The sequence below is a fragment of the Streptomyces sp. WM6378 genome, from assembly GCF_001279695.1.
Classification (GTDB): domain Bacteria; phylum Actinomycetota; class Actinomycetes; order Streptomycetales; family Streptomycetaceae; genus Streptomyces.
Genome location: NZ_LGDD01000325.1, coordinates 1 through 51,826, shown reverse-complemented (window position 1 = coordinate 51,826; position 51,826 = coordinate 1). Strand labels below are relative to the sequence as shown.

Here is a 51,826-nt window from a genome sequence, read left to right as displayed (position 1 = left end):
CGGGAGATGAACGAGGCGGCGCAGTACGTCTTCGGCAAGGGCATGCCGTTCTTCGTCGCGGCGCACTACCGGTGGTTGAGGCGGTACGACAGGGCCTGGCGCGGTACGGCGGCCGAGGTGCCGGGGGAGACGCTGGCGATGCTGCGCCGCTCGATGCCGGCGGGTGGCACCGGCCGTGTCGAGCGGTGGCTGTCCCGTCTGCTGGAGAGCGCGTACGTTCGCGACTCCACCCGTGCCTACAAGGCCCTGACGGTCCTGCCGCTGGCCGCGGCGTTCGTGTCGCGCTTCACGGTCTCGATCGCCAAGAGCCTGTGGAACGTCGTCGGGGGAGGCGTCCGGAGCGCTCCGCCTCTGGTGGCCGCCGTGGTCGTGGTCTTCGTCACCGGCGACGGGTGGCGGCTTCTGGCGCGAGGCTTCGGTCTGCGATTCGCCCTCTTCGAGGCGCTCTTCCTCGGTATCGGACTGGCCTTCCTGGCCCGTCTCGACTACTGGCGCGACATCGAGGCATCCACCCAGGCGGACCAGGAGGCACTTCTGCGGGGCATCGACAGCGACGCGGTGCACGACCTCGTGCGGCGCGGGGCCGCGCCGTTCCCCATCGCCCAGCCGGACACCGCCGGCGGGCGGCGCGCGGTGCGGGCCGGATACCTCATCCTCCTCGTCAGCTCCCTGCTGGGCAGCGCCGTCGTCGTGTCGCTGAGCCTGATCATCGTGGGTGTGATCCTGATCGGTGCGTCCGAAACGGTGGAACTGACCGGGAGTACCGCACACCTCTACTGGCGGGTCCCCGGCACCGATCTCGTTCTCACCCGTGAACTCGTCTCGCTGTCCCTGAGCCTCGGTGCCTTCGCCGCCCTCTTCCTGGTGGCGAGCCAGCGCTCCGAGGACCGGGTCGCCTACCTGCACAGGGCGCTGTTCCGGCTGCGCCGGGCCCTCGTGGTGTATTCGGTGTACCGCAGGGCACAGGAACACGCATCGTCCTGGACCGGGGTCCCGGACCGAGCCTGTTGAGCCGGTTCACCGTGCCGGCCTCCGGCTCCGCCACGGGTACCGCGGTGGAGCCGGACAACGGGGATCCCCTGGAAATACCTCCGCACGGCTTCCCAACCACGGCACCGTCCACGCGTACCACGCGGCCTGGCGCGATGAGGGAATCTTCGCCCGACTCAACTACGACCTCTGAACCGTTCCGGGGCGCCGCCCATTTGGAGTACAGGAGTCCGTCTGCCGTGTCCAGGCGCGGCTGAGGCAGTTGATCCGCATGTCTGATCAGCCGCCCGGTCGGGTGGCAGTGCCTTGGCCGCGCTGTTGCCGGCCGGGAGAACTCTTTAAAGAAGGGCATCTGGATGAAGCTCGCCACCCCGCGCCGGTCCATCACCGGCCTCGCGATGGCCCTGGCGCTGTGTGCAGGCGTCGTCGGCAGCGCAGCAGCCGCGGACCACGGGGCGCAACGGCTCAACGCCACGGCCTACTACGGCAGCCTCAACGTCCTGGCCCGCCAGACGCACGACCTGAAGGCGAAGTTCACCCGCGTCGACGGCAGCCCCGTAGCCGGGCTGCCGGTGAAGTTCACCGTCACGGGCGAGAAGGCGTTCCTCTGCGAGGCCACGACCGACACCGACGGCTACGCCGAGTGCAAGAACTCCCCGCTCCCGGCCCCTCTCACCCTCGAACAGCTCCTGCTCAAGGGCTACGACGCCACCTTCGACGGCGATGACCGGTACGCGCCCGTCAGCGCGCACAACTCCGTCGGCCTGGGCTAGCACGGCGGGCTGACCTCGATCGTTCGTGAGTCCCCGTTGGTTCGCTGACGGGGGCTCTGTTTTTGTGGGGTGGGGTCTTTTCGGGGCCGCGGCAGGCTGATGACCCGGCTCTCGCACCGGGTGGGCGCCGGGTACTGCCCGGTGTGGTCGTGCGGGGTGGTTCACCGGTCCCGACGACGTGCTCCCGCTGGCCGCGCGGCGGCTCGGAGCCTGTGTCTAGGGCGTGTCCGACGGGTCGCGTGACCCTCCTGGATGCTGGTCGTTCCTGTCGGAGTGGGGCGGGGTGACTTATCGAATGAGGAATGGGCCCGGCTGAGGCCGCATTTACCGAGGAACGTTGGACGGGGCGGGCGGTGGAAGGATCACCGTCAGGTGATCACGGGATCTTGTTCCGCCAGCGGACAGGTATCCTGTGGCGGGACCTCCCGACGAGATTCGGGAAGTGGAAGACGGCACATGACAGGCATCGAAGCTGGTCAGCGGACGGCACCTGGGAGAGGACCCTCCGGGCCGTCCAGGCCGAAGCTGACGCGGAAGGCCGTCTCGACTGGTCCATGGTGGGTGTGACTCCACTGTGTGCCGTGCTCACCAGCACGCCGCTGGTGCCCGCAGGCAGGCGCCACGCAGGCCCGGCAAGCGCGCCCACCCTGTTCAGCACCGTGCCGATGAAGCACTTGGCCGTTCGCGCGGCGGGCTGAGCACAAAGATCCATCTGGCCGGTGAAGGCGGCCTGCGGCCCCTGTCTCTGCTGATCACTCCCGGCCAGTGGGGCGATGCCCCACAGTTCATCCCGGTCTTGGAACGGGTGCACGTTGCCCGCCCGGCCCGGCCACCTGAGCGGCGACAAAGCGTATTCCTCACGCCGCAACCGCCGCTATCTGCGCCGACGCCAGATCAGTCACACCATTCCCGAACCGGATAACCAACGTGCCAACCGGTGGCGTCGTGGACGTGCGGGCGGCCGGCCCACAGGCTTCGACGCGGTGCGGTACGCCCGCAGGAACGAAGTCGAACGCCTGATCAACAAGTTGAAGATCAACCGGGCCGTGGCGATGCGCTTCGGCAAGAGGGCCTATGTCTTTCACGGGACGGTCACCCTCGCCGCAATCCAGCTGTGGCTCCGGCGATGCCCCGCCGGGCAGCTCTTCGCGGTCTGGAAGCTCCCGGGAACCATGGAGAGGTCGGCGATCGGGGGAGGTCAGGGTTTCCAAGGGAGGCGGAGAGCTTCGAGGCCGGGGTCATGGAGGAGGGCTTCGATCAACGAGGCCGGGCCTGCGACCTTGGTGCCGTGGAGGTCGAAGTGAGTGAAGGTGACCCAAGTCTGGTCAGCGGGCCAGATATTGGAGGGGCTGTATGCCATCAGGTCGGGGTGGTGGTAGAGGCTGTGGGCGTCGCCCAGGCGGCCGGTGAGCACCGTGGGGACGTGGTAGTAGAACATGTTTCGGCCCGGTTCTCGTATAGCTGCCGCCAAGTGGCGAGTAACACTGAGTAACTACACAGGGCTTCGGTCGCGCTGCTGAAGAGCGGCGAAGTCGTCGCGGGCCGCCTCGATGGCTTCGGGGTAAGCCTCGCGCTTCTCGTGTTCGACGAGGGCCCGGTAGATGCTGGCGACGCTGGGAGCCAGGCTCTTGCGCTTGCCGGTGGGGATGATCAGGTCGGGCTGGATCTGCACGACGGACTCGCCGAGCGCCTTCCGGCGGAGCACGGTGTGCAGTATGTCGTCGGTGATGACCGGGGGCCGGCCGCCGTGCTTGCCCTTGCGGGCCGCGGTGTCGAGCCCCTCCAGCGTCGACTCGCGGATGTTCTCCGGCTCGGTCTCCGCCATCGCAGCGAAGAAGCCGAACAGCAGCTTGCCAGGCCCGGTGGGGTCGTAGATGCCGGGCAGCGGTCCGGCGAGCATCTCCAGCACCAGGCCGTGCTCGGTCAGGTGGTCGGCGAGGGCGGTGAGCTCGGCGGCATCGCGCCCCAGCCGTTTCATCTCGTACACCGTGAACAGGACCCGGCAGTGCGGCGCGTGGGCCTTGATCTCCCGGGCGGTCTTGAGTGCCTGCTCGAACTGGGGGCGGACCTTGATCCGGGTGCTGATCTTCTCGCTGAAGATCTTCTCCCGGGGGATGCCGTGCTTGGCGAGCGCGTCCAGCTGCGAGTCGAGCTCCTGACCGAGTGTCGAGCAGCGGGCGTAGCCGACGCGGATGTCCGCGCTCGGCAGGCTGGGGTCGATCGCCGCGGGGACCGGCTTGCCGGGCCGCCACGGCTGCCCGGGACCGCGGTCGGCCGGCGTCTGCACCCGCAGCTCCTTCGCGAGCCTCGGCACCTTGGTGAAGCGGCCGGTGTGGTAGGCGGAAGCGACCGCGCCGGAGCGTGAGCGGCACGGCGAGCCGGGGCCGCCTTGCACTTCGGGCACGGATGGCGTTCGACGAGATCGGCTTCCGACGCGGCGGTCGGGGAGGGCTCTTGAGGGTCCGTCATGAGCCCGGATTTTCGCACAACTCAAGTCGCAGAACTGCCCTCCGGTCACTCTTGAGTGAGAACAGCTTCTGCGAACCAATCCGGCTCTCAGCGATCTCCGGGCGGCTCTATTTGATCTTGCTCGGGCAGAGGAACCGTTTGTGAGAACCGGGTTTCGGAAACCCAAAGCTTCAGTCACCTCCGGCCGGCGAGTCGTCAGTCGTGGGGCGGCAGGTGGCCGATCTGATGGTCGGCCACGTTCAGCGCCTCGTCGACCAGGCGCCGCAGGTGCCCGTGGCGCAGGCCGTAGACCACCCGGCGCCCCTCCTTGCGGGTGGTCACCAGTCCGGCCAGCCGCAGCCGGGCCAGGTGCTGGCTGACCGAGGTCCGCGTCGCACCGCAGGACTCGGTGAGTGTCGTCACGTCCGCCTCACCTTCGCCCAGGCGCCGCAGCAGGGCCAGGCGGGTACGGTCGGCCAGCAGCCCCAGGACCTCCACGGCCACCGCGAGGCGCTCGCCCTCGTCTGGCTCTTGCGAACCGTGCGCACCTGATAGGTGCATGCGTGCGTTCATGCGCACATAATGGTGGGGCAGAGACGTGAAGTCCAGTCCGGCCCAGCCGGCCGAGTCCGAGAGGTGCGACGCACCGTGAGCGAGCAGACCCACACCCACGAGCCACACGGCCACGACGGGCCTGGCCACCGTCACGACCCCGGCGAGGGCCACCACCACCCGCACGCGGACAGCGGGCACCACGGATACGGCCCGGACGGGCACCGGCACGGCCATGACGATCACAACCACGGAGACCACGGTCATGACCACGGGAGCGGCCGGTGGGCCCGGATACGCCACCAGCTCGCGCACCTGGTCACCCCGCACAGCCATGAGGCCATGGACAAGGTCGACTCGGCACTGGAGACCTCCCGCGAGGGCATGCGGACCCTGTGGCTGTCGCTGGGCATCCTCGGCCTGACCACCGTCATCCAGGCCGGGGTCGTCGCGTTGTCCGGGTCGGTGGCCCTGCTCGGCGACACCATTCACAACGCCGCCGACGCGCTGACCGCGGTGCCGCTGGGCATCGCGTTCGTCCTCGGCCGCCGCGCGGCGAACCGCCGCTACACCTACGGCTACGGCCGCGCCGAGGACCTGGCAGGCATCGCCATCGTGCTCACCATCGCCGCCTCCTCCGCGCTGGCCGCCTACGAAGCCATCGACCGGCTGCTCAATCCGCGCGACATCACCCACCTGTGGGCAGTGGCCATCGCCGCGGTGGTCGGGTTCATCGGCAACGAGTGGGTGGCCTGCTACCGCATCCGCACCGGACGCAAGATCGGCTCGGCAGCCCTGGTCGCCGACGGCCTGCACGCCCGCACCGACGGCTTCACCTCCCTGGCAGTGCTCCTGGGCGCAGGCGGCGTCGCCATCGGCTGGCGCTGGGCAGACCCGGTCGTCGGCCTGCTGATCACCGCCGCCATCCTGATGGTCCTGGGGGACGCCGCACGCGAGGTCTACCGCCGGCTGATGGACTCCGTCGACCCCGACCTGGTCGATGCGGCCGAGACCGCCCTGCGCGACGTCGAGGGCGTGCTGGACGTCGGGCAGGTCCGCATGCGGTGGATCGGCCACGCCCTGCGCGCCGAGGCCGACATCGTCGTCGACCCCCACCTGACCGTCGTCCAGGCCCACAGCCTGGCCGTCGCCGCCGAACACGCCCTCATCCACGCTGTGCCACGGCTGACCGCCGCCACCGTCCACACCGACCACCTGCCGCACGGCACCGACCCGCACCGGGCCCTGGCCCACCACGGCGCCTGACCCGCGTGGGTCAGGACCGGTGACCATCGCGGCTGGCGCGATGATCCCCGGCTACCACCGGACGAAGGGTGGCGCTGCTTGGCGCGTCCGGCCTGCCGATGGGCGATGCTGGAGACATGGAGATCGAGGTCCTGGTGGTGCCGGACTGCCCGAACGAGCAGCCCGCGGTCGAGCAGCTGCGGCAGGCGCTCGACGACACCGGGCTGCGTGAGACGGTGTTCACCACGCGCGTCATTACCGACCAGGCCGAGGCCGAGCGGTCCGGCTTCACCGGCTCGCCGACCATCCTCATCGACGGGCGCGACCCGTTTGCCGAGCCCGGCCATGCTCCCGGTCTGGCCTGCCGGGTGTACCAGACGCCGGACGGCCTGGCGGGCCTGCCCGCCCTCGAAGAGCTGCGGCAGGCGCTCCGCACCGGCTCCAGGAGTTGAACCGGGGCAGGCCGTCACGGCGTTTGCCTCCCGCCCCGGAGATCAGTTCGGCGGCTGACTGAACGATGGCCGCCGCGCCGGTCAATGATCGCCGGAGAAGATCTCGCGGCACTCGCGCACGGCGTAGTAGACCAGGACGTATCCGGCCAGCGGGTCGGCCCACCACCAGCCCAGTGCGGCGTTGAGGGTGAGGCCGAGCAGGACGGCCGCGGCGAGGATGCCGTCGATCAGGGTGACACGTCCCTCGGTCTTGAGGACCGGATTGTTCAAGGCGGCGCCGGTGCGGGCCTTGCCGTAGGCGAGGGCGAACATCACCGCGGCGGTGATCGCCGTCCAGGCGATGCCGAGGGCGGAATGGTGCGGGTGGTAGCCCGCGACCAGCACGAAGGTGGACTGCACCAGCAGGTACACGGCCAGGACGGCGAACGCGAAGCCGATCAGCCGCATGGCCTTGCGCTGCCGGTCCTCGCCGGTCCCGGACAGCTCCCAGATGACCACGGTGGAGGCACCGATCTCGATGAGGGAGTCCAGGCCGAACCCGGCGAGCGCCACGGAGCGTGCGGAGACGGCGGCGATGGCCAGCACCACGATGCCGATCACGTTCCAGCCGAGCGTGACGTACTCCAGGGCCAAGCCCCGGCGGAGCAGGGACGTGCGGGCGGTGTCATCCAGGGTGGTCACCGCAGGAGTCTCCCACCGCCTCCGATGGAGGGTGTCAGCGGTGGTGAGCGAGGAAGACGCGGCCCGCTCGTCGAGCTCGGCCGCCACCCGCACGCCCCGTCGGGCGTCAGCTCAGCTCGGAGCGCCGGCTGACTCGCCTTGTGGACTGCGCGGGCCGGGCACTGTGGTCCCGGTGGCCGCAAGGTCCAGGTCGAGATGGCTGTTCATATCCAGTTCGAACCGGCCGTACGGGTTCACGTGGGTCCAGAACAGCGGCGACAGCCCCCGCCGGTCCGCCTCGGTGAGCGTGTCCGCCCACTTCGGGTCGGCCAGAACCTGCTGGACCAGCAAGGTATTGACATGCACGAGACTGCTTTGCAAAAGGTGCAAGGCGAGCATGGAGACCTCCTGGCTCTCCTTGTCCGCGCCCGTCAGGTCGCCGTCCTTGCCGTAGAACAGGTCGGAGTTCGCCGAGTTCCAGTTCTCCACCACCTGCAAGCCCTCGCCGATCTCCCTGCGCATCTCCGCATCCGACAGGTAGTCGCAGATGAACGCCGTACGCACCACGCGCCCCGGCTCCTCGATCGCCTGGTAGGTCGGGTGCTTGGGGCCGCCCTTGGTGAAACGGCGCAGGACCTGCTCGGCCTCGGCGGTGCCCAGCCTGAGCGCGGTGGTGTACTTCACGATCTGGTCGTACTGCTGGGCGATGAGGTCCCAGTCGATGGTGCGGGTGGAGAGTACCGGGGCCAGGTGCGGCCAGTTCTTGTCCTCGCCCGCGGCCGGCCGGTACAGCCTCGCCCGCCCGATGTTCTTCAGTCTCGGCATCAGCTTGAAGTCGAGCATGTGCGCGAACGCGAATCCGACGATGGAGGCACCGTGGGTGTCGGTGTACTGCCGGTCGACCTCCATGTCGGTTCAGTGCCGCAGCACGCCCTCGATCATCGAGGCGACCTCGGAGGCCGAACAGGACTTCAGCTGGCTGTAGATGCACACCGACTTTCGTTCCACGTGCCAAGAGATCATGACCCCGGGGCCCCGATAGCGCTGGTGCCACTCCGTCATGAAGTTGGACGACCACGCGCCGAACTTGCGGCTGTCGGAGGCGCACGCCGTCCCGGTGCCCCACCACATCTCGTCGCGGGCCGCGAAGGTGGCGTTGACCAGCTTCACCAGGGCCGCGCGCATGTTGGCCCGGTTCACGAACAGGTGCCGCACCCGGCGAAGCGTCGCCTCCGACTCACCATGCTTGCCCGTCACCGCGACACGCTTGATCCCCATGTTCGTGCCCAGTCCGAACAGGACCAAGAGCAGCCTTCTCCGGAGCACTTTCCGGGACAGGTTCTCGTGGGTGGCCACCGTGGTGAACTCGGCGATGAAGTCGGTGTCGAACTCCGCGTACTTCAAGATGTCCAGCAGATCGATGGTGCCCCAGCGCCGTTCGATCTCCCCCTTCACCGCGACCAGGTTCTCCGGTTCCTCCTGCTTGGGCCGCGGCGAGACCTTGATCCATCCCTCGCCGTTCTTCTTGACGATCGCCACCCCGCCCGTGGTGTCGTTGGCCAGCGCGGCCTCGAACCGGTCCAGGGCCTCGCAGTGCGTCCTCTGCAACTCCGCGACGAACTTCGCCGGGTCCTGGGGCTTTTGGATCGCGTCGTAGTGCACGTCCCGGTTGTCCTCGAAATCCTGCGGCAGGTCGCCCTCTGGGTTACGCTACCGGTTCGCCCCCACCACCCATATCTCCCGGCGCCGCAACGCCTCGCGCAGGCTGACCAGCACGCACAGCTCGTAGGGGATGCGCTCGACACGGCCCTTGTCGTCTACCACCGCGGCCCGCCACTGATCGGGCACCACACCCTCCAACGGCACGGACTCCGCCGCGTCGAAGAACGCGCCCTCCTTCAGCGGTTGCTCCAGGTAGCGCTGGAGCAGGTCGATGGCGTCCATCACTGGCCGGTAGGCGGTGTTGTTGCACTTGAGCGTCAACGCCTTCAACAGCGGGGTGAGCATCCGCCGCTAGTGCGCCGAGTACGCCGATCGCAGCACGGTGCGGATACGCGCCTGTACTTGGCCTCGTTCGCCGCGGCCTCCGCGGCAAGTGCCTTCAACGTCTTCTCCCCGCCGACGACGGGGTAGATCACCTTGCGGACCGAGCCGGAGGGCTCGGACAAGGCGGCCTCGGCGACCCGCAGCATCATCGCCTCCTTGCCCCGCACCTTCTTCAGCTCGCCGGTCATCTCCTTGTCGACCTTCTTCTCCGCCCGAGTGTTGATCTTCAGCACCAGCTGGATGAACAGCTCCACCAGCGAGTCGGTGATCTCGGTGTGCCGCACATGGCACAGTGCGGCCAGCAGCGTCAGACGCATCGGCGGCTTCATCCGCTCCAGGTTCGCCGGGTACTCCTTCGCCGCCCGCGCCCGCCAGGCGTCCACCTGCTTCTCCGACACGTCCGCGAACAGATCGGCCGGAAGCTCCGCTTCCGCACCCGCTGGAGCTTGTCCACCTCCGCGAACAAGCTCTCCAGCCCCGGAGCGCCCGGGTCGGCCTTGAGCTCGGTGAAGAACGACCGGCCGCCCTCGGCCACCGCCTGGTCCTCAACCGGCTCGTCGCCGTCTTCCCGGCCCGCGACCAGGCCCTCCAGCCGCGAGCGGGTCGCATGGGACAGCCGGTCCACGGTGGTACGGCAGAACCGCGTATCGAAGTCCCTGACCGCCTTGCCCACCAGGCGCCGGACCTTGGCCGGGGACGGCGGCTCGACGAAGTCGTTGCGGCAGCGGGCCACCACCGCCTCCGCCAGCCGGTCACGCGACAGTTCCACCCCGCACAGCTCGGCCGTCAGCCACTCCGCCAGCCGCTCCTGGTCCTCCTCCGTGCCCGCCCGGAACCCGAAGGCCTTGCGGATCTCCTTGCGGTGCCGCTTGATCCGGTCGCCCTGCCAGTCGTACGCCGCCCACGCCTCCGCCGGCACTTTCACCTGCTGGGCCACGTAACCCACCGCAGCGACCGGGACTTCCCTGTCGGTCTCCGGGAAGCGAGCCTCCACCTCGAAGAACTTCAACAGCATCGCGAAGCCCAGCTGGTTCGCCCCGGACTTGTTCCGCAGCCGCTTCATGTCGTCTTCGAGCAGCGTCCAGACCTCGATGAGGTCCTCCGGCTCCCAGTCCTGCCGCACCCGCGCACTCCTCGCTCCGAATCAGATGATCACCACAGCGTGGCGACCTGCCGGTAGAAGCGAAGCGGTTAGATCCAATCCGCTGCCAAAGGGTTACTCAGTGCTACTCGCCACTTGGCGGCAGCTATACGAGAACCGGGCCGTTTCGGCAGAAGTGGACCAGGTAGCGAGTGTCGGGGCCGTCCGGGCTGTGCCCGATGAGCAGGTCGATCAGTCGGTGCCAGGTTTCCCAGTCGAGGCTGCCTTCGTTCGACCACAGGATATTGTCCGGCCAGCCGTGGTTCTTGGAGTGCCACGAGCGCAGTTGGTATCGGTCGGGATAGGAGCCTTCCTCGACGATCGCGTCGCCGATGCGTTCGGCCAGCTCGGACCAGCGCAGGCGCTGCCAGTCAGGTCCGGGATGCGCGGCCCAGTCCGTTTCATCGTCGCAGTCGTTGGCGCCTTCCGTGTCGATCGCAGTGTCTGCGCCGGATGGGGCGCCCGCGCGCCGCGGGTCCTCGTACATGGCGTGCAGGATCCAGGCGCTGTCAGGGCGAGCCGGTGGCTCGAAGCCAAGGAGGCCGTCGTCACCGGACAGTGCGGCCAGCCAGGGCGTTTCGGTCTCGGCGGGAACGCGTGCCCAGTTGGCGAATGACGCAGCCTCCTCGGGCGTCAGGACCCGCGCAGCCCTCTCGGCCTTGTCCGCCCCGAGGAGGCTCCGCAGTGCCGGAGGCACTTCGTCCATGTCGGAAAGGCCGTAGATGTCTTGCATCTGGCCATTCTCTCAAGCCGCGGGACCCGCCCGGCGACGCTGCCGGTGAGCCAGCAGATCGCTTCTGACGGCGGCATCTGCTGGTCGCGGACGTCAGGGTGTCGAAGCCACCTATCGGACAGGCCCTAGACCCAATACCGCGACTCCGTTGGTGATCTTCTGGGGGCATGTGGCGGCGGTGCAGAGGGCATGGAAGCGGGTTGCCCGGCGGTGGACGGCCGTCGGCTCGGCTATCCAGTCGGCGATCTGGGTGAGGTTGCAGGCCAGGGCGGTCAGGTCATGCTGGACGTGGGTGCGGGCGAGCCCTCGGTAACGGGCCCTGCGCAGGCCGCAGTTGCGGACGTTCTGGGAGAGGGTGGCCTCGATGCCGGCCCGGATCGCGTAACGCCGCTGCCAGTCCTTGGTGTACTGGTCCAGGCGGTTGCTGGTCTGGATCTCGTGGAGTTCGCGGGTGGGCAGCAGGGACAGCGCCCGCGGGCGGGTCGCGGAAGCGATGCACTGGGGCCGGACCGGGCAGGCCAGGCAGGTGGATTTGCCGAACTTGACCTGGATGTAGTCGTGGCCGCTGATTCGCAGCGGCCCCCACTCCCGGCTGACGGCCCCTTGGCGGCAGGTGGCCTGCCGCCGCTCCCAGTTGATGGTGAAGGCGGACTTGTCGAAGCCGCTGCCGGCCTTGGCCTGGTGGCTGTGGTCGGGCACGACCGGGCCCAGCAGGGTGATGCCGTGCACCCGGCGGGCGCGTTCGATCTGCGCGGGGCTGATGTAGGCGGCGTCGACCACGTGCTCGGCCGGGGCCAGGCCACCTTCGGCGAGGTCGTCGTGGATCTTCTGGGTGAGCTCGCCGTCCTGGACCGGGGCGATCGTGGTGGCCACGTGCACCACCACCTCGGGCAGCCCTGCAGTGCACGTTTCGGTGAAATGAGCCCGGTAGCCGGACCAGACGGTGTCCCGTTTGACGCAGTAGTGGGCATCGGTGTCGTACGGGGAGTCGAACCGCAAGCTGGCCGGGGGCAGCGCGTGGCCGTCGCGCCAGCGCAGATGGCCGCGCGGGTCCCAGTAGTAGTGGTGGACCCAGACCCGGCGCAGGATCTCGACCTGCGGCAACACCCGCAGCCGGGGCGGGGCGTCCGGTGCCCAGGCGGCGGCCAGGACCTTCTGCCCGTCCCGGCCGAAAGTCTCCGCCAGGGCGGTGACCCCGGCTTTCCCGCCGGGGACCTTGCCGATCTCCACCTTGCGTCCGTAACGCTTGTCCCACTCCGGCTCGATCAGCGTAAGCAGCCAGTCCCCGTCGGCCTCGGCGAGCTCCTCCAACGCAGCCCGCAGACTCTCCCCGACCAACTCCAGCCGGCTGAGCGTGCGCACCGCCGCGAGTACATGGGTGGCGTCGGTGCGCTGACGGCCGCCGGCCTTCAGCAGCCCGGCCTCCGCCAGGCGCTGCAGCCGGTCGGCGGCATCCCCTTCGGCCAGCCGGGCCCGGAACTCGGACAGTACCGAATAGTCGAACCCTGGATCCTCCAGCTCCAGCCCCAGCGCGTACTTGACGTCGATCCTCGTGCGGACCGCATCCGCGGCCGCACGGTCCGACAGGTTCTCCGCGAACTGCAACACCGACACCAGCGCCAACTGCCCCGGCGAGAACCCCGGTCGGCCATCGGAGGGATACAGGGCCGCGAACTCCTCATCCTCGAACAGCACATCCAGCCGGTCCCGGACCAACATCGCCGGCGTCCCCTTCGGACATGCCGCCCACGCCGTCCGCACTGTCCGCACCGGAATTCGCTGAAAACTCTCCGGACGCAACGACATCGCGACCACCCCCACCGAGCCGCCCCGCTCCAACCAGTCAACTACTCCACAGCACTGGACGTCAGCACCCCACCAACATCACCAACGGAGTCACGCCAGTGCGTTAAGGACGTGTGCGCCCTGTCAAGGGGACGGGACCTCTGGTAGTTCGCGTTGGCGTCGAAGCCATCGCGAGCGTCCTGGAGGTCCCGTTGTCGCAGAATTCTGTCAGCATCAGGTTCGGCGGAACAGCCCTGGACCTGTACGCACCCGGTCATCTGGGCGAGTTGACCCAGATCATTGACCCGTGCTTGGTCGATGCCGTGGTCAACGAGACCGAAACTCAGGAACGGCGGTTACGGCTGCTGCCCGCGCGGGTGGTGGTGTACTTCGTGCTCACGCTCGCCGTGTTCGAACATGTCTCGCATACCGGGGTGTGGGCGAAGCTGACCGCGGGGCTCGGCAAGGTCGCGACGGCACGCCCGTGTACGTCGTCGCTCTCGCGTGCGCGACGCCGGCTGGGCAGTGCACCGCTGCACCGGCTCTTCGAGGTCCTGGCAGGTCCCGTCGCGCCTCCGGCTCGACGGGATTCGTTCTACCGCGGGCGACGCCTGGTCGCCCTGGACGGCACCACCCAGTGCGTCCCCGACGATCCCGCCGTGACCTGGCACTTCCCCAAGCACATCGGTGAGGTGAAGGAGTTCGGCTATCCGATGCTCCGCCTGGTGGCCCTGGTGGAGTGCGGCACCCGCGCCCTGCTCGACGCTGCTTTCGGCTCCGACCGCATCGACGAACTGTCCTACGCTCACCGCCTCCTGGCCAGTCTCGACGCCTCCATGCTGCTGCTGGCCGACGCCTACTACGACGCGGTGGACTTCCTCAACGCGGTGTCCGAGACCGGTGCCGCGTTCTTGCTGCGCTCCACCCGCAAACGTCGCCCGACCACCCGGCACGTACTCCCGGACGGCTCCTACCTGACCTTCATCTGCTCCCAGCACTACCGCGCCGGCCGAGGATAGGGCCGACGCCTGCAGGTCCGGATCATCGAAGCCTGGATCACCGTCCGTCTCGAAGACGGAAGCCAGCACACCGAGTTGTGGCGCCTGATCACCAGCCTGCTCGACGCCGACCGCTATCCCGCCCACGAGCTGATCGAGCTCTACCATCGCCGCTGGGAAGCCGAGACCTGCTACTTCTCGCTGAAGTCGACCATCCTGGACGGCCGGATCCTGCGATCGAGGACCGTGCCCGGCATCGAGCAGGAGCTGCACGCCCTCCTCACGGTCTACCAGGCCCTGATCCGCACCGCGGACGACCTCGTCTTCGTCCACGAGGAACTACCCGCACACCGCATCAGCTTCACGGTCCTGCTACGGGCCGCCGCCGACACCATCGTCGCGGGTGAGCTCCTACCGATCACGGTCCCGGCCACGCTGGTGGGCTTCATCGGCGAGGCTGCCCTAACCGACCTCCACCCGCCACGGCCCCGCCACCGACTGAAGGCACGGATGCGCAAACGGCACAGCAAGTATCCCTTCACCCGCCACCGTCATCCCCGCAGGTGCATGAGCTACACGCTCCACACCACGATCATCACGGACGGCGTCCTTGACAAGGCACCACCTGGCTAAACGCACTGGCGTTGCCTCTTCGTGGTGTAGCCGATCAAGGCGCCGGAATCCGCAGGTCGGGCGTGACGGCTCCGCCGGACGGGGCGTCCAACTCGCCTCAGCAGGGCGCCTCGTGGAAGGCCGCCTCTGCGGAGATCGGCAGGGGCCGCGTACCGGAACGCGGAAAGCTTGATCCCCTACGCTACGAAGCGGGACACGACCCCCGTCAATGAAGCCGTGAGGGCGGGCGGCTGTCGTGCCCGGGACGGTGTGTTCTTGGGGCTTACGGCAACAGTGCATCGGCCGGCGTAGTTGATCCGCCCTCGGTGCTCCTGCCGTTCTGGGGCGAGCCGGACGGAGCGCTCTTGTCGTAGCTCCGGCGCCCGGGAGGCTCACGTTTGCCACCTGCTCGGTGACCGTAGGGGACTTGTTTTGTCGTTCTCTGGCGCGCAGCTCTCTTGGTTGTGCTCTCGTTGTTTTGACCGCGTTACGCAAGGCCTGCCGGAAGGGGGCGCGGGGCGTGCAGGTTTGGCCCGGAGAGGCGTATCCGCTCGGTGCCACGTACGACGGCACCGGCACCAATTTCGCGATCTTTTCGGAGGCCGCCTACCGCGTCGAGTTGTGTCTGCTGCACGATGACGGTTCGGAGACGGCAGTGGAGATCCGGGAAGCTGATGCGTTCGTTCGTCACTGTTACGTGCCGGGCGTCTCACCGGGGCAGCGGTACGGCTTTCGGGTGCACGGGCCATGGGATCCATTCCGAGGCGTGTACTGCAACCCTGCCAAGCTCTTGCTCGACCCGTACGCCAAGGCCGTCTCCGGGACTCCGGACTGGCACCCGTCCCTGTTCGGGCACCAAGTGGGGCTGTCACGTTACCGGCGAGACGACACGGACTCGGCGCCGCACATGATGGCGTCTGTCGTCGTCAATCCGTACTTCGACTGGGGAGACGACCGGCTGCCGCGCACCCAGTACCACCGTACGGTGTTCTACGAGGCGCACGTGAAGGGCCTGACGATGCGGCATCCGGAGGTCTCAAAGGAGCTGCGCGGCAGCTACGCGGCGCTCGCACACCCGGCAGTCATCGGCCACCTCGCCGAACTGGGCGTCACTGCCCTTGAGTTGATGCCCGTGCACCAGTCCTTCAGTGACGTCCGTCTAGTGGGGATGGGGCTCAAGGACTATTGGGGCTACAACACGATCGGGTTCTTCGCACCGCACAACGCGTACGCCTCGTGGGGCGACCGCGGTCAGCAGGTCCTGGAGTTCAAGTCCGCGGTGCGGGCGCTGCACCAGGCCGGGATCGAGGTCATCCTGGACGTGGTCTACAACCACACGGCCGAGGGCGGCCACCTGGGCCCGACGCTGTGCTTCCGGGGCATCGACAACGCCTCCTACTACCGGCTCGCCGACGACCCCCGCTACTACGTCGACACCACGGGTGCGGGCAACGCCCTGCTGATGCGCTCTCCGCACGTCCTCCAGATGATCATGGACTCGCTGCGGTACTGGGCCACCGAGATGCACGTCGACGGGTTCCGGTTCAATCTTGCGGCGACCCTGGCACGACAGTTCCACGAGGTCGACCGGCTGTCGTCGTTCTTCGACCTGGTACAGCAGGACCCCGTGGTCTCACGAGTGAAACTGATCGCGGAACCGTGGGATGTCGGCGAAGGTGGCTACCAGGTAGGCAACTTCCCGCCGCTGTGGGCCGAGTGGAACCGGGAATACCGTGACACGGTGCGCGATCTGTGGCAGGGGAAGGGCGTGACGCCCGCCGCACTGATCGATCGGCTGACGGGGTCTGCGGACATCTACCAGGCGGATGGGCGGCGCCCGCTGGCCTCGATCAACTTTGTGACCTGCCACGACGGATTTACGCTCCACGACTTGGTGTCTTACGACGAGCGGCACAACGCGGCCAATGGCGATGGCAATCAGGACGGGGAGAGCCGCAATCGATCCTGGAATTGCGGGGACGAGGGCGACACCGACGACCCGGACGTGCTCGCACTGAGGGCGCGCCAGATGCGGAACTTCATCGCCACTCTGATGCTCTCGCAGGGCGTACCGTTGCTCAGCCACGGAGACGAGTTCGGCCGCACCCAACACGGGAACAACAACGCCCACTGCCAGGACAGTGAACTGTCCTGGGTCCAGTGGCCCGAGGACGGGCACCCTCTGCTGGATTTCACCCGGCTGATGGTGAGGCTCCGGCGTGATCATCCCGTCTTTCGTCGACGCCGATTCTTCCACGGGCGGCCTGTGCAGGGGGCACACGACGAGCTGTCCGACATCATGTGGTTCAGGCCGACGGGCGAGGAGATGAAACACCATGAATGGGACTCGGTACAGGTCCAGGCGCTGACGGTCTTCCTCAACGGCAACGCGATCTCAGAGCCGGGCGCCCGCGGAGAACGCATCATCGATGACTCCTTCCTCTTGATGTTCAACGCCTCGTCGGAACCAGTGCAGTTCGTGCTGCCCGTCAACCACGGCCGACGGTGGCAGGTGGTGGTCGACACGGCCCGTGCGGAAGGCGGACTGTCGGCACGGGGGCCGAAGGCCGAGGGTGGAGAGCGGCTGACGCTGATCGACCACAGTCTCCTCATCCTCCAGCGTCCTACGGCGTGACGGGCCGGACTCCGACATGGCGCCGCCACTCGTCATCCGTGAGGTCCCGGCCCGCCACCTGGCGAGCCCTGGCGGCGAGTCGCGCCGCGTGGAGCGGCAGCCGCACCACCGTGGCCGTACCGTCCGGCCTGGGCCCCTCGGCCACCAGGTACTCGCCGTCGGCGCTGAAGACGACATGGCCCATGGGGGCATCGGCGGCACAGCGGCGCTCGCCCGAGGCGAGGTCCCAGACGGTGATGCGACCTGCCGAGCTCTGGACCGCGAGGGCGAGTCCGTCCGGCGCGAAGTCGAGATCCTCCACGAACCCGGGCGACGGTAGCCCGAGGATCACGTGGCCCCCCGCCTGCGCGGACAATACCCTTGTGATCCCGTCATCGCAGCTCACTGCCACCTTGCTGCCTTGGCCGTCGATTGCTACGCAGGTCGCCGCGCTCGGCAGAAGGATTTGCCACATCTCCTCCACGGAGCCGGTGATCTGATACAGGTGCAGTTCACCCAACTCCGTGCCCAGGCACAGCGCCGTCGCGGCCTCCGTGCAAGCCGCGATCACCGCCGGCGCTGCGAGAGGTACGTCGACCGCACCGTCCGAGGCGCTCCAGCGGACCCGCACCCGGCCCCGTTCGTCGATGAGCACGCTGGTTCCCCCGGCCCCCAGCACCCAGTGGCGCTCGGACTCAACCGGACCCGACCACCTTCCGGGCGGCCCCTCCGCCCATGCGCGGAGTCGCATCCGGTTGGCCGTGCGACGCAGATCGCCCTCGTACTCCGTGCCTTGTACGGTTTCTCGCTCGCTCACGCCCAGCTCACGCAAGCGTGAGCGGACCAACAAGTCGACATCCGGTTCGGCCGAACGCTCCAGCGCCTCTACGGCGAGCAGCAGGGCGACTCGCGCGTCGTCGGCGCGCTGCGCCGCCAGCGTGAGGGTGCGGACCAGGGACTCCTCGAACAGCATGCGGTACTTGCGCTCTTCGCGGTCCTGATGGTCGCGGTTCGCACTGATGAAGTGGCGTTCGTCGACAGTGACGTCGGAGGGGCGCTCCTCCAGCCAGCGTTCGGAGTCGGCGAGTAACGGCCCCGTCAGCACGGCGGACTCGTCGCCAGCGTCGCGGCGCCGCATGGCGTAGGTGAGCATGCGGCGCCAGTTACGGAACGGTTCCTCCTCCTTGAGCCAGGAGGCGAGCGTGCCCCAGGCGTCGAGAAGTGCTTCGTGCACCACCTCCACCGTCTCCTCGCCTTCCTCCCCGTGGGTCGTCGTCAATAGCCGCTCGTTGGCCAGCCGGACTGCGATGCCCCATTCGGCGGGTCGGAGCTCCGAGCGGCCGGCTACCCGGCGGACGTTCGGCTGGTCCGGCGCGGTCAGATGATTGAGGAAGAGCCGTCGTACGAGCGAGCGCTCCTCAGCGGTGAGCGCCGTCAGTACACCGTCGGCGTATTCGGCCAGAGCTCCATCGAGTTCACCAATGTCCGCATACGCCTCGAACGACAGGATGGCCTGCCCGCGTTCCAGGGTCGCCCACATGCGGTCAAGGGTGAACTCCAGGAGGGGGAGGGCTCCCGGGCGCCCTTCGACGAGGGAGGCCAGCCGGTGTACCAGCCGCTCGTGGACGGTCAGGCCGCGGAGCTGGGCGGGTCTGAAGATTGCCTCCTTTAGTTCGTCGACCGACATGCCTCGCAGAGCCACGGCGGTCCGCCGCAGCGCCTCGCCGAACTGTCCCGGACGCACGAAGAGTCGCCCGAAGGCGTCTTCCCTGAGCGTCAGTACTGCCACCGTGGCGGACTGTTCGCACGCGGAGAGATCGGTGAGCAGATCGAACGCTGCCCGCGTGGCCGGTGATTCGTCGGCCTCTTCGAACTGGTCGACGACCATCAGCAGCTTTTGCGCGCCGGTGGCGGACAGCACCAGGTCACCGGCGGAGGCGAGCCCGAGCGCATCGATGCGGGTCTGCCATGCCTCCAGATCGGGCAGGGGCACCAGGTCAGGAGAGCCTGACGCGCGGGCAAAGCCCGCGGCCAGCGCGGTCCCCAGCTGAGGTCGGGGCCTGATCGTGACGCATCGCCAGTCGGTCCGCCCTGCGGCAAGACGCGGTACGAGACCGGCCTGGACCAGCGAGGATTTGCCGGTCCCTGACGCGCCAACGACCGGTACGAGGCTGCCGGCGTTCACGGCTGAGACCAGCTCGTCGGTCATCGCGTCGCGCCCGAAGAAGAGGTGTGAGTCGTCCTCGCCGAATGCTTCCAGACCTTTGTACGGAGACGCGGGGAGCGGCGCGAAGGCGGTAGGCCACGCAGCTGTCAGAGCGGTCACGGGTATCGCGTAGACGGCTGCGTCGTCACGGGCGGTCGCGACGGCCACCAGGATGCCCAGGACCCGCCCCGCCTTCGGGTCGAGGACCGGAGTGCCGCTGTAGCGTGGCTGGGCCACGTGGACCCCCTGGGCCCGCTGGTCGATCTGCTGCCGGAACTGCTTGACGAGGGGGCGTAGTTGGGCCGACACCCAACCCCCAGGCCGGCCCTCGACCGGCCCGAACAGCAGGACGTCGCCTTCTGTGCGGTCCCCGTGGGCCAAGGGAATGGGGGTCGCGCCGATCGGCCTGGGCTCGCCCACGAGGGTCAGCCCGGACACGTCCAGCCCGTCGAAAGAGGTTCCGGGTCCCTCCCACGCGTCGACCCTGGCGCGGCGTTCCGGTGCCAGGGCCGTTAGTTGGGCGAGCAGTGGGAATTCCAGCCGTACGATCTGCCCCCTCGCATCGTCGACGCTGCGGAGCGGGCGGCCGAGGGCGGCATTGACGACATGGGCACACGTGACGACGTGTTCTTCGTCAACGAGGACGCCGTGCCCCACCACTGCACCGTCGGGAGCGCGGAACCGGACCACTGCCGTACCGGAAGTCTCCATCATGCACCGGGCGACGCCGTGCTCGAAGGGTGAGGAGTCCATTGGGCGTTCACGGTGAAGTGGACCTCAGCGGTCCCTTTGGCGAGGATCACCCCCGTCTCGCCTCCCAGCTTGACGCCGAACTCGATCGATACCGTCTCCGGCGCGAGCGCGTCGAGTGCCTGCGCCAGCCCTGCCAGGGCAGGTCGAAGACTGCGGAGGCTCGCTTGTAAGGTGTGCGTCGCCTGAGCCATCGACCGCCCCGGCTCGGGCGACGCAAGGACCACGGCCTCCTCGGGGATGTCGCCCTGGTCCACCTCGGCCACCATGAACTCCCCGTTGTCCAGCGGGATACGTACCAGTTCGGTCATCGATGTCCCCTCCTGCGTACGGGCCTCGTACTCCCATCGTCACCGTTGTGCCTGCGTCCCGCACCCGGGCGACGGCGAGTGCCGCAGGTGTCTGGCCGTGCTGCATGAACGGGCGGAGAACACGTTGATGTCTCAGGCATGATGGATGCACCGCTGGTCACTGCCTCGCAGCCCTGTTGGCTGGGGCGCTGTCACGCTGGGCCCTGCCCGGCGTGTCAAGGGGCCGAACGACCCTTTGCACGAACCGGAATCCCCCCGCATGGTCTGCGGCAGGCCATCGACGGCTATACGAGGACGGCCGCGGCCGGGTGCGCAACGAGCGGCTGAGCGGGCCGCGTGACCCCGGGCCCAGGCACGGTCACCACGGGGCACGACGCGCGACGTACGCACTCGCGTGCCACCGGGCCCAGCGCGGGCAGCCCGACATCGTCACGCGACCCGCGGCCCAGCGCGAGCAGCCGGGCGCCGCTCGCACGCCGCAACAGCACGGCGACCGGCGCGCCCTGGTCCAGCAGGGCGCGCACCGGCGCCAAAGGGTCGGTCTCACGGAGCCGTGCCACCGCTCCTTCGAGGACCGAGGCCGCACGGTCACGGTCCTCACCTGCCGTGGGCACGCCGGAGTGGGGCGCATAAGGGGCTCGCAGAGCCGCGGTGGGCTGCCAGGCATGCACAGCGACCACCGGCACATTGAGCAATCGTGCCTCGGCCGCCGCCCAGGACAGGGCCGCAATCGAACCGGGCGATCCGTCGACCCCGACGACCAGGCCGTGTTCCATCGAGTCCGTTGCCTCTGTCATGGCGGCCTCCGCCAGTTCGCCCTTTCCGGTTGCGGCGGGCGCGGGGCAGGATCCGCTGCTCGCGATACCTGTCCCGCGCCCTGGTGAGGCCGCCGGTTCAGGCGGCCCTGCGCAATTGCTGCGCCTTCTCCAGGGTCTTCGCCTCATCGGTCAGCTTGCGGGAAAGACCGGCGAAGAAGTGCAGCACCTCGCGCCAGAAGTATCCCGCTCCGCCGATGACGAGTCCGGTGAGCGTAGTCCCGATCGTGGCGTTGCGTACGTCGATCCCCCAGGTGCCGAAGAGGTCGAAGTTCGCCAGCCATGCCACGCCCACACCGAGCGCCACCAGGGTGAAGGCCCAGAACTCATGGGCTGCTGAGAGGTACCGGTGGGCGACCTGCGCCACCACGAGCACGGCCAGCCCCAACAAGGCGAGAATGCCGAACGCGTACATGAGTTGCTCCCCTCCTGTCTTGATCCTTCCCCGATCCACACGGCGGCTGCCGTGGGAAGCTCACATCGTCCTCAGCTCCATGCTGCGCTGCGGGGCGATGCGGCGACACGGGCCGTATGGCCCCTCAACGGGTCATCAGGCCCCTGTCCGCCGACTGCCGCCGGACGGACCCTGCGAACAGATGGGTTCGCCACGAAGGAAGGTGCGCAATGACCGGAACCTGTGCGCGGCCCGGCCACGCGGCCAATCACCTCGTCCGCGCCGCCGTCACCGCACCCTCACTCCACAACACCCAGCCGTGGCGCTTCGTCAGCCGCGGCGAGGAGATCTGGCTCTTCACCGACGCCACGCGCCAGTTGCCCCTCGCCGATCCGGACGGCCGCGAGATGGTGATGAGCTGCGGCGCGGCCCTGTTCAACCTGCGCCTCGCCATGCGCCGCCTCGGCTTCTTGCCCGATGTGCGCCCGTATCCGGTCGCCGGAGTCGCCTCTCTGCTTGCCCACATCCGCTGGGGCCCGTACGCCCCACCGAGTGCGGACGAGGAGCTGATGCATCAGGCCATGGGCCATCGGCACACCCACCGGGGCCCCTTCCAGCGCGACCCGCTGTCGCTCCCGCTGATCGACGAACTGCGTTTCCACGCCCGGGCCGAAGGCGCCGAACTCCTGACGCTGCACGGTGCCGCGGACTACGAGCGCCTCGCCGGTCTGCTACGGGCGGCCGAGACCACGCAGCGCGCCGACCCCTGTCGTGCGGCGGAGTTGGCCCGCTGGGCGACCAGGCCATGCACCCACCGACGGGACGGCGTACCCCCGGACGCCAAGCCGTTCCACCCGGACAGCACGGCCTTCGCCGGGCGTGACTACACTGGACAGGCATCTGCTCCCGTTCTGCCCGGTTCAGCACCAATACGGGCATGGGATCGTTCGGCCGGGCTGATCGCTGTTCTGGCCACCCGGCACGACGACCGCCAGGACTGGCTGCGCGCTGGACAGGCACTTCAACGCGTACTGCTGTACGCGGCCGCCCACAAGGCCGCGGCGGCCTTCCACACCCAACCGCTGGAGCTGCCGTCGCACCGGGCCGAGATCCGCCGGACCATCACCCTCGGCCGGTATCCACAGATGATCCTGCGCCTCGGATACCGGGTCCCAGCTCGTTCTACCGCACGCAGACCGACGACCGACGTGCTCTCGATCCTGCCGGAGAAGGCAGCATGAGTTGGCGAACGGATCTGACAGACCCTCAATTGACCGACGCAACAACGGAATACGGCACGGCTACTGCCGCTATACAACGGTCCATCGCCTCGCCTGTGTTCAGAGATTGTGCTGCTCCGGCTTCACTCCCACCACGACCGCACGTAGTAGAAAGGAAGGATGGGAAGACAGGCTGTCGTCGTGCTCTACGTGCTCGCGCTCGTAGCTGTCGTGGTTGGCGTGGACGTTCTGTTCTTCAGGCACCAGTTCTGGGAGCGGCTGATGGTGAACATCGGAATCGTCCTGGTATTTGCCGCGTTCGGTTTGAAGTTCCTGAAGCATCCATGAGCGCAGCCACGGCAACGCGGCTTACCTGGCAGGCGGGTGATCAAGCCTGACCGGGCCAGGTTAGGTCGGCCTTCCGGGATTCTGGCGGGCGTGCTGCAGAGATCGCCGACTGCCGTGTTTCCACCCGGCTGTTCACGAGGTGAGCGAGAAGTAGCTTTCCTCTTCCTGGACGAAGTGCAGCCGCAGCACGGTGTAGAGGCCGTACAAACAGGCCCTCAGGTCGGCCAGTTGACCGGTCTGCAGCACGGCGTCCGGTCCCGCGATCAGGAGGTGGGTGCGGATGCGCCGGGCCAGGCGCTCGATCTCGGCGTGGGCGCGGCTCATGGTCGCCGTCGCCTCCGGGCCGCCGAGCACCACCGCGAGTGCTGGATACAGCTGGTGCTCCTCCGCGTCCTCGTGCGGCAGCAGCCGCTCCGTGAGCGCCCGTTCCACCTCGCGCACCACGGCCAGCGCCTTGGGCCCCGCGTCGTCCGAGAGCAGGTCGGCGGCGTTCCGGATCAGTTCGAGGACCTCCCTCAGGTCATCGTGTTCGGCGGCGAACCGCTCGATGAGGTGCTCGGCTCCGGGTTCCAGCACAGGTCCCGCCACCCGGCCGCCACCGAGCGCGCGCAGCGCGTTCAGGATGACCAGAACATCGATGCCCTCCTGGAGCAGGGCGCCCGCGGCCGGCGCCAGCAGACCGAAGGCCGCCACCACCATGGCCGCGAGGGACATCGCCATGCCGGCCGACGCGCTCTGCACGGCGATGCGCCGGGCCCGTACCGCGATCACCACGGCGTCGGCGAGGCGGTCGAGCCGGTCGGTGGTGAGCACCACGTCGGACACCTCCGACGAGGCACTGGAGCCGTGTTGCCCCATGGCCACGCCCACGTCGGCCGCGGCGAGCGCCGGGGCGTCGTTGACGCCGTCGCCGACCATCACCGTCACGGCCCCGGCCCGTTCGGCGCGTACCACAGCAGCCTTGTCGGCGGGGGTCTGCTCGGTCCGTACGTCGTCGACGCCGAGGACCTGTGCGACTTCACGGGCGGCCTCCGCCCGGTCGCCTGTCAGCATGAGGAGCCGCTCGATCCCCGCCGCGCGCAGTCTGCGTACGGTTCGGGCGGCGTCCCGCCGCATCGGGTCGCGCAGCAGTACCCCGCCGGCCAGGGCGCCGTCGACGGTGAGCCAGGCGACGGCCGCGCCGTCCAGCGTGGCTCGGTTGTCCGCGGTCCGCGCCCAGCCGGGGCGGTCGGCGCCGGCCGGCCGGCGGCCCAGGGTGATCCGACGTCCGTCCGCTGTGCCGTCGATCCCGCGCCCGGGCTCCTCCGTGGCCTGTTCGGGCAGCGACAGTTCGAGGCCGCGCCGGTCAGCCTCGACCACGATGGCGCGGGCCAGTACGTGCGCGGACATCTGGTCCAGCGAGGCGGCCAGCCGCAGTACTTCGGAGGGCTGTCGGCCCGGTGCCGCGGCGATGTCGACGACGCGGGGCCGGCCGGTGGTGAGCGTGCCGGTCTTGTCCAGCACCAGAGTGCGGGCCCGGCCGAGTGTCTCCAGGGTGCCGCCGCCCCGGATGACCACACCCCGGCGGGCTGCCCGGGAGAGACCCGAGACGATCGCCACGGGGGCCGCGAGGAGCAGCGGGCACGGGGTGGCCACCACCAGGACCGCGACCGCCCGCTGGGCGGAGCCCCCGATCCACCACGCCAGCCCCGCCATGGACGTGGTCAACGGCAGGAACCAAGCGGCGTAGCGGTCGGCGAGGCGCACCACAGGAGCGGACTCGGCGCGGGCGTCGCGGGCCAGCCGGACGATCTCCGCATACGTACTCTTCTCTGCCGTGGCGGTCGCCCGCACCTCCAGGGCTCCGCCCGCGTTGACCACGCCACTGCGCACCGGGTCACCCCGAAGGCGCTCGGCGTGACGCGACTCGCCAGTGAGCACCGACTCGTCCAGCGTTGCCGAGATGCTTGCCAACTCCCCGTCCACGGGCACGACTTCACCGGGTGCCACCACCAGCACGTCGCCCACCGCGACATCGCCCAGCGGTACCACCTGCACGCCTTCACCCACGCGGCGCCGGGCCGAGCGGGGCGCGTGTTCCAACAGGGCCCGCAGGTCCCGAGTGGCACGCCGTGCGGCCGCGGACTCCAGCGACCGGCCGGTGGCCAGCATGAGCGCGATCAGCGCTCCGGCCAGGTACTCGTGCACCACCAGGGTGCCGGCCAGGGCCAGCACCGCGATCAGGTCCACGCCCGAGCGGCCGTGCCGGAGCGCGCTGAGCACCCACACCACCGCAGGCACCACGGCGGCGACCGTACCGGCCCCCCAGCAGAGATCCGCGACCCGGCTCGCCCCCACTGCCCACGCGATGCCTCCTGCCACCAGCAGCCCGGTGACGGCGATCAAGAGCAGGGCATTCAGCCGACCGGGTCCGGCCTCTTGGACAGACGGCACGGGCCGGCGGTCGGCGCCCGGAACGTTCATGGCACTCCCTGGTGGTCGTCGACACCACCGACGCCCGACCTATGGTCCGGCTCTTGGGCCGGACCGGCTGACGCGGACGCCGGACTCTGGCCATCGCAGCACACGGACACCGGCCGGCAGCAGTGCCGAACGGGCTACAGAGGGGAACCGGTCAGCGCCTGCAGGCCGGGGATCAGCCGTCCCGGGCGGTTCGACGACGGCCCCTTCAGAGGACTGGCCCGCGACCACTGCCGTCATCGCCTCGGTCTCCGCTCGTGCGACAGCTCCCAGTGCCTACCGCTCCCGGCCCGGGAAGTTGACCGTCAGAAGCAGCGAGAAAGGTCTGAAAGGACCGCAGGGAAAGCGGCGACGCGCGCGGTTGCCCCGCGGCGGGTTGAGACCGTAGGGCTCACATCACGACGGTCAGCCGACAGCGTCTGACCGGCGGTGCAGCAGGTTGCGCCACCGTCGCCTCACCCCGGGCGGCCTGTGGGGCGGTGTCAGCCTGCCTGTGCGGTAACTCTCGGGCGGGTCCGTGGTCTTTCGGTCAATGCCGTGGCGATGTCCTGGGCCCACGTGGAGATCTGTTTGAAGTCGCGGAAGTCCCCGCGCTTCCTCGAGCTGACAAGCTCCTGGGCGACCCAGCCTTTCGTATCGTCCCGCAGGCAGCCACCGAAGGTGACGTGCCCCCGCGCGTTGATCCGGATGAGGGCATGGTGCACGTCCGGGACGGGCGGGACGCCCCCGCCGTTCGCCGAATCGTCGAGGGGACCGCTGCTGAACAGCCACACCGGTTGTTTGCGCAGTGCTTCACCTTGGTCCTTGAGGAACCGTTGAGCGTCCTTGAGCCACCGCCCCTCGTAGAGCGGACTTCCGATGACGACGGCGTCGTACGCCTGGACATCGACGACATCGGTCACCAGCAGCATCTCGGGATTGCGGCCCTCTTCGTGCAGGACCTGCGTGATCGTGCGAGCGATCTCAGCCGTGGACCAATTCTTCGTCGCGTAGGCGACGAGCACCTTGCATGTCATGGTGATCGTCCCTCTCGGAGTTTCCTCAGCAGTCGCTTGAGGATCCCTCCACGAGCCGACACCCGGCAGGAGCCGAACGGCCCCTCTTCCGGCGGCTGTCTGCGCGGCATACCTCCCATGCGCCGCGGGTGTCGACGACACGGTGATCAGCTGCGTTGGGTAACTACCGGCTGGGGGCCGTTCTTCAGCACGTCGACGGCCTTGACCGGGACCGTGGCGGCGGTTGCCTCGCGGGCGAGGAAGGCGCCGAGTTCGCCGATGGTGCTCATGAGGGGGGCGGGGAAGACGACGGTGGTGTTCTTGTCGACGCCGATCTCCACCAGGCTCTGCAGGTTGCGGAGTTGGAGCGCGAGCGGGTGAGCCATCATCGTGTCCGAGGCGTCGCCGAGTGCCGCGGCGGCCAGCGATTCGCCCTCGGCGTTGATGATCTTTGCCCTCTTCTCGCGCTCGGCTTCGGCCTGTTTGGCCATGGCCCGCTTCATGCTGTCGGGCAGCTGGATGTCCTTCAGCTCGACCAGGGTGACTTCAACACCCCATTCGGTCGTGGTGACATCGAGGATTTCGCGGATGTCGAGGTTGATGCGGTCGGTCTCGGACAGTGTCTCGTCGAGGGTGTGCTGGCCGACGACTTTGCGGAGGGTGGTCTGGGCGATCTGGTCGATTGCCGCATGCACGTTCTCGATGGCGATGACCGACTTCACCGCGTCGACCACGCGGAAGTAGGCCACCGCCGACACGTCGACGCTGACGTTGTCCCGGGTGATGATGCCCTGCGACTGGATCGGCATCGTCACGATCCGCAACGACACCCGGCGCAGCACATCCACGAAGGGAATGATGAAACGCAGCCCGGGATTGCGCGTCCCGACCAGCCTGCCGAACCGGAACAGCACCCCCTTTTCGTACTGCGTCACCACCTTGACCGCCATGGCCAGAGCCACGACGACCAGAAGGCCGGCGACAGACAGAACGAATATCAGAACTCCCATGATGCTGCTCCTCCGCGAATGGGTACCGCGTTACGCCCGCATGAATGCGGAGGCACCGCTGCTCTTTGCCCGGGAAAGGACTGATGCGCCCTGTCGGCGGTCAATGGATCAGGGCCCTCAAGGAACACAAGTGCGGACTCTGCCTTGAGCATCGCCCTGTGCCCTGGCATCCGACAGGGGCCGGACGGCCCATCCCGCAGGATCATTCCCATCCGGGCCAGGGGCCGTTCTCGACTCACGGACCTGGCGGCGACAGACGAAGGAACCCGTTCCTCGGACGACACGGCTACGACCGGTTCCGCTGCCAGTCGGCCCACGACACTGCCGGGCGAAGTACGGAGCCGCCGCGAGGGCGGCAAGCTGGGCCACGATCACGGGAATGCCTGCTCGGGTGGCTGTGTCTGTGTCCATTGCGGCGGCGATGTTGGCTTGACTCTTGTCCAGGGCAGGAGGTGGGGAGCAGGTTGTTGATGATCTACTTGTTCTAGATGTCGATGACGGCGAGCGCCTATTGCATGACGGCTCCTCGCAGCAAGCGCGCTCTGGTCCCCTCGAGCCGCCACCAGAGGGCGGAGAGCTCTCCGTCGGCGTCGCCTGTCAGTCGCCGCGAGCGTAGGCGCAGGACAGGCTGCTCGCGATCTGCGGCTGGTGGTTGTTGGGCTGAGGCGTCCATGGTGTGCCCCCTGTGACGGGGCCCGTGCTGCCCTTGCGGCTACACCAGCCCGGAAGGTGTTCGTTCGAGGAGTGTGCCGTGCGGCGGGCTCGCGCCGCACGGCACACTCCGGGGCGCGTGGCCGGTTTTCCCGATCCCCATCGTCGGCCACGTGCCTTGGGGCCCTGACCGCTTGACACGCGGGGCGTGCGGCCGGGCAGGTGTGGGAAGGTCAGGTGCCTGCGGTGGTGTACCAGGGTGCGTGGCAGCCGAGGCGGATGTGTCCGTCGGGGGTGCGATGCAGGCGCAGGCCGTCGTCGGGAGTGTGGCGGGTGAGGGGGTCGGTTCCGGGTCGGATGCCGTCCTGCTGAAGGATGTTGGTGCGGGTGACGTCCAGCCAGGCGGGCCGTCCGGCGACTGGCAGATCGTCGTAGTCGGTGACCGCCACGGTGATGCCGATGTCATCCGCGGTGATCAGAAGCCGGTAACGGGCGGCGTTGGTGTGCCCGTAGATGAACTGGGCCGAGACGCGTGCCGCTTCGCTCAGCCTGCGTGCCAGCCAGGTCGGTATTGCCGCGGAATGCAGGGCAGCGGTGGCCACTTCGGCCAGTGCTGCCTGGCTTCCCGGCAGCCGCGGCGTTTCGTAGGAGAGCGCGAGATGCCGTACGGGGAGGTGGGTGCCGGATGTAGTCGTGTGGTCCTCAATACGGGGCAGGCCCCTCATGCTGACGGCGCGTCCCATTGATGACTCCCCTCTAATCCACGGTCATGACCACGGCGGGGGCTGCAAGGGCGGGGCCGGTTTGACGCCCCAACAGTCACGCGCATATATCAAGACGCCCGGGGGCTGGGGGCTCTCAGACACTACGCTGCCCCCGGGGCAGGGGGCAGACGCGTACCCGCCATCCGCTGGCCGCATGCCTCAGGCGTCGGGAAAGAGCCGCGAATCCAGTACATCCGTACGCCACGATTATGGGCCGGCGTATCCGCAGGAGGCGTGGTAGCGCCCGGGCATGCCTCCGTGCCTGGCGTCTTCCCCCACGCATCCCATGGGGCTCAGGTGTTTGCAGGGGGTGGCGAGGAGGGTCGGCTCATCGGGGTCCCGGAGGGGGACATGCAGGTGCCGCCTTCGGTTTCCCAGGCTGTTTCGCGTTTCGGGGTGTTGCGGATGCCGCGTGCGATGGCGGCTTCGTTGCGCCATCAGGGACGCCTGCGGTCAAGATGCTGCCGGGGATCGCTGCGGCGTTTATCAGGCGGGCTGCGGCGGCGGGTTCGGTCTCGGGCGGGATCACCAGAAGGTCCCAGCGGCCGACCGTGCAGCAGAGCAGGATCAGTTTGTCGGGGTGCTGTTCGGTGAACCAGCCCACGTGGACGGTGTGTCCGGCGACCGGCACCTTGTGCGGGATGACGGGCCAGTGGGTCGGGTTCACGGTGACGTGGGGGATCCGCCCCCAGGGCTCGTCGAGAGCGGCTGCGAGCGGGGGAAGCTCGGCTTCCAGACCGCGCGAGTAGGGCCACCAAACGCCGTCGAGCTGGCCGGCAAGGGGGGTCTTCGGAGTAAGCGACAAGCGTGCCGCTAGCCCTGCACCCAGGTCGCGGGGCACGGTCAGGTCCAGGGCTGTGGTCATGGCGGACCCCACCTCGGGCTGCCTGTCGGCTGGCCCGGTTCTTCGTGGTCGCCGGGAACCCGGTACTTTAATTCTACACTTGTGGAACCGACTCTGACCGGGTTGACCGGGAGTTTCACTGCGAATGGGGCAGCGCAGGCTCTGGGGCGAGTGTGGCAGGAGCGTCGGATATCCGCCGTGACCGAGGGAGCGGGCGCGGCGACGGGGAGACTGTCAACGCTGTGCACCGATCGGGGTGCGAGTTCCGTGACGGGACTGGTGTCCCGCGCCATCCAGGCCTCGAACCAGTGGCCTGAAGTTCACGGTACGTAGTGTCGACAGAGGGGGCCCGGTTCGCTGAATCTCCAGGTGGCTTGGACCTGGGATAATCCCGCGCTCCTGGTGGCTGCCTGTTGAGGAGCGGGCCCGCCAGGCAGTTGGGGGGAGCCAAGGCCGGGCGGCGCCCGCGCAGGCCGGTCCTGTTCCAGAGCCGGTCGGCCCTGGACAGAGCCGTTCGGCAACCCCGTCGCCACGACGAACGGGGCACGCTTGCAGTAGAGGATGCCGTCGCCGACCGCAGTCCTCAGAGGCTCCCCCCCCGGAGGAACTGCCGGGCTCGCTGACGGCCTCTCAGGCGGCGCAGTTCGCAGCTGCCGGGCAGTAGCCGCCGCAGCGGGATGGCGTCGGCTACTGCCGCGTCCGCCCATGCACGACCACGGGACGGCGCGCGGGAAGTGGTCCGGCCCGGTGGCGGCCGTGCCCCCTGTGCGGAGCAGTCTTCTTCGCCACTGGCTGATGTGACCCCGAACGCGTCGGCCACAGCCACAGCAGTCATTCGATGGATCGGTCCACGACTCCGTGGAGCGGCAGCGACGGCAGCCGAATCCGCTGGCGGGGTGCAGCGCAGCTCACGCGGTGGTGTCCGGGCGGATCCAGGGGGTGCGGGAGCCCAGTCGTATATGTCCGTCCGGGGTGCGTTCCAGGAGCATGGCGCTGGTGGCGTACCGGTTGGCGGGCGGCTGGGCGTCGTGTCGCGCTCCTGGTGGTTCGTACCTGCTGGTGTGCAGAATGGGTAGCCAGGCAGGTGAGTCGTCCATCGCGGGTTCGTCGCTGTCGGTGACCGACACCGTGACGCCGTCTGTGTCCGCGTGAACCAGGAGCCGGTAGCAGGACGCTTCGCTGTGGCCGGCCACGTACTGGGCTGCGACGCGGGCGGTCTCCTCCACGCGCCAGGTCAGCCAGGCGGGTGCTCCGGTCGCGGCAAGGACCGCGCCGACGGTCTGGGCCACCATCGTGTTGCTGTCGTGGACGCACCGCGCCGTCAATGCGATCGTCATCCGCTGCCCCGCCCAGGACTGTGGGGCAGCCGACAGCGCGGCGGCGGGGGCGTTCCGCTGCGCGCTTGCGGAGTCTGGTACTAGCGTCAGGTGGCTGGCGCGTCCCATGTCTGCCTCCCGAGGTGTGAGCGCGAAATGCGGTCAGCCGTGGGAAGGGGCCGGCTCTGGCTGGTCTCTTTGCGGTTTCACGCGTTCGCCGAGCGGCCGGGGTCTGGGACCTACCAGGGACGCTACGCTCATCGTGAGGCTGAGGCCATACCCTTCGGCGCCATGCGCGACCGCGCCGGCTGGCCGTCCCGGCGGTGCTGGAGCGATCTGTCGGCGTGCATGTCAAGCCCTACCGCCGGTATTCACCTGACCAGTGGGTTCTTCGCACAAGAGAATCGGTTCTCTGCTCCGCTGCCATCAGTGGCTTCATAGGGTTGCCGGGAGTCATCACCACCCCGGACCCCGGTGGCCCCCAGCCGTACTCATGCCCCTGTCCCTGCCGGGGCCGGCCGCTGCCACCGAGGTGATGCCATGAGGCACCGCGTCCCACCCCCGACCCCTCACCTGCGTACGCACTGGACCCGCGCCTACACCGTCCTGGAGTTCCACGGCGAAATCGATATCGCCGCCGCGGTCCAGATGATTCCGCACCTGGACGCCGCGACCGCGGAACCCCGACCGCGGATCATCATCGACCTGACCCCGACCGAGTTCTTCGACGGCTCCGGGCTCCATCTGCTCTGCCGCACCCGCCGCCAGGCCGAGGAACGAGACGGGCACCTGCTCCTGGTCTGCCCTCACCCCTTAACGCTGCGGATCCTGCATACCGTCCACCTTGCCGATGTCTTCCATCCCGCTCGCACACTGCAAGAGGTGCTCGGCCGGCCGACCCCGGCCCATGGGCCGGACCCTGGCCCCGACAGCCCCCCGCCCACCGAGGGCACCACCGACGCCATTTCGTGACCCGCTGGGCATGCCCCTCATGGCTGGGAAGTGCCCGTGGATCTCCGCGCCGACGAGCGGGTCACCTCGCCGAACCCCAAACTGGAAACGGGGTACAGGCAGGCGCCAGGAGGCAGTCATGACCACCGCACACGACATCATGCACAGCGGGGCCACATGCGTACAGGAGACCGAGACGCTCATGGACGCGGCCCGGAGAATGAGCGAACTGGACGTCGGCGCACTGCCGATCTGCGGGCCCGACGACCGTCTGCACGGCATCATCACCGACCGCGACATCGTGCTGAAGTGCCTGGCCATCGGCAAGGACCCGCACCACATGACAGCCGGGCAGCTCGCACAGGGCAAGCCGATCACCGCCTCGTCGGGATGATCAGCGAGGCTGACCTTGCCCGGCACCCGTCCGAGGAGCAGGTGGGCCACTTCGTCGAGACGATCTGTGCACAGCGGTAGGCCGCGGTGTGTCGCCTTGGCGTGGCCGATACTCGCTCAGGACGTGACACCGACAAGCCGGGCACTTGTCACGTAAGGGCTTCAGGACGTCGTCCAGAGCGGCTTTCCCGCTCATTCCGAGCTGGGCGTGAGTTCTCGGATCGTACGCCGCGCCGTGCCCCCTGTGCACGGACTTCGGTGTCGAGGCGCACGGCCGTGACACAGACCACTGGTCCTTTGCCGCAACCGGGCTCGGGCTGGGCACGGCGCTGTGGGGTGTGGCGTTCAAGGTGAGACCCGCGTGCATCCGGAGGCCGGGGCTCCCTGTGGTGATTCGGCTCAGTCGTGGGGGACGACGGCGACGGGGCAGCGCGCGTGGTGGATGGCGGCCTGGGTCACGGGGCCCAGGCGCGGCAGCGGGGGACGGTGCCTGCGGCGGCCAACCACCAGCAGCCCGGCTCCCTGAGCGGCCTGTACGACGGCCCTGGAGGCGCCCTCGAAGCCGAGGCTGTCCGTCACCTCCACGCCTGGGAACTTCTCGCGCCAGGAGCGGAGGGCAGGGCCGAGGTGTTTCTGTGTGTCCTTCGTGATCGCGTCGATGACGTTGTGGTCCAAGCCCCAGGGGACGTACGCGAAGAGCGGCACGTTTACGCCATGGACGACCTCAAGGGGAACCCCCCGCTCCGCTGCGGCACGAAACGCGAACCCGAGCAGCTCGTCGCTCGGACCGTGCAGCTTCAGTGCCACCACTACTCCGTCCGCCCCACCCGAAGCCGACGACGGCTCCTGTTCGCGCGCTCCGGCCCGCACCAGGACCACCGGCTGCTCGGCCCGTGCCACGACGGACATGCTGATGTCGCCCAGGAAATAGCTCTCGGCGAGTGCCAGCCCTCGTGAGCCGACCACGAGCATCTGGGACTCTGACGCCGCCTGAAGCAGTGCGGTCTCGGCATCCTCGGCGACCAGGTTGGTGAGGATGGTGAGGCCCGGGTGGCGCGCTTGGAGCTCTTCCCGTGCCTTCTGCACGATCCGCTTCGCCCAGTAGTTGTGATCGAGCTCCGCCGGGACACGGGTGGGTTCCGGCACCAGCTGGGGCCACGCGTGCAGCAGGCGCAGCGTGACCTTGCGCCGCTCGGCCTCGTCGGCGGCCCAGTGAGCGGCGGCAAGGCTCTCGGGTGAGCCGTCGAGGCCCACGGTGATGACTGGCTCCATGACGCCTGTCTCCGTCTCGTACGAGGCTGGAATGAGGTGAGCGTGTCCGTGCCGGTGCGCTGGGCATGGCGCTTCTCATTCGAGGACTACCCCACATCTGTCTGTGGCGCATGTCGTCCCTGGGTACGGCATGAGCTCGGAACGGACTTGGCAGAGCGCACCCGCGGTTCGGCCGTCGAGCGAGGTGTCGCATGAGAACGCAGTGTCCGCCCTGAGCGGCAGAGGGCGCAACGCCTTCGCGCCGGTCCTCCGGTCCAGGGGACTCGGAGATTTCGACGCGCTCGTTCGGGGCTCGGTCGGTGTGGCTGTGGCCGCCCGCGCCGACTGCCTGGTGGTCGTGGTGCGCGGCGGGGCGGAGTGCCGGGGGCGCCCGGTTCGGGCACGTCGGGCGGCGTCGAGGATGGGGAGGGCAGTGGTTCGGCGGTGCGGTTAGCCTTCCGCGAGGGCCCATCTGCCCGGTGTATCCCCCGAAGGGCCGGGGGCGGTGCCATCGGCCCTTGCTCCGCCCCGGTCCCCGTGATGTCTCACGTGCCCGTGGGGGAACTCTGTGAGTCGTCGGTCCGGTACGCGATGTGCTCGGCGACCGAGACGACGCCGTCGACGCTGCGGCACAGCCGCTCGATGACGGGGATGAGGCTCTTGGCCTCGACGGATCCACCGAGGGTCACCCGCCCCTCGCGCACCTCGACCGTCACCTCCGAGGGGAGAAGCCGCAGCGTACGTTGCAGCACGTCCCCGGTGAGCTCGTCACGGATGGCGTCGTCCCGGCGCAGAAAGATCCGTAGCAGGTCACCGCGGCTGACGATGCCCTGGAGCCGGTCCGCCTCGTCCACCACCGGCAGCCGTTTGACGTTCTGGACCGCCATGAGGCGGGCCGCCTCGGCCACCGTCCACTCCGGGCGGGCACACACCGCGGGAGCCGACATCAGCTCCTCGGCCGTCGCGCCCTCGGCCTTGGCCCGCTCCCATGCCTCCAGATGCGGAATCGGTGTCCGGCCGGTCGAGTCGGCCTGGGTGGAGGACTTGCGCAGCAGGTCGGCCTCGGACACCACGCCCATGGGGCGGTCCAGCTCGTCGACCACAGGTACAGCGGTGACGTCGTTGTCCGCCAGCAGCTTGACGATCTCCTTGAACGGTGTGTCGCGCCGGGCCCGGACGACGTTGCGGGTCATGAGCTCATCGACCGTACGGTGGTGCATCTCGCCTCTCCGTTCCGGGTGGTGACACCCAGGGGCGGTCACGTGCCGAGGGTGTCGGAGGGACCCTCTCAGGAGCCGGTCCCGGATCGGGGTCTGTCAGCCCATGCGGTGGAGCGTCGCGCGTGGCACGTTGGGTACAGCACCATTTTGAGGAAGCGGTGGCGATCATGCGAGCTCAACTCGGCGATCAACTCGTTGTCGAAAGCCCGGCCACCGGCGCCACCCGGCGCGACGGCGAGATTGTCGGACTCCACCACTCGGACGGAACCCCTCCCTATGACGTGCGCTGGTCGGACACGGACGAGGTGACACTCGTCTTCCCCGGGCCTGACGCACATGTTCATCACATCGAGCACCAGCGCGCAGCAGGTGAGCAGGCAGGTGCCGTGTCCGGCACAACCCCGCCGCGCAGGGTGCCCAATCCCGGTGACGTCGGCCGACGCATTGCCGCCGAGCGCGAGCGGCAGGGACTGACCCGGGCAGAGACAGCCCGCCGCGCCGGAATGGCGCCGGACTACCTGACGTACCTGGAAGAACGGCCGGCCGACCCGAGCGTGGCCGCTCTCATCAAGCTGGCCGACGCGCTCGGCACGAGCGTCGCAGCCCTGCGCGGGGGCGGCATCGATCTTCCCCCAGGCCAGGGCCGGGCACTCCTGCACCCTCGACTGCGGGACCTCGGCCCCGACGAATGCCGCGCCCGGCTCTCCACGCACGGTGTCGGGCGCGTCGCGGTGTCGACGCCCGACGGCCCGGCGGTCATCCCGGTCAATTATGAGGTCGTCGACGACGCGATCGCCTTCCGGACCGCACCGGGCTCGGCTCCTGCGGCAGCCGTGGGATCGGAGGTCGCCTTCGAGGTCGACCATGTGGACGAGGCCATGAGCCAGGGCTGGAGCGTGCTCGTCGTCGGCCCCGCGCGGGTTGTCACGGAGCCCGACGAGGTGCGACGGCTGGCCGATCGCGCCCACACCACGCCCTGGGCGGGCAGCGGACGCGAGATGTGGGTGTCGATCCGGCCCACCCGCATCACGGGGCGCCGCATCAGCCCGGCCGGTCAATGAGCGGCCACGGACTACCGTCACCCGGCGCGCGTTACGTGGCCGGGGTTCCGGGACCGCAAGAGCGGGCCCCGCCCAAGACCCAAGGGCTCGCCGAAGCGCGAAGGGAGACTCCGGTGAGCCAACCAGCACATCCTCAAGAACGCGCACCCGCCCTGGTCCACGACGCTGCCGCCGCACCGTCGATGCACAACGCACAGCCGTGGCGCTTTTGCTACTTCCAGAGCAGCAACACCTTCCACGTACGCGCCGATTTCGACCGCGTCATGCCGCACGCCGACCCCGACACCCGCGCACTGCACCTCGGCTGCGGCGCCGCCCTGCTCAACCTTCGGGTCGCCGTGGCCCACGGGGGCTGGTACCCGGCCACCCGGCTGCTGCCCGACCCTGCCGACCCGGCCCTGCTCGCGACCGTACAGCTGACCGGCCTCGGCAGTGGCGACAGCGACCTCGCCTCGCTGTATCCGGCGATCCATGAGCGGCACAGCAGCTGATTCCCGTTCGAGGAGACGGAGATACCGAAGGCCGTGCGGACGGCCCTCTGTGATGTCGCCGACCGCGAGGGCGCATCGCTGTCCTTCGCCACCGCCTGGCATCTGCAGACGGTCCTGGAACTGGTCGAGGAGGCCGAGGCACGCAATCTGACCGACCAGGGCAGCGACGAGGACCTCGCCGCGTGGACCCGTATCGGTACCGCAGCGGTGAACACGGCCCAGGACGGGGTCCCCGAGTACGCCTTCGGGCCGCGCAAGCTCGACGGCAGGGCCCCGATGCGCGACTTCGCCGGCCCCAGGCAGGTGGAGGGCCGCCGTGCGAGCGGGTTCGAACGCTCCCCTCACCTGGCCCTGCTCAGCACTGCCCACGACCGGCCCGAGGACTGGGTGCACGCGGGCCAGGCCATGGAGCGTGTCCTGCTGCTGGCCACGCTCGAAGGCCTGGCCAGCTCGTTCGCCACCCAGGCCCTGGAGTGGCCAGACCTGCGCTGGCCGTTGCGGGAACCGATATCCGGCACCGGCCACGTACAGACGGTGCTACGCCTCGGCTACGGTCCCAAAGGCCCCAGCACACCACGCCGCCCGGTGCCGGAGATCCTCGACATCCAGCCCTGACGGGAGTTGCCCGAACAGCTCACTCCGCCGCAGTGGCGGACCCGCCGGTGAGATGCGGCTTGACGTCCACGACGCCTTCCACTGCACGGACCAGGCGCACGGCCACCGCGATGAGCGAGGAGTCGCGGATGTGTCCGCGGAGGGTGACGACTCCCTCGTGAACGTTTCACGCGGATGCCATGGCTGGCCGCCGGGAAGAGGGCAGGACCACCCACCGCTTGGGTTGTGAAGTGCGGCCCGAACAAAATCGCCGTCGTTCACATCCGGCCGCTGTCCACCAGGACTCCCAGTCCTCGTGAGCGGACACCCGTTGCCGTTCGCTCCGGCGCAGGCCCACGTGCCGGACGATCTCCGCGGTCCTGCCGTTGACTGGGCGCAGTCCGTCGCTGTTGACGAGTGCGCCGGCGGGGCGCAGCAGTGTGGCAAGGTCTTTGGCAACTGGATAGGTGTGTGGGGCTGGTGGGCATGCGGCATCGCGGGGTGGCCCGGGGTCTCAGGTGCTGGCGGGTGTCCAGGGTCTGCCGCGCAGGGCAGCGGTGAGAACATCGAGCATGGTCTGGCCGTGGCGGTCGGCGGTGGCGAGGTAGCTGCGAATCACCGCGAAGTCTTCGGCGTTGGCCAGGGTCCGGAGGCATCCGGAGATCTTGATGCGGAGTTTCGCCATTCTCATCGTCTGCTCGGCTGGGTTGTTGTCGAACGGCAGGGCTGGGTCGTGGACCCAGCGCAGGTAGTCGTTCCAGCGGCGGTGAAGGCGCTGGAACAGAGCGTGGTGCTTGGCCTCGGTTTTCGAGGAGCGTGCGGCGATGGCGGTGATCCCGTCGGTGACTGCGGTCCGCAGCGCCGACAGTTCCCCGGCCTTGAGGTGGTCGTCGATGTGTTCGGTGTCGATGTCGCGGGCGGCGTCGGCGGCCTTCTTCAGCGCGAGGGGGCCCATCAGGATGCGCCACAGCCCGCTGTCTCTCGGTCGGTGCGGATCCGCACCGCCTCGACCAGGGCCCGCTCGGCACTGCCCTTCATGAACAAGATCGCCGCCTGGACCGACCCCGTCATGAACGACGCTGAACTCGCCGCCCTCATCGACGACCATCGCACGGCCGAAGCCCAGGTTCTCACGGCCGGCGCCGAGTCCAATCTCCTCAAGCTCGCTGAACCGCGCGGCATTCGGTGTCTTTCGGATTGTTGGGAAGCCTCCGCTGTCGTGCCTGGGCAGGTGCGTCGCAGGGGCTGTCCGGGTTTGATTGCTCGGCGTCCGATGACCTGTTTTTCTCTAGCGGGTTGCTGCGGGTCTGCCTAGCCTCCTTTCGGTATCTCGGTCTGCCTGCCCTGTGATCGCCCGGCCTCGTGCACGGCGGAGTCGGTGGGTGGACATCTGCTCAGCGAGCTCGCATCCGACGCACTCCGAGGAGCGGCACCATGCAGTGGAGAACGCTCGTCGGCACCGCAGTTGCCGGCCTCTTGACGCTCACGGGTATCTCGACTGGCCAGTCGGCACCCGGCTCGTTCGTCGACCCCCTGCACATGGTGGACACGATTGCCTCAACGGTCCCTGCGAACGGGGACGTCAACCCCTACGGTGTGGCGGTAGTGCCGCAGGATCGGGGCAGCCTTCGCCAGGGCGATGTCCTGGTCAGCAATTTCAATGCCTCATCGAATCTTCAGGGCACCGGGACGACCATCGTGCAGATCAGCCCTTCCGGGGCCGTTTCGACATTCGCCCGGATCGATCCGGCCCACCTGCCCGGGGCCTGTCCCGGCGGGGTCGGGCTGACCACGGCGTTGGTGGTCCTGCGCAGTGGCTGGGTTGTGGTGGGCAGCCTGCCCACCACAGACGGCACTTCCGCCACAGCCCGGGCCGGATGCCTGATCGTCCTCGACAGCCACGGCAGGGCCCGCCAGACGATGGCCGGGTACGGCATCAATGGACCCTGGGACATGACCGCACGCGATGGCGGAGACAGCGTCGACCTGTTCGTCACCAACGTGCTGAACGGAACGGTCGCCGGCAGCCCGGCCACCGTGCGTAAGGGCACCGTCCTGCGGCTCAGGGTGGCAGTCGGCGACGACACCTTCCAGCTCCGGTCCGTCACCCGCATCGGGTCCGGTTTCGCCGAACGCACGGACCCCGCAGCCCTGGTTGTCGGCCCGACCGGCGTCGGACTCGGCCGCGACGGTACGCTCTATGTCGCCGACAGCGTCGACAACCGCATCACCGCGATTCCGTACGCACTGACCCGCGCGGACAGTGCAGGCACTGGTCAAGTCGTCACCGCAGGAGGCAATTTGAACACTCCGCTCGGCCTTGTTGTCGCCCCCGGTGGAGACGTGCTCACGGTCAACGCAGGCGACGGCAATCTGGTGGAGACCACCTCCTCCGGCAGCCAGATCGCGGTCCGTGCCCTTGACAGCAGTGGGACACCTCCCGGTGCGGGCGCGCTGTTCGGTCTCGCTGTGTGTCCGGGAGCGCGCGCCGTCTACTTCGTCGACGATGCGACCAACACCCTCGACATCCTGCACTGACCAGCCAGGGCCGGCTCGCACCGCGGACTTCGCGGGCACAGCTGTGAAGGTGTCCCTCTCCCGCCGAGGATGGGGGACTCCTTCACGCGCGGCCGTTCCCCGTCGCTCGGGGGAGGGGGGAGGGGGGACGCATCACCGCCGAGATCCGTGACCATTGCAGCCCGGACACCCTCACACTCAGGCTCGGCCGGCGTTATCTGCCCCGCTCCGAGTGCCCTTTCGTGAATGGTCTGGTGGCCCGGGAACGGCACCATCCGTGCCACGCGCGCGGTCTCACACCGTCCCGGTCGACGTGCGCCGCCCGTGCCAGGCCCGTTTGCGGCAGCGGGGAGCGCATTACACCGCCGCGACAGAACGTTCGCTACCAGCCGACCAACTCGACCCACACTCGGGGCAGTTCACGGTCACACCGTTCTGCACCGCCTCGGTTCCCGCCCGTGTGCGCCGCATCCGGCGCCAGTGTCGCGAGCAGCACGCCGACGAACAGAACACCGCCGACGCCCTCGCCTTCGCCGCCGGCCGCGACGATCCGCGCGATCTTCGTGGAGCCGTCCTCGTTGAGCCGGAGCGCGCGGCCGATGTTCTGGACGATCTCGACCTGGGGCCGCGGGTGTCGGCGAAGCAGATGGCTTCCACGCCCCGCTCGCCGGTGATGTCGACGCCTTCTCCGAGGATGCGTACGGAGGTGAGGAACGCGCGGTGTACGCGCCGGTTGTTGGTGTCGATGCCGCGTGCGAACTGCCGCAGTGCCTCGAGTCGTTCGGAGACGAGGTGGTCGTCGCACAGCCAGGCGGACCAGACACGGTCCGGGGGTACGTGGCGGCTGGCCTCCAGCTCGTACAGCTCGGTGTCGATCGACGACTTCGGCAGGCTCTTCGCTTTCGCCACGGCTTCGTCGGACGCTTCGGTGACATACAGCTCGGCGGCCGTCTTGGGCAGCTTTGCCGCGACCGCTTCGGCTTAGTCGCCGCGGACGCCGCTGTCTTGGGCGGACTGGATTGGCTGAGACAGCCGTCACGGCCTGGGATGCCCCGCCGCGAACGCCCCGGCGGCGACAGCGGGGAATTCCGCCGCGCCAGCCGAAAGAAGCTCCCGGACGAAGTCGGCATGCTCGTCGGCCATCCAGCGTTCGGTGGCCAGATGGGCCACGGCCATCCAGACATCGGTGTGGCGCGCCGCGCTGTCTGCTGGTCTGGTTACGATCCGGAGCATCGGCTGTTGGCCAGTGTGCGGTCGAGGAGGGGGGGACCAAGCGGTCCCAGTGGCGCTGTAGTCCGGCGGGGGCGAAGGTGTCGGTGTCGGACACGGTGAAGCCGTGGACGGTGCCGGGGCTGTCGGAGGTTGTAGTCGACCTTCGCGGCGTCCAGGGCCAGGTTGCTCGCCCAGCGCCTCGGGCGTCAGGTCGCTCTCGGCGTGGCCGAAGTGGACCTGGGCGGTGATCTCGGCGAAGGCACCCGGCCGTACCGCCCGCTTGTCGGCGTACGTGTGAATGTCGTACGTCGGCACCCGCGGACCGGCGGGAGCCGCCGACGTTCGGGGGACCGGCGGTCCGTGCGGACCGCCGGTCCCTGGTCGGCATCTCACCGGCACTGCCCCTTCGGCGGCAGTACTCCGATCGTGAGGTTCACAGCGGTTCCCGGGAGGGCCGGCGTGCCGGCGTGCGGGGTCTGCTGGGAGACGGTGTTGTTGTGATTGCATGTCCGGTCGACGACTGTGGTCACCCTGCCGACGGCGAAGCCCGCGGAGTTCAGGATCGACGTGGCTACGGCCCGGGTGTCATCGCTCACGTCCGGCACCACCAGGGTGAGCTTCTGCCAGGCCGAACCGTTGGACCACCTGATGATGTTCGGCGCCTGCAGCTTCGCGGTGTAGGTGGCGTCGTCGGGGAAGGTGACCAGGATGGTGTCGCTGTTGATCACGACACCGGTGGCGGTCGGACGGTGCTGGGAGGACATGTCCACCGTCAGGACGTCGTTGACGTCCGACATCACCGGCCGCGCGGACCCCCCGTCGGTGAACGTGCCGTTGACGTCGAACACCAGCGGTGTGGCAGCGGCCACGGCGGCGTGCGTCGGCCCGGACGCCGTGTGCGCGCTCGCTCCGACGGGTGTGGCGGGCGCGGATGTGAGCTGCGCAGCGTTGCCTGCTCCTGCTCCTGCCGCGTTCAGGACGGTGGCCAGGGCCGCCGTCAGCAGCCCTCCGAAGATCTTGTTGCGGACTCGCATGACTGCTTTCCCCCTTGGGCCCGGTCCAGATGTGAGCGGGTACAGGCCCTGACTTTTCTCCCGCGTCACGGTCAGCATGGCCGGGCTCGCAGCCCGGCCTCCATACGAGGTTCTGCGTATGCCCCGGATCAGGGCGGCCGAGTAATCTCAGACCGGCCTGCGGATGAAGGGGGACCTGATGGGGAGCTCGTTATCGGTCTCCGACCTGGACCTGCGCACCTTGGCGGGGATCGTCGCCGAGAACCGCACCGACGGGGCGGCGCAGGGACTGCCGCCGTCGTTGCTCAGTGACCTGATGGGCCAGATCCACTGTGACGAACTGACCGTCGCGGGCTTCGACAGTCACCGGCAGGCGTGGTGGCTGACGCAGGTCGGCCCCGGCGGCGACGAGACGCCCGATGAGGCCGCCGACTTGACGCACTGGGAACACTACTGGGACTGCCGGCCCTGCAGTTACCCCGACCGCAGCGGCGACCTGCGCAGTGTCGTGACGATCGCAGACTTCTACTCAGCCAGGCAATGGCACAGCACCGGCATGTACACCGACTATTACCGGCCTCTGGGAATCGAGCACGAACTCATGCTCAGCATGCCCGCCGGAACACCGGGGACCAGCGGCTTCGGCCGGACCTTGCGGATATTCCTGTTCCGAGGGCCCGGCCCGGACTTCTCCGAACGCGACCGCGCGCTGCTCACATTGCTGCGGCCCCACCTGCACGAGGCATACCTGGACGCCGAACGGCGCCGGCACCCCACTCCCCAGCTCACGCCCCGGCAGTGGCAACTGCTGCACCTGCTCGCCGCGGGACACACCAACATCCAGATCGCCCGCCGGCTGGGCGTGTCCGAAGGAACCGTGCGCAAGCACTTGGAGAATGCCTACCGACGGCTGCAGGTCTCCAACCGCATGGCTGCGGTCACCCGCGCCTTCCCGCAGAGAGCGGCCGGTCCGTGCCCGCACTCCGAACTACCGCACGGGCAGCGTTGATTGCACTCAGCCGACTGTACTGGTCGTAAACTCGGCCACTGGCGCTGAGCTGGGCTTTCATACAGCTTGGCGGTACTCGTTGATCAGGCCTGCGAGGACGGGTCGGCGTCGGATCTGATCGGGTGGCGTGGGGAACGGGATCACTGTCGTGTCGTCGTTTGGGGCGCGCAGGTCCATGCCTTCGCCTTGATGGCTGCGGCCGGTGTTGCAGTGATCGAGATAGGCGGACAAGACGGCGCGCAGGTGGCGCTCGCCAACGATCAGCATCCAGTCGGTGCACTCGGCCCGTACGGTGCGTACGAAGCGCTCGGCGAACGCGTTCATCCGCGGGGTCTGCGGCGCGGTCTTCACGATCTCCATCCCCATCGAAGCGAGCACCGCGTCGAACGCGTCGGTGAACTTCGCGTCCCGGTCACGGATGAGGTGGGTGAACCTGTGCCCGGCGTCTTCGAGCCCTGCGACGAAGTCGCGGGCGAGTTGGGTGGCCCAGGCGGCGCTGGGGTTCTGTGTGATCCCCAGCAGCTGCACGCGCCGACTGCCTGGTTCGATGACGAAGAACACGTACAAGCGCTTGAGCGTGACGGCACAGTCGATGTGGAAGAAGTCCGTGGCCAGGAGGGTGTGGGCGTGGGCGCGCAGGAAGGAGCGCCACGCATCGTCTCGGGCCGCGGGTGGCGGTATCCGGTGGGCGCGCAAGGTCTTGCGGATCGTGGAGGCCGCGATCCGGTGCCCGAGCCGGCGCAGCTCGCCCTGGATGCGCACCACGCCCCACCGGCGATTGTCCCGGGCGAGTCGGAGGATCAGTTCCGCGAGCCCGGCGGGGATCGGCGGGCGTCCCGGCGGTTTCGGCTGGCGCCACTTCGCCGACGAGCTTGCGGTGCCAGCGCAGCAGCGTTCCGGGGGTGACGATCCGGTGCCCGCGCAGCGCCTTCGGCCCGATGTGGGCGAGGGCTGCGAGTACAGCCCGATCCGGCCAGGCCGGGCGCGGCATCGGGCTCACCCGGCGCAGGATCGCGACCTCATGCCGGAGCGCGAGGATCTCCGCGTCCTTGGACGCCGAGGACCGGGCGAGGAGCGTCAGCCAGGACAGCACCGTGACCAGCAGCCGGTAGACCAGCGGGACAAACATGGGAACTGACCATGGCCATGCCGAAGCCGCAGGTCAAGCCATGTGGCCGAGTTTTCGACCAGCACAGGCGGAGGGCCGGGGGTTTTAGACTGTTCTTTCCAGGAGTCCGGTTCTGAGTGGGAAGTGGCGGTTTCCGGTGGTTGAAGGTGCTTCGCCTGCTGTTCAGGGCCGGTTGCTGGCGCCGTCTGAGGCGCTGCATGTGGAGCCTGCGGAGAGCGTGGCGTATGCCGTCGTGGTCGAGGGCCTGTTGGATGTTCTCGCGTTGTCGAGGGCGTTCGAGGCGGTGTGCCGGGCGCATCCGGTGTTCACGGGATGCATCCGGTCCGGGGATGCGGGCCATGAGCTTGTCGTGGGTGAGGGCCGTGGTGTTCCTGCTGTCCGGGTCCGCGCCGGGGACGGGGATCCCGCGGCGGGCCGGGGGCTGGACCATGCGGAGGAACTCATCGGCCTGGAGGTGTCCCGTGCCGGTGACTGCTCGACGGTCACCTTGCTGACGGACCACACCATCGCCGACGCCACTGCGTCGGTGGCTTTGCTGGCCGAGCTGTGGGGGCATTACACCGACCTCGTCGAGACCGGGCTTCCCACGCCGATCGGGGTGTTCCCGATTCCGCAATCCCTGGAATCGCTTCTGGCCCGCCGGGGTGTCACCAGGCTCGCGCGCAACGGTGTGGAGGCGCTCTTTGAACCGGTGACACGGCGGCCAGTGTGGCCGGAGGCGGTGTCACCGGCCGTGGCCTCTCCCACTGCCGAACCGGCCCTGCCGGTCCATCGCCGGATCCGGTTGACCGCCGATGCGACCGCGGCGCTTGCCCGGCTCGGGCGTGCCAACGGGATCTCCGTGCACGGCCTGACCTCGGCGGCCGTGATGATCGCCCACGCCAAGGCCGCCGCCGGCGGGCCAAACGACGTGGTCGTTCCCTTCATGTATCCCGTCGACGTACGCACCCGTATCAGCCCGCCGGTGGACGCCCTGGCCGGAACGAACATTTTCGGGACGGCCGGATTCAAACGATCCGTCGGCGCGAACACTGACCCACTGCTGCTCGCCAAGGCCCTGCTCGCCGAACTGGACGCGAGTATCACCGACGGTGTCGTACAGCAGTCACAGCTCCACCTGACCGGCCAGGACCAGGACAGATCGGCACCCGCCGGCACACCGGTGGCGCTGTCGGCGGACACCACCATGCTGACGAACTGGGGACGCATTCCGGACCTGCGCACACCCGCGGGGCTGACCATTGAGGACTTCCGCGGCGCCATTCTCAGCCAACGCCTCAGGCCGCCTGCGGGGGCGACTCCCGGCGAACCTCCTGCCCCCACCTCCGGGGCGACTCCCGGCGAACCTCCTGCCCCCACCTCCACCTACATCGTCACCACCTTCAACGGACGGCTCAGCGCCGAACTGGCCACCGCACACTGCGCTCCACGCGCCGACGACATCGTCTCCGCCCTCGACGAGACCATCCACCAGATGACCACCTGAACCGTGTTGGGTGGCCCGGTGACCCGGGTGGTGTGAACGACGGCCTGCGCTGCTGCCCCGGCCCTGTCCGAGGGGCGGGTGCTCTGGGAAGCGTGCCCCCAGTTCAGCGGCCCGCGATGACCGCAGACACCGTGAACGCACGTACGGCCCCGGCGCAGACCGCGATCGACGCGCTGGTGCTTGGGCGACGCGGCAGCCGGGGATGCAGAACGAGCTGGTCCTCGCTGTGCCTTGACTGCCCAGGCCGTGTTCGATCGCGCGCACCGTATCTTGCGTCAGTTGCTCGGCCTGGCCCGCAAGAGCGAGGACGACGTTGACCTTGGTGGAGAAGGCGGCGACACGGTCGAGGAACTGCACGTCACGCATCCGCTGGAGGAGGTTGGGACGACGCAGGAGGGCGCCCACGGCCGCGTCGACGGCTGACTCCACCGGATAAATAACGGCCTCGTAGCCGGGCCTGCTGCACAGCTACGAGCATCTCGTTGCGCCGCGAAAGCAGGAAGTGGGTGTCTGCCTCGTCGAGCTCTGACGCGATGACTGCCTCAATAAGCTCGTTGATCAAGACTGTAAGGCTCTGGCCGTCGGCCTCAGTCAGACCGACTTCCACTTGGGCCCGGCGAAGGTCGCGGGCGGCGCCGAGCAGACTGTAGATAGCAGCGCTGCTGGCCGTGTCACCGCCACTGCAGAAGTGCTGCCACACCTGTGTGATCGGAGCGCTGGGGCTTACGGACGACTGCAGAGCAGCCTCAACACTGGCAAGCGGCCCCAGCAGATACTCACGTTGCTCAGGGTCGGGCACTGCAATCTCTACTGCCTCGCGCACCTTCCTCGGCAGCTCCATCGCTTCGGCGAGGCGATGGAGAAATTCAGCGCTGTTTTCCCGCAGAGAGGTTCCCCCGTAGTCCATCGTCTTGGCCCACGCGGTCCAGTTGCTCACAGTGGGGCCCAACTCTTTGCCTACCCGGCAAAACTCAAGAGAAGGCCGTGAAGCCTCTCAGCCGGGTTGTCGATGCACTCTGTCACCCCTTCAGCGTAGAGGGCGTGTCAGTCACTGACACGCCCACGTGGGCGCCTTCGGCGAGGAGGCGGTGTGCGGTCGCGAGGCCCCATGCCGCTGGTGCCGCCGGTGATGGGGATGGTCTTCCCGGTGTGGTTCATGCTGATGTTCCCGTCAGGGTGTGCGTGATGTGGTCGCTGAGGTGGGGCAGCCAGTTGGGCCGCGCGTTGCCAAGGAGGTGGTCGCCGTGTGGGACGGACAGGTAGGTGCCGTGTGGTGCCAGGCGGGCCAGGGACTCGCCGTTCGTCACGCCGGGGATGACGTCCTGATCACCGTCCACGACCAGCAGTGGGGCCGCGATGCGGGGTGCCAGGGCGGTGAGGTCCACGTGGCGTGCGAACTCGTGGGCGGCGTCAATTCCTCCAGCGCGTCGGGCCATGATCTCGTGTACCGGCGGGGGCAGTTCCTCCCAGTCGAGGCGGAAGGGACCGCTGACGGTCGCGACGGCTGTCACGCGCGGTTCCAGCGCCGCGGCCCGGGCCGCGAAATAGCCGCCCAGGCTCAGACCGACGAGCCCAATGCATGCGGCGCCGAGGGCGTCGATGACCCGTCCCACGACCCGTTCGTAGTCCGGCACGAAGGTCGTGGTGGCCGCGAGAACGCCCTGTCCGGGGCCGTCCATCGCGAACACAGCCAGTCCTCTGGCCAGCAGTGCGGACACGAGATCGAGGAACTCCTCCTTGGCCGAGTCCAGGCCGGGGACCACGACGACGGTCCCCGGTGCGTCGGAGGGGCCACGCAGCCAGCCGGTGAAACCCTCGCCGCTCACCCGCCGCGCACCGGGCTCCAGCACGGTGAGAGCTCTGCTCAGGGCGTGATCAGCCTCGACGGCAGCGCGAGGTGCCTCCGGGTACGGCGCCAGGGTGGCCAGGTGGAACCACCGGGCCGCCATCAGCAGGTACTCACCCGCAGAGCGGGATGATTCCGCGCCCTCCGCACGCTGGAGGTAGCCGCGTCCGGTGTGAAGGAAGGCTGGCCCCCAGTCGGCGACGGAGGCAAGGCCATCGGTGACGCGCCGGTACTCGTGAGGGTCCACGCCTGCACCGGTGGCACGGGTCCACTGGGCGGCGGCGAACTCGGTGGGGCTCATCGTGCTCCTCCAGTCAGCAGGACGGCCTTGCCACGTATCCGGCGCTCGCGCAGGTCGACCAGGGTTTCGGCGGTCTGAGCCCAGTCGGCGATGCGGCTGATCTCCGGGTGCAACCGGCCCTGTTCCACGAGGCTCACCAGGGCTGCGAGATCGGAGCCGTACGGGGCGCCGGCGTAGTGGAAGTGCTGGATCGTGACGCGCTCGGGCCCGTCAAGGAGTTGGAAGAAGTCGAGGGACACCGGGGTGCGGCTCGCCTGGCCGAACCAGACAAGCAGGCCGCCCGGGCGCACCTTCGACAGGGCGAGTGCCAGGTCCGGCCCACCCGTGGACTCCAGTACGACATCGAACGGTCCTTGAGCCGTCGCGACCTCGTGCACCACCTTCGCTCCCAGTTCCGCGAGCCGCTCGCCGCGCACCGGCGTGGCCGTCACCGCCGTTAGCTCGGCTCCGGCCCCAACGGCGAGTTCAGTGACGTAGTGGCCGACGCCGCCTGATGCGCCGGTCAGCAGTACCCGTCGGCCGGCGAGGGAACCGGCCGTACGCAGCAGCCTCAGGGCAGTGATCCCGGCCAGGGGCAGAGCCGCCGCCCGTACGCTGTCGATGCTGTCAGGGAGCACCACGAGCGAGTGCGTGGGCACGGCAGCGTACTCGGCCCAGCCGCCCTGCGCCGGGTGCCCGACCACGCGGGTGCCGATGCCGGGACCGGAGCCGTCGGCTGCCGCCTGTACGACGAGCCCTGCGATGTCCTTGCCGGGCAACAGCTCCGGCCGGGGGTGTTCGAGAAGGAACGTCTCGCCCCGGTTCGGGGCGAACGCCTCGATTTTGATCAGTGCCTCATCCGGCCCCGGCACGGGCTGGGGGACCTCGGCGAAGGCGACGGGGCGCGGTGCCTCTCCCGTGGGAATCAGTCTTTGCATGGAGAGGATGCAACCCCCGCAGCCGCCCCGCGATCCAACAACTACCAAGCAAAGCCGACAACTTTCGGTTGTCACCTATGGTGGGAGCCATGGATCTCGACGTGGCGCAGGTACGTGCCTTTGTGCGCACCGCCGAGGAACTGCACTTCGGCCGGGCGGCCAGGACGCTCGCGATCTCCCAGCAGGCGCTGTCCAAGAGGATCGCGCGGCTGGAATCTCTGCTCGGCACCGAGCTGTTCCAGCGCGGCGGCAACGGCGTACACCTCACCGAAGCCGGACAGCGTTTCCTCCCACCGGCCCGGCAGACTGTGGCCGCCGCCGACACCGCAGTCGCGGCGGCGGTCGGGAAGGAATGTCCGCTGCGCGTAGACGTCTGGGGGCACCTCTACGCACCGATGCGCACGCTGGCCCAAGTCGCCGGACGGGCCGGGGAGCTGGCCTTGGGGCACGGGCGCGATCTGCCGTCGGTGGCGACGGCACTGCTGAACGGAGACATCGACACGGCTTTCGGCCGGGTCCACCCCCCGCTGCCCGCCGGGCTGGCACACCGCCTCGTCCGCCTCGAACCGGTGGACGCTGTACTGAGCGCGGACCATCCGCTCGCAGCCGAACCGGCTCTGCGGCCTGACCAATTGCGCGACAGCGTGCTGTGGGCGCCCGGCGCGCTGGATCGGCTCGACTTCCTCCACCGGTTCGCCGACCGATTCGGCATCCAGAAAACGGCCACGAGCGTCAACCTGGGGCTCACCCACTTCCTCGCCGAGGTGACGGAAGAGTCGCGACGCTTCTCGCTGGTGCCTGCCGATGTGCCCCTGCCGCAGGTCCCCGGGTTGCGCTCCGTTCCCCTGGTCGATCCCACGCCGCTGTACGCCTGGTCGCTGCTGTGGCGCTCCGGCAACGGTCACCAGGGGCTGAACGGCCTCGCCGCCGCCTGCGCCGAGGAAGCAGGACGAAGCCGATGGCTGGAGTACGACCCGACCCGCGACTGGCTGCCTGAACCACCCACGACCGGTCCCGGACGAGAATGACCTCGTCGAAGCAGACAGCGCTGGCCCGGCTGCAGAGCCTCCGTGCCGCGATCGAGGCCAGGGCGATGATCTGTATCTACGGGCAGGCAGGCCGGGGCAAGTCGTTGGCGGTGAACACCTCGCTGCGTGAGCTCGCGCCGAAGCTGACGCGCCGGATCCAGTTCCGGGGCCCGTCCCTCGACCCGCGACCTGCGCCACGAGCTGTTCCACGCCCTCGGCTTGCAGGGACGTCCGCCCGCCCACGCGATCGAGTTCGACCGCTGCTGCGCGGCGCCCTGGAGGAGACGCACGTCCTGGTCTGTGACGAGGCGCAGTGGCTGTCCGTGTCGACGGTCAGCCAATTCGGCTCTGTCGATGATCTTGTGACGGTGCCGGTCTGACCTGGGCATCAACTGGGTGTGCAGTTCGGGGGATTTGGGGCGGTTGCTGCCGCATTTGGCCGGTGTGGTCGAGTCGATCGAGCGCAGGGCCGGGGCGGTCAGGTTCCGCACCCGGTCCAGAGAAGTGTCGGCGAGGTGCCCGCACTGCCGGATGCCGTCCGGGCGGGTGCACGGCCGGTACGTACGCCGGCTCGCAGATGCCCCGGTAGGCGGCGCCTCGACGGTGATCGAGGTGAGCGTACGCCGGTTCAAGTGCATCAACTTCCGTTGCTCAGCAGTGACGTTCGTCGAGCAGATCGACGGGCTGCCCCGGCCCCATGCCCGGTACACGCCGCTGCTGCGGGCCGCGCTCACGACCATCGCGTTGTGCCTGGCGGGGTGCCCGGGTGCCCGGCTGGCCGCCGCGCTGGGCATCCGCGTCGCCAAGGACGTCCTGCTCAACCTTCTGCGGGCCCTCCCCGAACCGGACGCGCATCAGGTCAGGGTGCTGGGTGTCGACGATTTCGCACTCCGCAAGGGCGACTCGTACGCCACCATCCTGGTCGACCTGGAGGCGCGACGGCCGCTCGACGTGCTGCCCGGCCGGGACGCGCAACCGCTGGCGGAATGGCTGGCTGGGCATGCCGAGGTCGAGGTGGTCTGCCGGGACAGGGCCGGCGCCTACGCCGAGGGCGCCCGGACCGGTGCACCGCAGGCCCAGCAGGTCGCGGACGCCTGGCATCTGTGGCGCAACATCGCCGAGGCCCTGGAGAAGACTGTCGGCACCCACCATGGTTGCATCCGCGCGGCGTTCACCGTCCCCACCGTCGCCGCGCAGGACGCCACGACGCCCCTGGTCGCGTCGGAGCCCGAGCAGCCGCCCCACAACGGTGCCGGGTTCGTCCCGCCGGACGGCACACTCAATGTCCTGGGCCGGCCCCGACGACTGGTGGCCCGCACCACCGAACGCTACGCCGCGGTCCAGCAACGCCTCGCCGAGGGCAGGACACTGGCCGCGATCCGTCGCGAACTGCGACTGGACCACTCCACCGTCCGCCGCTTCGCCCCGGCCACGAGCCTGGACGAACTCCTGGTCAAGGCCATCAACCGGGCCTCCGTCCTGGACCCGTTCAAGCCCTATCTGCACCAGCGATGGGCCGAGGGCTGCCACGACATTCCCCGGCTCCACCGCGAACTGCGCGAACGCGCCTTCACCGGCGACGTCCAGAGCGTCCGACGCTACTTCCGTCCCTTCAAGCGCCCCCGAAGCCCCAGGCCAATACCGCCTCCGAGGTCTTCGCCGCCGCCCCGGCTCACCCCGAAACCCTGCCGGGTCGTCCGCTGGATCATGACGAACCCCGGGGCACCTCGCCGAAGCGGATGCCTCCGAGCTCAAGGAACTCCGGACCGCCTGCCCCGAACTCGACGCCGCCACACGGCATGACCGCGACTTCGCCGCCATGATGCGCGACCTGCGCGGTGACCAGCTACCCGACTGGATGGACCACGTCCTCACCGACGACCTGCCCGCCCTGCACAGCCTGGTGAACGGGATGCAGCGCGACCTCGGCGCGGTCACTGCGGCCCTGACCAGCCCGTGGAGCTCGGGCCAGGTCGAAGGACACGTCACGAGAGTCAAACGGATCAAGAGAGACGGATACGGCCGGGCCAACCTCGACCTCCTCCGCCGCATCCTCCTCAGCCCTTGACCGAGATCACGTCACAAGATCATCGACAGAGCCGAATTTCAAGATCGCTCACAGCCCACCGGGATCGTTCCTGCCCCAGTGCGGGCCGATGGTCCCGACGAGCGAGACGGCGGCTCATGAGTTCCCTGAGTCAACCTCTATGGCGCTTGGGGCGGGTCGGCGGGCGTATTGATCTTCCCGTTGGTTCGGTGGATGGCGGGGTCGTA

Annotated in this window: 48 protein-coding genes and 8 pseudogenes; 23 read left to right on the top strand and 33 right to left on the bottom strand. The window is 68.9% G+C overall.

All coding sequences use genetic code 11. The features are described 5' to 3' along the window. The 4 genes and pseudogenes from ADK54_RS34625 to ADK54_RS44100 form a co-directional block, all read left to right on the top strand. Positions 1-1,011 (top strand): hypothetical protein (locus tag ADK54_RS34625; RefSeq protein WP_234392333.1); only part of this gene is annotated, 1,011 nt, incomplete at its 5' end. Between the two features lie 57 nt (positions 1,012-1,068). Then, a pseudogene (locus tag ADK54_RS45315) lies at positions 1,069-1,180 on the top strand (IS5/IS1182 family transposase); the annotation flags it as partial. A gap of 166 nt (positions 1,181-1,346) precedes the next feature. Beyond that, positions 1,347-1,763 carry an Ig-like domain-containing protein gene (locus ADK54_RS34620; RefSeq protein ID WP_053729754.1) on the top strand — a complete coding sequence of 139 codons (417 nt, stop codon included), beginning with the start codon at positions 1,347-1,349 and terminating at the stop codon, positions 1,761-1,763. Positions 1,764-2,036: 273 nt separating this feature from the next. Beyond that, positions 2,037-2,887, top strand: a pseudogene (locus tag ADK54_RS44100) (IS5 family transposase); the annotation flags it as partial. A gap of 74 nt (positions 2,888-2,961) precedes the next feature. Here the strand turns inward: ADK54_RS44100 and ADK54_RS46985 are convergent. From ADK54_RS46985 to ADK54_RS34605, 3 genes are all read right to left on the bottom strand, one after another. Then, positions 2,962-3,201: a hypothetical protein gene (locus ADK54_RS46985; protein ID WP_053729753.1), complete on the bottom strand. Its 240-nt coding sequence runs from the start codon at positions 3,199-3,201 to the stop codon at positions 2,962-2,964. A 54-nt stretch (positions 3,202-3,255) separates the two neighbouring features. After that, entirely contained in the window at positions 3,256-4,167 is a 912-nt protein-coding gene (locus ADK54_RS34610; protein WP_234392332.1) for a recombinase family protein, read from the bottom strand. A gap of 260 nt (positions 4,168-4,427) precedes the next feature. Continuing rightward, positions 4,428-4,784 (bottom strand): ArsR/SmtB family transcription factor, encoded by a 357-nt coding sequence (locus tag ADK54_RS34605; protein ID WP_053729761.1) that lies wholly within the window; start codon positions 4,782-4,784, stop codon positions 4,428-4,430. 273 nt (positions 4,785-5,057) lie between these two features. On the opposite strand from ADK54_RS34605, the gene ADK54_RS34600 reads away from it, so the two are divergent. Both ADK54_RS34600 and ADK54_RS34595 read left to right on the top strand, forming a co-directional pair. Further along, positions 5,058-6,029 (top strand): cation diffusion facilitator family transporter, encoded by a 972-nt coding sequence (locus ADK54_RS34600; protein WP_053729760.1) that lies wholly within the window; start codon positions 5,058-5,060, stop codon positions 6,027-6,029. A 116-nt stretch (positions 6,030-6,145) separates the two neighbouring features. Beyond that, complete coding sequence (locus tag ADK54_RS34595; RefSeq protein ID WP_053729752.1) at positions 6,146-6,460, top strand: hypothetical protein; 315 nt, start codon at positions 6,146-6,148, stop codon at positions 6,458-6,460. Between the two features lie 81 nt (positions 6,461-6,541). On the opposite strand, the gene ADK54_RS34590 is transcribed toward ADK54_RS34595, so the two are convergent. The 7 genes and pseudogenes from ADK54_RS34590 to ADK54_RS34575 form a co-directional block, all read right to left on the bottom strand. Next, on the bottom strand, positions 6,542-7,141 hold the full coding sequence (locus ADK54_RS34590) for a cation transporter (protein ID WP_053729759.1): 600 nt from the start codon (positions 7,139-7,141) through the stop codon (positions 6,542-6,544). Positions 7,142-7,252: 111 nt separating this feature from the next. After that, a pseudogene (locus ADK54_RS47925) lies at positions 7,253-8,476 on the bottom strand (transposase). Between the two features lie 354 nt (positions 8,477-8,830). Then, positions 8,831-9,127, bottom strand: coding sequence for a hypothetical protein (locus ADK54_RS46970; protein ID WP_199827094.1), 297 nt, complete (start codon positions 9,125-9,127; stop codon positions 8,831-8,833). Next, entirely contained in the window at positions 9,109-9,564 is a 456-nt protein-coding gene (locus tag ADK54_RS46965) for a hypothetical protein (RefSeq protein ID WP_199827093.1), read from the bottom strand. The genes ADK54_RS46970 and ADK54_RS46965 overlap by 19 nt, the downstream gene beginning before the upstream one ends. Then, positions 9,492-10,289, bottom strand: a complete 798-nt coding sequence (locus tag ADK54_RS46960; protein ID WP_199827092.1) for a DUF4158 domain-containing protein — start codon at positions 10,287-10,289, stop codon at positions 9,492-9,494. Before ADK54_RS46960 ends, ADK54_RS46965 begins: the two co-directional genes overlap by 73 nt. A gap of 124 nt (positions 10,290-10,413) precedes the next feature. Beyond that, on the bottom strand, positions 10,414-11,040 hold the full coding sequence (locus ADK54_RS34580) for a hypothetical protein (protein ID WP_053729751.1): 627 nt from the start codon (positions 11,038-11,040) through the stop codon (positions 10,414-10,416). 111 nt (positions 11,041-11,151) lie between these two features. Further along, positions 11,152-12,846 (bottom strand): IS1182 family transposase, encoded by a 1,695-nt coding sequence (locus ADK54_RS34575; protein ID WP_267887060.1) that lies wholly within the window; start codon positions 12,844-12,846, stop codon positions 11,152-11,154. A 191-nt stretch (positions 12,847-13,037) separates the two neighbouring features. On the opposite strand from ADK54_RS34575, the gene ADK54_RS34570 reads away from it, so the two are divergent. The 3 genes from ADK54_RS34570 to glgX all read left to right on the top strand — a co-directional run bounded on the left by ADK54_RS34570 (position 13,038) and on the right by glgX (position 17,070). Continuing rightward, the gene (locus ADK54_RS34570) at positions 13,038-13,844 is read left to right on the top strand and encodes an IS4 family transposase (RefSeq protein ID WP_053729749.1); all 807 of its coding nucleotides are present in this window, start codon (positions 13,038-13,040) and stop codon (positions 13,842-13,844) included. Between the two features lie 75 nt (positions 13,845-13,919). Continuing rightward, positions 13,920-14,456, top strand: a complete 537-nt coding sequence (locus ADK54_RS34565) for a transposase (RefSeq protein WP_053729748.1) — start codon at positions 13,920-13,922, stop codon at positions 14,454-14,456. 499 nt (positions 14,457-14,955) lie between these two features. After that, positions 14,956-17,070 (top strand): glycogen debranching protein GlgX, encoded by a 2,115-nt coding sequence (gene glgX / locus ADK54_RS34560; protein WP_053729747.1) that lies wholly within the window; start codon positions 14,956-14,958, stop codon positions 17,068-17,070. Here glgX and ADK54_RS34555 read toward each other — a convergent pair. The 4 genes from ADK54_RS34555 to ADK54_RS34540 all read right to left on the bottom strand — a co-directional run bounded on the left by ADK54_RS34555 (position 17,060) and on the right by ADK54_RS34540 (position 21,546). Continuing rightward, positions 17,060-20,008 (bottom strand): AAA family ATPase, encoded by a 2,949-nt coding sequence (locus ADK54_RS34555; protein ID WP_053729746.1) that lies wholly within the window; start codon positions 20,006-20,008, stop codon positions 17,060-17,062. The genes glgX and ADK54_RS34555 overlap by 11 nt on opposite strands. After that, positions 19,966-20,316 carry a CU044_2847 family protein gene (locus ADK54_RS34550; RefSeq protein WP_053729745.1) on the bottom strand — a complete coding sequence of 117 codons (351 nt, stop codon included), beginning with the start codon at positions 20,314-20,316 and terminating at the stop codon, positions 19,966-19,968. Before ADK54_RS34550 ends, ADK54_RS34555 begins: the two co-directional genes overlap by 43 nt. Positions 20,317-20,600: 284 nt before the next feature. Then, positions 20,601-21,113, bottom strand: a complete 513-nt coding sequence (locus tag ADK54_RS34545) for a universal stress protein (RefSeq protein ID WP_053729744.1) — start codon at positions 21,111-21,113, stop codon at positions 20,601-20,603. A 97-nt stretch (positions 21,114-21,210) separates the two neighbouring features. After that, a complete protein-coding gene (locus ADK54_RS34540) occupies positions 21,211-21,546 on the bottom strand; it encodes a hypothetical protein (protein WP_053729743.1) in 336 nt (111 codons plus the stop codon). A 209-nt stretch (positions 21,547-21,755) separates the two neighbouring features. Here ADK54_RS34540 and ADK54_RS34535 point away from each other — a divergent pair, with 209 nt between their 5' ends. Beyond that, on the top strand, positions 21,756-22,766 hold the full coding sequence (locus ADK54_RS34535; protein WP_053729742.1) for an Acg family FMN-binding oxidoreductase: 1,011 nt from the start codon (positions 21,756-21,758) through the stop codon (positions 22,764-22,766). Positions 22,767-22,865: 99 nt separating this feature from the next. On the opposite strand, the gene ADK54_RS46445 is transcribed toward ADK54_RS34535, so the two are convergent. From ADK54_RS46445 to ADK54_RS34505, 7 genes are all read right to left on the bottom strand, one after another. After that, a complete protein-coding gene (locus tag ADK54_RS46445; RefSeq protein ID WP_234392331.1) occupies positions 22,866-23,087 on the bottom strand; it encodes a hypothetical protein in 222 nt (73 codons plus the stop codon). 138 nt (positions 23,088-23,225) lie between these two features. Continuing rightward, positions 23,226-25,556 (bottom strand): heavy metal translocating P-type ATPase, encoded by a 2,331-nt coding sequence (locus ADK54_RS34530; protein ID WP_078966844.1) that lies wholly within the window; start codon positions 25,554-25,556, stop codon positions 23,226-23,228. Positions 25,557-26,035: 479 nt separating this feature from the next. Continuing rightward, complete coding sequence (locus ADK54_RS34525; RefSeq protein WP_053729741.1) at positions 26,036-26,569, bottom strand: flavodoxin domain-containing protein; 534 nt, start codon at positions 26,567-26,569, stop codon at positions 26,036-26,038. A 146-nt stretch (positions 26,570-26,715) separates the two neighbouring features. Further along, positions 26,716-27,558, bottom strand: coding sequence for a slipin family protein (locus ADK54_RS34520; RefSeq protein ID WP_053729740.1), 843 nt, complete (start codon positions 27,556-27,558; stop codon positions 26,716-26,718). Between the two features lie 884 nt (positions 27,559-28,442). Continuing rightward, complete coding sequence (locus ADK54_RS34515) at positions 28,443-28,952, bottom strand: hypothetical protein (protein ID WP_159047989.1); 510 nt, start codon at positions 28,950-28,952, stop codon at positions 28,443-28,445. A 349-nt stretch (positions 28,953-29,301) separates the two neighbouring features. Continuing rightward, complete coding sequence (locus tag ADK54_RS44095) at positions 29,302-29,838, bottom strand: DUF5994 family protein (RefSeq protein ID WP_234392330.1); 537 nt, start codon at positions 29,836-29,838, stop codon at positions 29,302-29,304. A gap of 887 nt (positions 29,839-30,725) precedes the next feature. Beyond that, on the bottom strand, positions 30,726-31,154 hold the full coding sequence (locus tag ADK54_RS34505; protein ID WP_053729737.1) for a hypothetical protein: 429 nt from the start codon (positions 31,152-31,154) through the stop codon (positions 30,726-30,728). A gap of 519 nt (positions 31,155-31,673) precedes the next feature. Between ADK54_RS34505 and ADK54_RS34500 the strand changes: the two genes are divergently transcribed. Together ADK54_RS34500 and ADK54_RS34495 are read left to right on the top strand one after the other, a co-directional pair. Further along, positions 31,674-32,105 (top strand): STAS domain-containing protein, encoded by a 432-nt coding sequence (locus tag ADK54_RS34500; protein ID WP_053729736.1) that lies wholly within the window; start codon positions 31,674-31,676, stop codon positions 32,103-32,105. Between the two features lie 118 nt (positions 32,106-32,223). Then, positions 32,224-32,478, top strand: a complete 255-nt coding sequence (locus tag ADK54_RS34495; protein WP_420717456.1) for a CBS domain-containing protein — start codon at positions 32,224-32,226, stop codon at positions 32,476-32,478. Between the two features lie 398 nt (positions 32,479-32,876). On the opposite strand, the gene ADK54_RS34490 is transcribed toward ADK54_RS34495, so the two are convergent. Next, complete coding sequence (locus tag ADK54_RS34490; RefSeq protein ID WP_053729735.1) at positions 32,877-33,749, bottom strand: universal stress protein; 873 nt, start codon at positions 33,747-33,749, stop codon at positions 32,877-32,879. A gap of 524 nt (positions 33,750-34,273) precedes the next feature. After that, positions 34,274-34,948 (bottom strand): CBS domain-containing protein, encoded by a 675-nt coding sequence (locus ADK54_RS34485; protein ID WP_053729734.1) that lies wholly within the window; start codon positions 34,946-34,948, stop codon positions 34,274-34,276. A gap of 167 nt (positions 34,949-35,115) precedes the next feature. Here ADK54_RS34485 and ADK54_RS34480 point away from each other — a divergent pair, with 167 nt between their 5' ends. The 3 genes and pseudogenes from ADK54_RS34480 to ADK54_RS48960 all read left to right on the top strand — a co-directional run. Further along, on the top strand, positions 35,116-36,009 hold the full coding sequence (locus tag ADK54_RS34480) for a pyridoxamine 5'-phosphate oxidase family protein (protein WP_053729757.1): 894 nt from the start codon (positions 35,116-35,118) through the stop codon (positions 36,007-36,009). Positions 36,010-36,122: 113 nt separating this feature from the next. Further along, positions 36,123-36,500: a hypothetical protein gene (locus ADK54_RS48965; RefSeq protein WP_420717455.1), complete on the top strand. Its 378-nt coding sequence runs from the start codon at positions 36,123-36,125 to the stop codon at positions 36,498-36,500. An 18-nt stretch (positions 36,501-36,518) separates the two neighbouring features. Then, positions 36,519-37,115: pseudogene (locus ADK54_RS48960) on the top strand (nitroreductase); the annotation flags it as partial. A gap of 19 nt (positions 37,116-37,134) precedes the next feature. Here the strand turns inward: ADK54_RS48960 and ADK54_RS44090 are convergent. Both ADK54_RS44090 and ADK54_RS34470 read right to left on the bottom strand, forming a co-directional pair. Continuing rightward, positions 37,135-37,315: pseudogene (locus ADK54_RS44090) on the bottom strand (BON domain-containing protein); the annotation flags it as partial. Positions 37,316-37,608: 293 nt separating this feature from the next. Then, entirely contained in the window at positions 37,609-38,049 is a 441-nt protein-coding gene (locus tag ADK54_RS34470; protein ID WP_053729733.1) for an IS66 family transposase, read from the bottom strand. Between the two features lie 81 nt (positions 38,050-38,130). Here ADK54_RS34470 and ADK54_RS45310 point away from each other — a divergent pair, with 81 nt between their 5' ends. Together ADK54_RS45310 and ADK54_RS34465 are read left to right on the top strand one after the other, a co-directional pair. Next, entirely contained in the window at positions 38,131-38,409 is a 279-nt protein-coding gene (locus ADK54_RS45310) for a hypothetical protein (protein ID WP_107090686.1), read from the top strand. A 224-nt stretch (positions 38,410-38,633) separates the two neighbouring features. After that, positions 38,634-39,632, top strand: a complete 999-nt coding sequence (locus ADK54_RS34465; protein WP_234392334.1) for a hypothetical protein — start codon at positions 38,634-38,636, stop codon at positions 39,630-39,632. 523 nt (positions 39,633-40,155) lie between these two features. On the opposite strand, the pseudogene ADK54_RS44085 reads toward ADK54_RS34465, so the two are convergent. The 4 genes and pseudogenes from ADK54_RS44085 to ADK54_RS34455 form a co-directional block, all read right to left on the bottom strand. Continuing rightward, positions 40,156-40,592: pseudogene (locus ADK54_RS44085) on the bottom strand (helicase); the annotation flags it as partial. 54 nt (positions 40,593-40,646) lie between these two features. Then, on the bottom strand, positions 40,647-40,844 hold the full coding sequence (locus tag ADK54_RS46440; RefSeq protein ID WP_159047988.1) for a hypothetical protein: 198 nt from the start codon (positions 40,842-40,844) through the stop codon (positions 40,647-40,649). Beyond that, a pseudogene (locus ADK54_RS47915) lies at positions 40,829-41,078 on the bottom strand (dienelactone hydrolase family protein); the annotation flags it as partial. The gene ADK54_RS46440 and the pseudogene ADK54_RS47915, both read right to left, overlap by 16 nt. Before the next feature lie 134 nt (positions 41,079-41,212). Then, positions 41,213-41,857, bottom strand: coding sequence for a PASTA domain-containing protein (locus tag ADK54_RS34455; RefSeq protein WP_053729731.1), 645 nt, complete (start codon positions 41,855-41,857; stop codon positions 41,213-41,215). 178 nt (positions 41,858-42,035) lie between these two features. On the opposite strand from ADK54_RS34455, the gene ADK54_RS34450 reads away from it, so the two are divergent. Continuing rightward, positions 42,036-42,845, top strand: a complete 810-nt coding sequence (locus ADK54_RS34450; RefSeq protein ID WP_159047987.1) for a helix-turn-helix domain-containing protein — start codon at positions 42,036-42,038, stop codon at positions 42,843-42,845. 57 nt (positions 42,846-42,902) lie between these two features. Here ADK54_RS34450 and ADK54_RS34445 read toward each other — a convergent pair whose 3' ends face one another. Further along, the gene (locus tag ADK54_RS34445) at positions 42,903-43,610 is read right to left on the bottom strand and encodes an integrase core domain-containing protein (RefSeq protein ID WP_234392329.1); all 708 of its coding nucleotides are present in this window, start codon (positions 43,608-43,610) and stop codon (positions 42,903-42,905) included. Positions 43,611-44,191: 581 nt separating this feature from the next. Here ADK54_RS34445 and ADK54_RS34440 point away from each other — a divergent pair. Further along, on the top strand, positions 44,192-45,460 hold the full coding sequence (locus ADK54_RS34440) for a phthiocerol/phthiodiolone dimycocerosyl transferase family protein (protein ID WP_053729729.1): 1,269 nt from the start codon (positions 44,192-44,194) through the stop codon (positions 45,458-45,460). Positions 45,461-45,818: 358 nt separating this feature from the next. Here the strand turns inward: ADK54_RS34440 and ADK54_RS46435 are convergent, their stop codons facing one another. The 3 genes from ADK54_RS46435 to ADK54_RS34425 all read right to left on the bottom strand — a co-directional run bounded on the left by ADK54_RS46435 (position 45,819) and on the right by ADK54_RS34425 (position 48,524). Continuing rightward, positions 45,819-46,397 carry a hypothetical protein gene (locus tag ADK54_RS46435; protein ID WP_159047985.1) on the bottom strand — a complete coding sequence of 193 codons (579 nt, stop codon included), beginning with the start codon at positions 46,395-46,397 and terminating at the stop codon, positions 45,819-45,821. A 217-nt stretch (positions 46,398-46,614) separates the two neighbouring features. Then, positions 46,615-47,607, bottom strand: a complete 993-nt coding sequence (locus ADK54_RS34430) for an alpha/beta hydrolase family protein (protein ID WP_053729727.1) — start codon at positions 47,605-47,607, stop codon at positions 46,615-46,617. Beyond that, the gene (locus ADK54_RS34425; protein ID WP_053729726.1) at positions 47,604-48,524 is read right to left on the bottom strand and encodes a zinc-binding dehydrogenase; all 921 of its coding nucleotides are present in this window, start codon (positions 48,522-48,524) and stop codon (positions 47,604-47,606) included. Before ADK54_RS34425 ends, ADK54_RS34430 begins: the two co-directional genes overlap by 4 nt. 89 nt (positions 48,525-48,613) lie before the next feature. On the opposite strand from ADK54_RS34425, the gene ADK54_RS34420 reads away from it, so the two are divergent. From ADK54_RS34420 to ADK54_RS45305, 4 genes and pseudogenes are all read left to right on the top strand, one after another. After that, entirely contained in the window at positions 48,614-49,552 is a 939-nt protein-coding gene (locus ADK54_RS34420; protein ID WP_053729725.1) for a LysR family transcriptional regulator, read from the top strand. After that, positions 49,549-49,932 (top strand): AAA family ATPase, encoded by a 384-nt coding sequence (locus ADK54_RS34415; RefSeq protein WP_053729724.1) that lies wholly within the window; start codon positions 49,549-49,551, stop codon positions 49,930-49,932. Before ADK54_RS34420 ends, ADK54_RS34415 begins: the two co-directional genes overlap by 4 nt. A gap of 16 nt (positions 49,933-49,948) precedes the next feature. Further along, positions 49,949-51,355 (top strand): ISL3 family transposase, encoded by a 1,407-nt coding sequence (locus ADK54_RS34410; RefSeq protein ID WP_324610214.1) that lies wholly within the window; start codon positions 49,949-49,951, stop codon positions 51,353-51,355. Continuing rightward, positions 51,330-51,620: pseudogene (locus ADK54_RS45305) on the top strand (transposase); the annotation flags it as partial. The gene ADK54_RS34410 and the pseudogene ADK54_RS45305, both read left to right, overlap by 26 nt. Positions 51,621-51,826: the final 206 nt, after the last annotated feature.

Coding starts and splice junctions, on each gene's coding strand:
- ADK54_RS34620 (WP_053729754.1), top strand. CDS start 1,347: ATGAAGCTCGCCACCCCGCGCCGGTCCATCACCGGCCTCGCGATGGCC.
- ADK54_RS46985 (WP_053729753.1), bottom strand. CDS start 3,201: ATGTTCTACTACCACGTCCCCACGGTGCTCACCGGCCGCCTGGGCGAC.
- ADK54_RS34605 (WP_053729761.1), bottom strand. CDS start 4,784: ATGAACGCACGCATGCACCTATCAGGTGCGCACGGTTCGCAAGAGCCA.
- ADK54_RS34595 (WP_053729752.1), top strand. CDS start 6,146: ATGGAGATCGAGGTCCTGGTGGTGCCGGACTGCCCGAACGAGCAGCCC.
- ADK54_RS46970 (WP_199827094.1), bottom strand. CDS start 9,127: ATGCTCACCCCGCTGTTGAAGGCGTTGACGCTCAAGTGCAACAACACC.
- ADK54_RS34580 (WP_053729751.1), bottom strand. CDS start 11,040: ATGCAAGACATCTACGGCCTTTCCGACATGGACGAAGTGCCTCCGGCA.
- ADK54_RS34575 (WP_267887060.1), bottom strand. CDS start 12,846: ATGTCGTTGCGTCCGGAGAGTTTTCAGCGAATTCCGGTGCGGACAGTG.
- ADK54_RS34555 (WP_053729746.1), bottom strand. CDS start 20,008: ATGGACTCCTCACCCTTCGAGCACGGCGTCGCCCGGTGCATGATGGAG.
- ADK54_RS34550 (WP_053729745.1), bottom strand. CDS start 20,316: ATGACCGAACTGGTACGTATCCCGCTGGACAACGGGGAGTTCATGGTG.
- ADK54_RS34545 (WP_053729744.1), bottom strand. CDS start 21,113: ATGACAGAGGCAACGGACTCGATGGAACACGGCCTGGTCGTCGGGGTC.
- ADK54_RS34540 (WP_053729743.1), bottom strand. CDS start 21,546: ATGTACGCGTTCGGCATTCTCGCCTTGTTGGGGCTGGCCGTGCTCGTG.
- ADK54_RS34535 (WP_053729742.1), top strand. CDS start 21,756: ATGACCGGAACCTGTGCGCGGCCCGGCCACGCGGCCAATCACCTCGTC.
- ADK54_RS46445 (WP_234392331.1), bottom strand. CDS start 23,087: ATGCTTCAGGAACTTCAAACCGAACGCGGCAAATACCAGGACGATTCC.
- ADK54_RS34530 (WP_078966844.1), bottom strand. CDS start 25,556: ATGAACGTTCCGGGCGCCGACCGCCGGCCCGTGCCGTCTGTCCAAGAG.
- ADK54_RS34525 (WP_053729741.1), bottom strand. CDS start 26,569: ATGACATGCAAGGTGCTCGTCGCCTACGCGACGAAGAATTGGTCCACG.
- ADK54_RS34520 (WP_053729740.1), bottom strand. CDS start 27,558: ATGGGAGTTCTGATATTCGTTCTGTCTGTCGCCGGCCTTCTGGTCGTC.
- ADK54_RS34515 (WP_159047989.1), bottom strand. CDS start 28,952: ATGGGACGCGCCGTCAGCATGAGGGGCCTGCCCCGTATTGAGGACCAC.
- ADK54_RS44095 (WP_234392330.1), bottom strand. CDS start 29,838: ATGACCACAGCCCTGGACCTGACCGTGCCCCGCGACCTGGGTGCAGGG.
- ADK54_RS34505 (WP_053729737.1), bottom strand. CDS start 31,154: ATGACGATCGCATTGACGGCGCGGTGCGTCCACGACAGCAACACGATG.
- ADK54_RS34500 (WP_053729736.1), top strand. CDS start 31,674: ATGAGGCACCGCGTCCCACCCCCGACCCCTCACCTGCGTACGCACTGG.
- ADK54_RS34495 (WP_420717456.1), top strand. CDS start 32,224: ATGACCACCGCACACGACATCATGCACAGCGGGGCCACATGCGTACAG.
- ADK54_RS34490 (WP_053729735.1), bottom strand. CDS start 33,749: ATGGAGCCAGTCATCACCGTGGGCCTCGACGGCTCACCCGAGAGCCTT.
- ADK54_RS34485 (WP_053729734.1), bottom strand. CDS start 34,948: ATGCACCACCGTACGGTCGATGAGCTCATGACCCGCAACGTCGTCCGG.
- ADK54_RS34480 (WP_053729757.1), top strand. CDS start 35,116: ATGCGAGCTCAACTCGGCGATCAACTCGTTGTCGAAAGCCCGGCCACC.
- ADK54_RS34470 (WP_053729733.1), bottom strand. CDS start 38,049: ATGGGCCCCCTCGCGCTGAAGAAGGCCGCCGACGCCGCCCGCGACATC.
- ADK54_RS45310 (WP_107090686.1), top strand. CDS start 38,131: ATGAACAAGATCGCCGCCTGGACCGACCCCGTCATGAACGACGCTGAA.
- ADK54_RS34465 (WP_234392334.1), top strand. CDS start 38,634: ATGGTGGACACGATTGCCTCAACGGTCCCTGCGAACGGGGACGTCAAC.
- ADK54_RS46440 (WP_159047988.1), bottom strand. CDS start 40,844: ATGCTCCGGATCGTAACCAGACCAGCAGACAGCGCGGCGCGCCACACC.
- ADK54_RS34455 (WP_053729731.1), bottom strand. CDS start 41,857: ATGCGAGTCCGCAACAAGATCTTCGGAGGGCTGCTGACGGCGGCCCTG.
- ADK54_RS34450 (WP_159047987.1), top strand. CDS start 42,036: ATGGGGAGCTCGTTATCGGTCTCCGACCTGGACCTGCGCACCTTGGCG.
- ADK54_RS34430 (WP_053729727.1), bottom strand. CDS start 47,607: ATGAGCCCCACCGAGTTCGCCGCCGCCCAGTGGACCCGTGCCACCGGT.
- ADK54_RS34425 (WP_053729726.1), bottom strand. CDS start 48,524: ATGCAAAGACTGATTCCCACGGGAGAGGCACCGCGCCCCGTCGCCTTC.
- ADK54_RS34420 (WP_053729725.1), top strand. CDS start 48,614: ATGGATCTCGACGTGGCGCAGGTACGTGCCTTTGTGCGCACCGCCGAG.
- ADK54_RS34415 (WP_053729724.1), top strand. CDS start 49,549: ATGACCTCGTCGAAGCAGACAGCGCTGGCCCGGCTGCAGAGCCTCCGT.